Source organism: Sinorhizobium sp. M4_45 (genome assembly GCF_002885915.1).
GTDB classification, from domain to species: Bacteria; Pseudomonadota; Alphaproteobacteria; order Rhizobiales; family Rhizobiaceae; genus Sinorhizobium; species Sinorhizobium meliloti_A.
On record NZ_NWVE01000008.1, the window covers coordinates 1 to 57,671 of the forward strand.

At 57.9% G+C, this 57,671-nt stretch carries 42 protein-coding genes and 5 pseudogenes (1 of these 47 running past the window's edge); 27 read left to right on the top strand and 20 right to left on the bottom strand.

Annotated elements, in window-relative coordinates:
• Positions 1–212: 212 nt before the first annotated feature.
• On the top strand, positions 213–1,124 hold the full coding sequence (locus CN933_RS20885; RefSeq protein ID WP_102762228.1) for a PhnA-like protein: 912 nt from the start codon (positions 213–215) through the stop codon (positions 1,122–1,124).
• A gap of 493 nt (positions 1,125–1,617) precedes the next feature.
• Here CN933_RS20885 and CN933_RS20890 read toward each other — a convergent pair whose 3' ends face one another.
• Together CN933_RS20890 and CN933_RS20905 are read right to left on the bottom strand one after the other, a co-directional pair.
• Positions 1,618–2,814, bottom strand: a complete 1,197-nt coding sequence (locus CN933_RS20890) for a sensor histidine kinase (RefSeq protein WP_102762229.1) — start codon at positions 2,812–2,814, stop codon at positions 1,618–1,620.
• Between the two features lie 1,037 nt (positions 2,815–3,851).
• Positions 3,852–5,606 (bottom strand): cation:proton antiporter domain-containing protein, encoded by a 1,755-nt coding sequence (locus tag CN933_RS20905; protein WP_102762231.1) that lies wholly within the window; start codon positions 5,604–5,606, stop codon positions 3,852–3,854.
• 204 nt (positions 5,607–5,810) lie between these two features.
• Here CN933_RS20905 and CN933_RS32570 point away from each other — a divergent pair.
• Together CN933_RS32570 and CN933_RS20915 are read left to right on the top strand one after the other, a co-directional pair.
• Positions 5,811–6,148, top strand: a pseudogene (locus CN933_RS32570) (transposase family protein); the annotation flags it as partial.
• Positions 6,149–6,270: 122 nt separating this feature from the next.
• The gene (locus CN933_RS20915; protein WP_102762232.1) at positions 6,271–6,612 is read left to right on the top strand and encodes a hypothetical protein; all 342 of its coding nucleotides are present in this window, start codon (positions 6,271–6,273) and stop codon (positions 6,610–6,612) included.
• Between the two features lie 615 nt (positions 6,613–7,227).
• Here the strand turns inward: CN933_RS20915 and CN933_RS20920 are convergent.
• A complete protein-coding gene (locus CN933_RS20920; RefSeq protein WP_102762233.1) occupies positions 7,228–8,103 on the bottom strand; it encodes a LysR family transcriptional regulator in 876 nt (291 codons plus the stop codon).
• 426 nt (positions 8,104–8,529) lie between these two features.
• Here CN933_RS20920 and CN933_RS20930 point away from each other — a divergent pair, with 426 nt between their 5' ends.
• The 5 genes from CN933_RS20930 to CN933_RS32575 all read left to right on the top strand — a co-directional run bounded on the left by CN933_RS20930 (position 8,530) and on the right by CN933_RS32575 (position 12,295).
• Positions 8,530–8,823 (top strand): hypothetical protein, encoded by a 294-nt coding sequence (locus tag CN933_RS20930; RefSeq protein ID WP_245425107.1) that lies wholly within the window; start codon positions 8,530–8,532, stop codon positions 8,821–8,823.
• Between the two features lie 255 nt (positions 8,824–9,078).
• On the top strand, positions 9,079–9,669 hold the full coding sequence (relB, locus tag CN933_RS20935; protein WP_102762234.1) for a type II toxin-antitoxin system RelB family anti-toxin: 591 nt from the start codon (positions 9,079–9,081) through the stop codon (positions 9,667–9,669).
• Complete coding sequence (locus CN933_RS20940) at positions 9,662–10,891, top strand: type II toxin-antitoxin system HipA family toxin (protein ID WP_102762235.1); 1,230 nt, start codon at positions 9,662–9,664, stop codon at positions 10,889–10,891. Before relB ends, CN933_RS20940 begins: the two co-directional genes overlap by 8 nt.
• A 569-nt stretch (positions 10,892–11,460) precedes the next feature.
• A complete protein-coding gene (locus tag CN933_RS20950) occupies positions 11,461–11,844 on the top strand; it encodes a DUF4112 domain-containing protein (protein WP_102762236.1) in 384 nt (127 codons plus the stop codon).
• Positions 11,828–12,295 carry a hypothetical protein gene (locus CN933_RS32575; RefSeq protein ID WP_180980763.1) on the top strand — a complete coding sequence of 156 codons (468 nt, stop codon included), beginning with the start codon at positions 11,828–11,830 and terminating at the stop codon, positions 12,293–12,295. Before CN933_RS20950 ends, CN933_RS32575 begins: the two co-directional genes overlap by 17 nt.
• A 493-nt stretch (positions 12,296–12,788) precedes the next feature.
• On the opposite strand, the gene CN933_RS20960 is transcribed toward CN933_RS32575, so the two are convergent.
• From CN933_RS20960 to CN933_RS32415, 3 genes and pseudogenes are all read right to left on the bottom strand, one after another.
• Positions 12,789–13,979 (bottom strand): calcium-binding protein, encoded by a 1,191-nt coding sequence (locus tag CN933_RS20960; RefSeq protein WP_102762237.1) that lies wholly within the window; start codon positions 13,977–13,979, stop codon positions 12,789–12,791.
• Positions 13,980–14,689: 710 nt separating this feature from the next.
• Positions 14,690–14,905 (bottom strand): hypothetical protein, encoded by a 216-nt coding sequence (locus CN933_RS32410; RefSeq protein WP_018099480.1) that lies wholly within the window; start codon positions 14,903–14,905, stop codon positions 14,690–14,692.
• Positions 14,906–15,104: 199 nt separating this feature from the next.
• Positions 15,105–15,398 (bottom strand): annotated as a pseudogene (locus CN933_RS32415) (hypothetical protein).
• A 74-nt stretch (positions 15,399–15,472) separates the two neighbouring features.
• Here CN933_RS32415 and CN933_RS20970 point away from each other — a divergent pair.
• Positions 15,473–15,772, top strand: a complete 300-nt coding sequence (locus tag CN933_RS20970) for a hypothetical protein (RefSeq protein ID WP_146032677.1) — start codon at positions 15,473–15,475, stop codon at positions 15,770–15,772.
• A gap of 574 nt (positions 15,773–16,346) precedes the next feature.
• Here CN933_RS20970 and CN933_RS20975 read toward each other — a convergent pair.
• Positions 16,347–17,468 (bottom strand): annotated as a pseudogene (locus CN933_RS20975) (IS110 family RNA-guided transposase).
• Positions 17,469–17,544: 76 nt separating this feature from the next.
• Between CN933_RS20975 and CN933_RS20980 the strand changes: the two are divergent.
• The 4 genes and pseudogenes from CN933_RS20980 to CN933_RS21000 all read left to right on the top strand — a co-directional run.
• Positions 17,545–17,763: pseudogene (locus tag CN933_RS20980) on the top strand (transposase domain-containing protein); the annotation flags it as partial.
• Positions 17,763–18,059 (top strand): hypothetical protein, encoded by a 297-nt coding sequence (locus CN933_RS20985; protein ID WP_102762239.1) that lies wholly within the window; start codon positions 17,763–17,765, stop codon positions 18,057–18,059. The pseudogene CN933_RS20980 and the gene CN933_RS20985, both read left to right, overlap by 1 nt.
• 172 nt (positions 18,060–18,231) lie before the next feature.
• Positions 18,232–18,501: pseudogene (locus CN933_RS20990) on the top strand (hypothetical protein); the annotation flags it as partial.
• 1,131 nt (positions 18,502–19,632) lie between these two features.
• Positions 19,633–20,409: a response regulator transcription factor gene (locus CN933_RS21000; RefSeq protein ID WP_102762240.1), complete on the top strand. Its 777-nt coding sequence runs from the start codon at positions 19,633–19,635 to the stop codon at positions 20,407–20,409.
• Between the two features lie 580 nt (positions 20,410–20,989).
• On the opposite strand, the gene CN933_RS21010 is transcribed toward CN933_RS21000, so the two are convergent.
• The gene (locus CN933_RS21010; RefSeq protein ID WP_102762241.1) at positions 20,990–22,435 is read right to left on the bottom strand and encodes a hypothetical protein; all 1,446 of its coding nucleotides are present in this window, start codon (positions 22,433–22,435) and stop codon (positions 20,990–20,992) included.
• 475 nt (positions 22,436–22,910) lie between these two features.
• Between CN933_RS21010 and CN933_RS21015 the strand changes: the two genes are divergently transcribed.
• Positions 22,911–24,407: a lipopolysaccharide biosynthesis protein gene (locus CN933_RS21015; protein ID WP_245425109.1), complete on the top strand. Its 1,497-nt coding sequence runs from the start codon at positions 22,911–22,913 to the stop codon at positions 24,405–24,407.
• 149 nt (positions 24,408–24,556) lie between these two features.
• Here the strand turns inward: CN933_RS21015 and CN933_RS21020 are convergent, their stop codons facing one another.
• The gene (locus tag CN933_RS21020; RefSeq protein ID WP_102762242.1) at positions 24,557–25,906 is read right to left on the bottom strand and encodes a nucleotide sugar dehydrogenase; all 1,350 of its coding nucleotides are present in this window, start codon (positions 25,904–25,906) and stop codon (positions 24,557–24,559) included.
• Positions 25,907–26,215: 309 nt separating this feature from the next.
• Here CN933_RS21020 and CN933_RS21025 point away from each other — a divergent pair, with 309 nt between their 5' ends.
• Positions 26,216–27,178, top strand: coding sequence for an NAD-dependent epimerase/dehydratase family protein (locus CN933_RS21025; RefSeq protein ID WP_180980765.1), 963 nt, complete (start codon positions 26,216–26,218; stop codon positions 27,176–27,178).
• Between the two features lie 19 nt (positions 27,179–27,197).
• The gene (locus CN933_RS21030; protein WP_102762244.1) at positions 27,198–28,448 is read left to right on the top strand and encodes a glycosyltransferase family 4 protein; all 1,251 of its coding nucleotides are present in this window, start codon (positions 27,198–27,200) and stop codon (positions 28,446–28,448) included.
• 74 nt (positions 28,449–28,522) lie between these two features.
• Here the strand turns inward: CN933_RS21030 and CN933_RS21035 are convergent, their stop codons facing one another.
• From CN933_RS21035 to CN933_RS21050, 4 genes are all read right to left on the bottom strand, one after another.
• Positions 28,523–29,131 (bottom strand): class I SAM-dependent methyltransferase, encoded by a 609-nt coding sequence (locus CN933_RS21035; RefSeq protein ID WP_245425111.1) that lies wholly within the window; start codon positions 29,129–29,131, stop codon positions 28,523–28,525.
• A 65-nt stretch (positions 29,132–29,196) separates the two neighbouring features.
• Entirely contained in the window at positions 29,197–29,943 is a 747-nt protein-coding gene (locus CN933_RS21040; protein ID WP_102762246.1) for an FkbM family methyltransferase, read from the bottom strand.
• A 165-nt stretch (positions 29,944–30,108) separates the two neighbouring features.
• On the bottom strand, positions 30,109–32,436 hold the full coding sequence (locus CN933_RS21045) for an FG-GAP repeat domain-containing protein (RefSeq protein ID WP_102762247.1): 2,328 nt from the start codon (positions 32,434–32,436) through the stop codon (positions 30,109–30,111).
• The gene (locus CN933_RS21050; RefSeq protein ID WP_180980766.1) at positions 32,402–33,334 is read right to left on the bottom strand and encodes a PIG-L deacetylase family protein; all 933 of its coding nucleotides are present in this window, start codon (positions 33,332–33,334) and stop codon (positions 32,402–32,404) included. Before CN933_RS21050 ends, CN933_RS21045 begins: the two co-directional genes overlap by 35 nt.
• On the opposite strand from CN933_RS21050, the gene rfbF reads away from it, so the two are divergent.
• The 5 genes from rfbF to CN933_RS21075 all read left to right on the top strand — a co-directional run bounded on the left by rfbF (position 33,333) and on the right by CN933_RS21075 (position 39,810).
• Positions 33,333–34,103: a glucose-1-phosphate cytidylyltransferase gene (gene rfbF, locus CN933_RS21055; protein ID WP_102762248.1), complete on the top strand. Its 771-nt coding sequence runs from the start codon at positions 33,333–33,335 to the stop codon at positions 34,101–34,103. The genes CN933_RS21050 and rfbF overlap by 2 nt on opposite strands.
• A 4-nt stretch (positions 34,104–34,107) precedes the next feature.
• A complete protein-coding gene (locus CN933_RS21060) occupies positions 34,108–35,157 on the top strand; it encodes an NAD-dependent epimerase/dehydratase family protein (RefSeq protein WP_102762249.1) in 1,050 nt (349 codons plus the stop codon).
• Between the two features lie 22 nt (positions 35,158–35,179).
• The gene (locus tag CN933_RS21065; RefSeq protein ID WP_102762250.1) at positions 35,180–36,427 is read left to right on the top strand and encodes a class I SAM-dependent methyltransferase; all 1,248 of its coding nucleotides are present in this window, start codon (positions 35,180–35,182) and stop codon (positions 36,425–36,427) included.
• Positions 36,428–36,595: 168 nt separating this feature from the next.
• A complete protein-coding gene (locus CN933_RS21070) occupies positions 36,596–37,648 on the top strand; it encodes a class I SAM-dependent methyltransferase (RefSeq protein ID WP_245425115.1) in 1,053 nt (350 codons plus the stop codon).
• A gap of 59 nt (positions 37,649–37,707) precedes the next feature.
• On the top strand, positions 37,708–39,810 hold the full coding sequence (locus CN933_RS21075) for a DNA-binding protein (protein ID WP_245425117.1): 2,103 nt from the start codon (positions 37,708–37,710) through the stop codon (positions 39,808–39,810).
• A gap of 15 nt (positions 39,811–39,825) precedes the next feature.
• On the opposite strand, the gene CN933_RS21080 is transcribed toward CN933_RS21075, so the two are convergent.
• The 4 genes from CN933_RS21080 to CN933_RS21095 form a co-directional block, all read right to left on the bottom strand.
• Positions 39,826–40,683 (bottom strand): DUF707 domain-containing protein, encoded by an 858-nt coding sequence (locus CN933_RS21080; RefSeq protein ID WP_180980784.1) that lies wholly within the window; start codon positions 40,681–40,683, stop codon positions 39,826–39,828.
• Positions 40,684–40,799: 116 nt separating this feature from the next.
• A complete protein-coding gene (locus tag CN933_RS21085) occupies positions 40,800–41,753 on the bottom strand; it encodes a glycosyltransferase family 2 protein (protein WP_102762253.1) in 954 nt (317 codons plus the stop codon).
• Between the two features lie 15 nt (positions 41,754–41,768).
• Positions 41,769–42,761 (bottom strand): methyltransferase domain-containing protein, encoded by a 993-nt coding sequence (locus CN933_RS21090; protein ID WP_180980785.1) that lies wholly within the window; start codon positions 42,759–42,761, stop codon positions 41,769–41,771.
• Between the two features lie 500 nt (positions 42,762–43,261).
• Positions 43,262–44,275, bottom strand: coding sequence for a glycosyltransferase family 8 protein (locus CN933_RS21095; protein ID WP_102762254.1), 1,014 nt, complete (start codon positions 44,273–44,275; stop codon positions 43,262–43,264).
• Positions 44,276–44,589: 314 nt separating this feature from the next.
• Here CN933_RS21095 and CN933_RS21100 point away from each other — a divergent pair, with 314 nt between their 5' ends.
• The 3 genes from CN933_RS21100 (at position 44,590) to CN933_RS21110 (ending at position 49,432) form a co-directional block, all read left to right on the top strand.
• Positions 44,590–46,008: a DUF4214 domain-containing protein gene (locus tag CN933_RS21100; protein ID WP_102762255.1), complete on the top strand. Its 1,419-nt coding sequence runs from the start codon at positions 44,590–44,592 to the stop codon at positions 46,006–46,008.
• A gap of 442 nt (positions 46,009–46,450) precedes the next feature.
• Entirely contained in the window at positions 46,451–48,349 is a 1,899-nt protein-coding gene (locus tag CN933_RS21105) for a polysaccharide biosynthesis tyrosine autokinase (protein WP_102762256.1), read from the top strand.
• Between the two features lie 231 nt (positions 48,350–48,580).
• Positions 48,581–49,432, top strand: a complete 852-nt coding sequence (locus tag CN933_RS21110; protein ID WP_280951606.1) for a sugar transferase — start codon at positions 48,581–48,583, stop codon at positions 49,430–49,432.
• Positions 49,433–50,153: 721 nt separating this feature from the next.
• On the opposite strand, the gene CN933_RS21120 is transcribed toward CN933_RS21110, so the two are convergent.
• Together CN933_RS21120 and CN933_RS21125 are read right to left on the bottom strand one after the other, a co-directional pair.
• Positions 50,154–51,593, bottom strand: coding sequence for a polysaccharide biosynthesis/export family protein (locus tag CN933_RS21120; RefSeq protein ID WP_180980767.1), 1,440 nt, complete (start codon positions 51,591–51,593; stop codon positions 50,154–50,156).
• Between the two features lie 8 nt (positions 51,594–51,601).
• Positions 51,602–52,480 carry a glycosyltransferase family 2 protein gene (locus tag CN933_RS21125; RefSeq protein WP_102762259.1) on the bottom strand — a complete coding sequence of 293 codons (879 nt, stop codon included), beginning with the start codon at positions 52,478–52,480 and terminating at the stop codon, positions 51,602–51,604.
• Positions 52,481–52,773: 293 nt separating this feature from the next.
• On the opposite strand from CN933_RS21125, the gene CN933_RS21130 reads away from it, so the two are divergent.
• Positions 52,774–54,006: a glycosyltransferase family 4 protein gene (locus tag CN933_RS21130; RefSeq protein ID WP_102762260.1), complete on the top strand. Its 1,233-nt coding sequence runs from the start codon at positions 52,774–52,776 to the stop codon at positions 54,004–54,006.
• Here CN933_RS21130 and CN933_RS21135 read toward each other — a convergent pair.
• The gene (locus CN933_RS21135) at positions 53,996–55,129 is read right to left on the bottom strand and encodes a glycosyltransferase family 4 protein (protein ID WP_102762261.1); all 1,134 of its coding nucleotides are present in this window, start codon (positions 55,127–55,129) and stop codon (positions 53,996–53,998) included. The two genes, CN933_RS21130 and CN933_RS21135, sit on opposite strands and share 11 nt — an antisense overlap.
• Positions 55,130–55,874: 745 nt before the next feature.
• On the opposite strand from CN933_RS21135, the gene CN933_RS21145 reads away from it, so the two are divergent.
• Together CN933_RS21145 and CN933_RS21150 are read left to right on the top strand one after the other, a co-directional pair.
• Entirely contained in the window at positions 55,875–56,792 is a 918-nt protein-coding gene (locus tag CN933_RS21145; protein ID WP_245425121.1) for a glycosyltransferase family 4 protein, read from the top strand.
• Between the two features lie 432 nt (positions 56,793–57,224).
• On the top strand, positions 57,225–57,671 hold the 5' portion of the coding sequence (locus CN933_RS21150; protein WP_102762263.1) for a Crp/Fnr family transcriptional regulator. 285 nt of this gene lie beyond the right edge of the window; the window shows 447 of its 732 coding nt (coding positions 1–447); the start codon lies at positions 57,225–57,227; its stop codon lies off the right edge, out of view.

Here is a 57,671-nt window from a genome sequence, read left to right on the forward strand (position 1 = left end):
GACAGGATTGACCATTCGTGGTCGGTGAGTTCGTAGCGGCGGCGCGTCATTCCAAGGCTCCCTCATTCGGAAGCCTTGAATCATCGGCGCGACTAAACAACAAGTGGTTTTATGAGTTTACGACCTAGGTGAGCTTGCTCTCCACCGCGGCCGAGGAACTCTTTCACAGGTACTTAGTTTAGACAAGTTGCATAAAAGGGAGGAACACCATCATGAGCGATCCTGTCGCCGTTCATCAAACCCGCGAGACCGTTTACGCTCCTGATCTCTCGGCACATTCCGTCATCAACGAAATCTCTTGGGGAGCGGTGCTTGCGGGCGTCGCGCTCGCGCTTGCGGTCCAATTTCTGCTGAACCTCTTGGGCGTCGGCATCGGAGCCGCCGTGATCGATCCGACAACGAACGATAACCCAAACCCAAGCACTTTTTCGATCGCCGGCGGTCTCTGGTTCGTCGTCTCTGGCATAGTTGCGGCCTTCGTCGGCGGATATATCGCCAGCAGGGTTTCCGGCCGCCCTAGCAAAACGACGGGAAGTTACCATGGGCTGACGAGTTGGGCCGTCACGACATTAATCGTTCTTTATCTCCTTACCACCTCCGTCGGCGCGTTGGTGGGTGGCGCCTTCAGCGGACTGAGTAGCATCATCGGGGGCGTCGGCAAGACTGCCGCCACAGTCACCTCTGCCGCCGCACCGGCAATCGCCACGTCCGCGGATCCAATGGCGGACATCGAGCGGCAGGTCAGGAGTGCGACGGGAGGCAACGATCCGGCAGCACTCCGCGACGCAGCAGTCGCCGCTGTGCAGGCAGCAGTCACCGGCGACGAGGCGACCGCGGAAGAAGCACGAAATCGTGCTGCTGATGCCATTGCAAAGGCACAGAACATTCCGGTGGACCAGGCACGTACGCAGGTTCAACAATACGAAGAGAGCTACAAGGCCTCGATCGAACGCGCCAAACAACAGGCGACCGAAGCCGCGGATGCGGCCGCCACCGCAGTTTCTAGCGGGGCCATCTTGGGCTTCTTCTCCCTCGTTGTTGGCGCGGTCGCGGCTTGGTTCGGTGGTGCGTATGGAACGCCGCGTGCTCTGGTCACGACTGATGCCACGCGTCGTGCCGGCTAGTAAGTAGCCCCGATGTCCCCCAGCTGCGGGAGATCGGGGGTCGGAAACGCGTTTGGCTCCCCGCGCTGGAACGGGGAGGGCCGGCCGAGTGCTCACCATCAGGTGTCGGCGGCTATCAATGTTCCGTAAGAATTGGCGTAGTCGACTGGAAGAACTTCCGACCGGGAAAAGTCGCGGGTTCGTGATCGCTCCAGCCGACTCGAAAACGAGCGATGGAGCGATGCTCATCTCTTGTTTGGAAGGCATTCTGGTCTCTGCCGTGCCTAACTGGCAGCGGTTAAAGGATAGCCGGCTGGTAGCTCCACTTCTCCTGATTGGTCGGCCTAATTTAGCCCGCAAGTGCCGCTTCAGAGGTTGGGATTCCCGCCCGCTTCCAAAAGATAGTGAAGTCCTCTGTAACAGATCTCTTGATCAGAATCTGTGGGGCGCTCTTGCAGCATGGGCGCTCACATACGCGGATGTCAGCTTAATTTTCGAAGGTAGCTGGACGGTGCTACTGTGCGAGACGGGACAATGGCAAGATGATGTTCACTGATAAACCGGTCGGTCGCCAGTCATAGTTGAGGGTACCGCCGAATTGCCGGATCACAGTCGCCTCCACCAACGTGCTGCCGAAGCCCTTGGAAGCAGGAGGGGAGGATATTTCTCTCTCCCCCACTTCATTCCAAGTGATGCTCAGGTCGTCGCCGTTGATCTGCCAGCCAATGTCCACCCTGCCATTGTCGCCGCACAGCGCCCCGTATTTGGCCGCATTGGTCGCCAGCTCATGGAAGACTAGCGCAAGTCCGTTGACCGATTGCTCGCCGCATAAAATGGTAGGGCCTTCAAGAGAGAACCCGCTCTTGCCGGGGATTGCCGCAGGCTCGTGAGGCGCGATGACGATGCTTATTAGGTCCGCAAGATTGGAGGCCGCCCCTTGGACGTCGCTAAAAGATGGCTTCACCAAGGAATGGGCAGCGGCGAGCGCATGCAACCTGCCAGACAACAGCGCGACTAAATCATCCTTGCTGTCCGTGCTTCGGGCGCTAATGCGGATTATGCCATCTACGATCGCGAAAAGGTTTTTGAGCCTGTGGCTCATCTCTCTGGTGAGCAGTTCCTGCTGTTCAAGCGCCTGCTGGAGTTCCTGTTCGGATCGGGCCACCTTCAGTGCTATACCGATGAAATCGGCAAGCTCCTGCAGCGTGGCTCCGTGACCGCGGTGGAAATACCCGATCCTGTTGGCGACGACCCAAAGGGTGCCGAGTGGCTCCGTCCGTCCTATATATAGGGGAACGAGCAAAACCTCTGGCAGCGACAAGCCCGCTGGTATCCAGTTATAGACGCGTTCCGGATGGATCGCCAGTGTTGGTGCGCTGCGGTCGAGCGTAATGCCACACGGCGAGTAATCGCGGGGAGTAGTCGCCCCGTTGAACGGCGACAGAATTCCCTTCAGATTATGCCAGCGGAACACCGGGAACGACTCTGTCTGTTCGAGCAGGCTGACACCCGCGGAAATCGCGCCTGTCAGCTCCATGGCGAGTTCGACGAACTTTGGGAGCATTTCTCCAGGCGCATCGTGCAGGCGTCCGGCGAGCTGAAGTAGTGCGGCCTTCTCCTGCGCGGCATCGCCGCGTGGCACTGGCCGCTCACTCAGGTCGACCGTGTAGACCGCCGAAACGTCGGGCTTGGGCACCTTCACCGCTTCCATCTTCTCGCTTCTCTCTCGGTGCGCAGCCCCTCAAGCGTCATGGGTATCCTATTTACACGATGGAGGCAAAACAGCTGACATGGGCCAGTCTTCAAGACGCACCTGTTTGTGACGGTCATCAGCGCTCGCTTAACTGCCCCAGTGACGCCACTTGGGCACGTGTGGCATTGTGCAGGAGCTCGCGAGACGGTGCAAGCGCTTGCGCGCCAGCATGCGTGCTCGCTATGAGTCGCGGTCTTTGGCAAATCCCGAGCGATAGCGAAGCCAGGCTCAGCTCTTGTTCAAAATCCATAGCGTTCCGCCCCGGTGCGGAAACAGGAAGTTCTGCGCGCCGCGCAGTCCAACCGGCGCTTCCAATTTTGGATCAGTTTGGCAGTCGGGGACCAGAGCGGCACGCTGCAGTCTTTGCGCCCCCATGCCGTGCGGGTGCGCGACCGCCGATCGACGACGACCTTGCCGACCCGCAGACCGATGGCGCATTGCCTCGTCGAAAACTTCTGAATATTCACCAAAGGATCGCATAACATATTAAAGGGAATTGCTCGTCGAATCTGGCAATGGAGAGGCCGTTCGGTCGGACGGGAGAACAAGCGTCCACATTTGGCTGGGTCTCCTCCGGCCTCTGAAACCGCGGCGACCACCCGTGCGAGATCCCAACGCTCATGAACTGCTCGGCGATCGCAAGGTGTTCGCGCAGATGCTTGCAGTCGAGCAACGGTGTGACGATCGTTGGCCGCGGATCTTCATCGTGGCATGCGAGCGCTGCCTCGACGTCCAATCCAGATTGGCGTGGTCTGCCTCTTCGAGGTGCGATAGTCCGGTTTCTCCGACCAAGCGACCATAGCGACCCGTCCAGGACTCTGCGTCCGGGACGTTATAGAACACCAGTCTCCTGCGAATTTCGGCGGCACGGCGTTCAGAAGACAGCTTGCCACGTGCTTTCCGCCGTTCCCTTCAACTGCGCCAGAAGTTGAATGGCGGGGTCTCAAGTTCTGCTCACATTAAGGCGAGGGACCTGTCCGAAGTTCAGCGCAAGCTTATTCTGATATGCGGCCTGTTTGGCCTTCGTTAGGATTGGGAGCTGCGGATACATCGATGCGGCTCAAAATATGTTCCGAGATGCTCCGCGCGATTTCCCGCTCGCCCATGATGATGAGGTTCGCTCCCAACCTTGTCAGGTAATCGACCTCAGCGTCGGAATGCGCGCGGGCGATGATCTCGAGTGTCGGATTCACTGTGCGGGCGCGCTCGATGAGGTTGCCACTTTCGAACGGACTTGGAATGGCGCTGATCAACCATTTGGCTGCGCCAACGTTGGCCGCCTCAAGTAACCCGGGCTGAGCGGCATTTCCAATAATGACTTCGGCGCCAAGCGCCCGAAGTTGATCGGCAACCGCTTGCCGCTCCTCAATTATCAGGTAAGGCAACCGTGCTTTTTGCAACGTCTCTGCAACCAGGCTCCCAACCCGCCCATAGCCGACAAGGACAGCATGGTGGGTGAGACGGGTACCCGTGAGCTCGGGTGTGTCTGTCTTGCGGTCTTCTTGTACGGCGCCGACCGGCTCGCGTTGCTTGAGCCATGGCGTTAGGCGACCGAATCCGGCGAATAGAAGAGGGTTGATGAGAATGGACAGGATCGCTCCGGCAAGCACCAGGTCCCGCCCTGCCTCCGGAAGAAGCTTGAGTTCAACTCCCAGCGCCGCAAGTATGAAGGAGAACTCGCCGATCTGTGCGAGGCTGAGGCCGAGTGTCAGAGCTACAGGCAGGGAATAGCCGAACGTGATGGCGATCGCGGACGCGGCTGTAGCATTGCCAATCACGATGATCAGGAATGTTGCTCCGACGAGCAGCGGCTGCTCGACCAGAATCATGGGGTTGAACAACATGCCTACCGAGACAAAGAAGAGCACGGCAAATGCGTCGCGGAGCGGCAGCGTTTCCTGAGCGGCCCTTTGGCTCAACTGTGATTCGGCGAGGATCATTCCCGCGAAAAATGCGCCAAGAGCGAAGGAGACACCGAACAGTTCAGCTGCTCCGAAAGCGACTCCCAGGGCAATCGCCAGTACCGCGAGACGAAAAAGCTCTCGCGAACCGGTGTGAGCAACATAGTGCAGTACCCACGGAATGACGCGCCGGCCGAAGATAGCCATCGCCGCAAAAAATGCAGTCAACTTGGTCAACGCAAGTGCAAGCGCGCCGGACACAGTTTGCGGCTCAAGAAACGTGAAGAGGCCGCCATCGCCTGAACTCGGCCGAGTTGTGCTGCCGCCAAGACTGCCAGCGAAGGCCGGCAATAATACGAGGGCGAGGATCATGGCGACGTCTTCGACGACCAGCCATCCGACGGCAATACGCCCTCCATCGGTTTCGAGTTGTCGCTTTTCCTGGAGGGCCCTTAGTACCACGACCGTGCTTGCAACCGAGAGTGCCAACCCGAACACCACTCCAGCTGCAACTGGCCATCCGATCGCTTGCGACACAATGAACCCGAGCGTTGTCACCAGAGCCATTTGGCCGAGAGCCCCAGGAAGCGCGATAGTCCGCACGGAAAGTAAGTCGTGGATGGAGAAATGTAGCCCTATGCCAAACATCAGCAGGATAACACCAAGCTCGGCGAGTTGGCGCGCCAGCGATTGATCTGCAACAAAGCCAGGCGTAGACGGGCCGATCAAAACACCTGCCAAGAGGTAGCCGACCAGCGGCGATAGGTGAAGTCGATTTGCCACAGTGCCGAAAATGAAGGCCAGCCCAAGGCCGGCAACGAGGGTGGCAATAAGTGGTGTGTGAGGCATTTCTCCCAGTCCGGCCGCGTTCCATTAAGAGGCCAAGTGCAGCACGAGCATAGACATAATGGACTATGGCGCGAGTGTCTCGTTATCTTTCGCTCGAATATGTGAGGGTGCTTTCGCCGGCGTCGCGTACGGTTATATGACAATTTGGCGTGTGGGTTCGGCATAGGAGCCATGCTGAATAACCGAGAGGAGATCGCCATGTGCTACCTGATAGTCGATTCCACCATCATCCGCGCCCATCAGCACGCCGAAGACGCAAAAAAAACGGGTGAAGATCAGGCCCTTGGCCGCTCGCGCGGCGGCTTGAACACCAAGATCCACATGGCCTGCGCGGTCTCGGTCACAGGCCAGAAGGGCGATGCGCCGCAAGCCGACGCCAAGATCGAGGGCCTGCCCGCCGAGGTCGTCATGGCCTACACCGCGTTATCGTCTGCGCGACGCCATCGTCAACAAGGGCACTGTGCGGTGATTCCCAACAACCCGTCCGTGCGCAAATGTACCCGCTGCACAAGCATTTCTACGCCCAAAGGCACCTGATCGAAGCTGCCGACGTCCGGATGCTCCTTCGCTGGCGCCAAAAGACGGAAGTGGTTGAGATTAATTCGATGTTCAACCTTTAGGCATATCGTGCCGAGCACATTGGTTTAGACCTGCGTTTGTATTGATGAGCGAATTTCAGAACAAAACTATTAGACTTATGACGGTCTGCGACGGCGAGGCTTCAGTGACTGATCCTGCCCAGCGTCGGCAAAACCTTCTTTCGTCGACCCTGGAGCTCTACCGGGCTCTGGGAGGGTCTTTTGAGGATCTCGAGTCAGCCATTATGAAAGAGGAAACAGGCACCCTCCGGCGCCCCGACCTCATAGTGGGCGATCTAATGAAGGAACTGGCGGCTATCTGTCACATCTACGACATGGACATCATGCAGGCCGGTCACAACACACTCGACAAGCTGATATATGAGGAACGGTCTTTTCCAACGACGGAATTGGACCGGAGCATCTAAAGCAGCGGTTGGGCGCGCTCGTCAGCCGCTGCAACAGGTTTCGCTCACCTACGTCTCCGAATCGGATGTCACTGAGATCAACAAGCTTAAGGCGCATAGATGAAGCCCTGACCGTTTCCGGTCAGGGAATTTCGTTGGAACTGTCGTTCTGCAGTATGAAGCAAGGACACGGAAATACGGTCCGCCGCAAAGCCCACTACAAGCACTGGCAATGCTAGAGGGTGTGTCAAGGCATGGTCGATCTTATACGAAGGTACTATCCGTACCAGTAACAATTTAGGGGGTTTTGTATTCTTGTTTTACTTTGTCGAATTGACCGGAGTGTGCTTGTCCGGCGAAAACAGCCCAAGCAAAGGCTTTATCGACCGGCAAACGCTCAGTACCAAGCGTGCCCAACACCATGGGTCGACAGGAGGATCCGGGGACGCAACCCAGTCGGGCCGGCCTTCCTCGATGCGCTGGCCACCACGCACTAGCAGTGCTCGAGCGGCCGAGGCTGACGACGATCGCCTCGAGCAGCTTGCGTAACTCCGTCGACATCCGTCGCGAAAAGGCCGTACCGACTTCGCCGACATAGACGGGCGACCCCCTTGCGTGCTGCCATCCTGGTTCGGTTCAAAGGGGATCGCGCCCATTCGAACCCAAAAAGAGTGAGGCATTTGCAGCGAGCAGCGCCGAAAGTCGGTCTGCGACCGTGCGCACGGCTTCCCGGGCGCGTTCGTCGCCATGCAGGACCATCCAGAGATCATGCCCGAGCTCATCGATCACCCGCCCCGCCCGGACGAAGCCTGGATCGCTATCGCCGATGAAACATGGCATCACGCTGATGCCCGCTCCCGCCTTCACTAGATCGAACATCATCCGCGGTGAGTTTACCCAGTTCGTGATGTGCCGGCCCGGCTGTTCGAATGCCCACCTTTTCCACGGCTGGTTGGCGACGTCCGTACCCAGCGAAACCCAGTTGCAATGGCGCCGGTGGTCAAAACCTTGGGCGCAGTAGGGCGCATAGGCGACGGCGACGGAACGCCGGACCGCGACATTGCCCAACTGCGGCCGCTCCGGGGCGAGCCCAATGTCCACGTCGCGGTGTGTCAGGTCGATCGCGGCCTCAGTTGTCTTGAAACAAAGGCGAAAAGCATCGTGTGGTGTCCAAAGGTGCCGAAGGCTTGTTGCCGTGAAGCACGACACCGTGTTGTCCGAAAGAAGCCGTACGATCGGCATCGAATGCACCGTCTCTTGCCAATCGACAATGTCCTGCGCTGCTTCCTGCATCGCCCTCACGCGGTCCAGCAATATCTGCCCGTCCGGTGCGAGCTCGTATCCCGTCCGCGCCCTGACGAACAGCGCTCGTCCCGTGGCACGTTCCAGCGCCAGCATCCGTCGCCCAATGGTCGGCGCGCTGATCCCCGTCTTCTCAGCGGCACCCGCAAGCCCGCCTTGCTCGGCGACGTGCAAAAAGAGACGAAGATCTTCCCAGTTTTCGACTTTCATCCGGTTCGACTTTCATCCATGAAAGATGGCTTTCGTTCGCGCCTCTACAGTTGCATGGCCTCTCGAACCATCTTCCGGGTAACGCCAGATGCCCGGAGAAACGAGATGCTACTTGAATGGACGATCCTATATAGGGAGCTGGTAAGCCAACAGCGCAAAAAACGCTGCGACGCGTTCGCCGATCCACTCGACGGTGCCGAATGGGAAGGATTCGGCTGGCTCTTGAAATGGATCGCGAGGTCTGCGGCGCGCCGTTCGCAAGCCGGTGACCACAGAGGGAAGGGCACGCTCGATGAGACGTGCCGTGCGCAACCGTCCGCGGCGCCCTTGGGCTTGCCTACGCCTAGCCCGATCGGCTCTCGCGGCGCAATGGAGTGAGTCCGTCCTCCCGCCGCGATCTTACTCGGTCGGCTGCATGGTGATGTGGTGCGCGTCTTCCATGACGTCGGCATTGTCATCATTGAGCCCCTGCGGATCGCGTCCTACCTGGTCGGACATCTGGACGGGATGAACGATACCGGTACGCTCTGCGAAGTGGCGCCTGAGCTACCGACCGAGGATCATGCCTTTGTTATTGCCATTGGCCGGTTGGTGGACCAGCTGCGCACGCTATGGGGCACTCGGGGGAAATGGGAAAGCTACAATGCGCTGGTCGATGTCGGGGCGGTATGCTTCCGGCTTTTCGAGGAATTCGGCCTGCATGCGCGGCCGCAACCGTGACGGGCGAGCCTACATCAATGTCTCCTTTACAGCAGACACTATACCTGCAGGGTCTGCGCAGGTTGATCTGCTGCGCGCACGATGGGTGGCTATAGGAACTGATGGATATCTGTGAGTCCTAAGACTGCAGTCTGATATATAATTCTATATATATCATCGTTTTTGATACGGTTTTGTATATCGAGATTGCGTCGCTGTGATAATCCTCTTATATATTATCCTGTTGTTTCGCGTCGTGCGATACAGGATAATGATATGGCATATAAAACGGAGCATATAAGGCAGCAGCTGCGCGCTGCGCGCGAAGCGCAGAAGATGAGCCAGCGCGAGCTGAGCGCACGATCGGGCCTGACGCAAAGCCATATTTCTCAGATAGAACGGGGCACCATGGAGCCCGGGCTTGGCAGCCTAGTGGATGTGGCGCGCGCGCTCGACCTCGAGATCGTCCTTGCCCCGAAAAAACTGATGCCGGCAATGCGCAATATCCTCGATAGTGCATCGGCATCGAGTGATGTCGTGACATCCGACCAGCGCAAACTGGTGGGGCGCCTTGAGCGGTGGTTTGCGCAGCACAGGGGCGGGTTCGGTAGTGCTTCCGAGGCAGATACATTCAAAGATAGCCTCGCGCTCTTACGGCATCTTCCTCTGTCGGCCGAGGAGATGGACACATTCCACGAGGCGACTGCACGCCTCGACCGGTGGCAGGCTGATCCTCCGTCCCGTCAGGAGCTGAGCAGGATCGCACATGTCGTAAGACACCTTCGCAATGCCGCGGTGCACCGCGAGCGTGACGACGCGGTCCCTCGCTCGGCCTATGCGCTGGATGAGGAAGACGATAATGCCTAAGGTCACGGTACTCGATGTCAGGCTGTATGGGGAACCGGTTGCGACCCTGACGAATCTGCAGGACGGGCGCACCATCTTCGCGTTCAACGATGCTTATATCGAAGACGAAAAGCGGCCGACGCTTAGCCTGTCTCTGAAAGACCCGTTCGGGGCGCTCATCACGAAGTTCAGGCCGTACAACATGGTAGTCCCGCCCTTCTTCTCGAACCTACTGCCGGAAGGACCGCTGCGCAAATACCTCGCTGATCGTGCGGGTGTGAAGCCGTGGCGGGAATTCCTCCTGCTCTGGATGCTCGGCCGCGACCTGCCTGGGGCTGTGACGGTGCATCCCTCCGAAGGGGATGACGCGCCTCCGGATGACGGGCAGGCTATCGTCGAAGCGCGGCCGAACGCGCTGCGCTTTTCGCTGGCGGGTGTGCAGCTGAAGTTCTCGGCCTCTAAGAACGACAAAAAGGGCGGCGGCTTGACCATTCCGGCCGAGGGCACGGGTGGCTCGTGGATCGTGAAGCTGCCGTCTCAGCAATATAGCGGCGTGCCCGAGAATGAGTTCGCGATGATGACCATCGCCCGCATGATGGGTATGGACGTGCCTGAGCTCCAGCTGGTTGATCTCGACGCCGTAAGCGGTCTTCCGCAGGGGGTGGGTGAACTGCACGGGCAGGCGCTGGCGATCAAGCGTTTTGACCGCACGCCGGAGGGAGCGGTGCATATCGAGGACTTTGCGCAAGTCTTCGGCGTCTTTCCCGACCACAAATACGATAAGGGCAATTACCGGGTGATCGGCCGCGTGCTGGGGATCGAAACCAGCACGGCCGACGTGGCGGAGTTCATCCGGCGTCTAGTCTTCAGCACGCTAATCGGCAATGGCGACATGCACCTGAAGAACTGGTCGCTCATCTATCCTGATCGCCGCACCCCTGCGCTCTCGCCAGCGTATGACTTGTTGTCGACTATCCCTTACATCGAGGGGGAAGATACGGCGGCGCTCAATTTCTCCCGCACAAAAAAGATGGCAGCGCTGTCGAAGGACGAGCTGGCGCATCTGGCTGCGAAAGCGGAGCTTTCCGAAAAGCTGGTGATCGACACGGCGCGCGAGACGGTTGAACGTTTTAGGGCGGCATGGGATGCGGAAAAGAAAAACCTGCCGATGGCCGCCAAGGTCGCTGACACGATCGATACGCACGCACCGACGGTCGAGCTGTATCGTGAGTTCGCGAAGTAGTGCCTTGCGGCTTGGCATCAACTTACGAGCCTTGCTGTATATTCAAGGCTTAGCCCATCCAAATAGGATGACCGTTGGTTCGAATCCCATCACGCCAGGATTTTTGTCAACGGTTCATTCAGGTGTCATCGAGTTCTTCTTTGTAGCCGGATCCACGGTCTGAGCCCATAGCAACTACCGGCCCGTCCTCGGGCCTATGCAACTCACATCAGGTCGCCGTTCTCAGCGGCTGCACATTCTCCCGCTTTCGGGGCACGGGCTCAGGAGAACGGGGCCAAACTCAAGATCGGCGGCGCCAACGCGGCGTATTGCCTTCTGACTGCTGCGACCTCGCGCATCAGGACCAAATGCACGTTCTATCGACACCGCACCTGGACGCAGCTCAAAATCCAACCTCCATCCGAAGCGCTTCACCATCCGCACGGTCCCGGCGCTTTTGGCAAAGACGACCGCTTGGGAGGATTACTGCGATGGGCGGCGTCCACTTGAGCAGGCGATCAAGCGGCTCGGCAAGCAGAAGTCGGCCGCATGACATTTAAACGGCGGCGTGTTGGGACCACATAAGAAGTATGAAAAAGCAGACGATACCGATTGAGCAACTCGCACGCCTCCGGCGTATACGGGGCCTGGCCCGGCTTATGGACACGGCGCTCCGAATTCCCGGCACCCGCGTCTCGCTCGGCGCGGACTCCGTGCTCGGTTTGATCCCCGGCATCGGCGATTTCAGCGCTGCGGCGGTCAGCCTCTTCATCGTCAACGAGGCGCGCCGTCTCGGCGTGCCCAACGACAAGCTTCTCAAGATGCTGGTCAATGTGGGATTCGACACGGTCGCGGGGAGCGTTCCGGTGGTCGGCGACGTCTTCGACGTCTATTTCAAGTCCAACCGCCGCAATCTCCAACTGGTGCTCGACCACTTCGGACTCGATCAGGCTGACCTTGATCGATCGCGATGAAAAACGGCCGCCGGCCGGAACGGTCATAGAACACCGCGGCATTGTCCTGAACTTCGCGCAGGCCTTTGTAGAAGGCGTGGCGCTTCTCCACGCAGAAAAGGCCTTTTTATTTGTTCTATGCAGATCGATGCGGACCAAAGCTGGAGCTGCTCAGCGCATGGAGGCGAGCGAAACCACTAGCAAGTCGGCAGATGATGTTGGCCGTGGCCTACTGGGCTTCGGACCGTTACTGTTGTTCTGGCAACTCGTCTGGACGGATCACGGGCGTTCTTCCGACGTCAGGAGCGGGCTCGACCATTTCGGTGTCGCCGACTGTTGGCGGCTTCAGAACTCCGTCGCAATCATCAAGTTTTCTGTGAGCGTCCCCGATTGGCGACCGCACCCGGAGCGATGCGGCAACGCTCATTCTGCGCGCCAGTTCCGGGGTCATTGGAGAGTGCTGAAGTTGTGAACAGGGCGGCGATTGCAAGCAATGGGGCGGCGACGAAATCTCTGGTCAGCTTGTACCTCATAGGACTCGTCCTTCAGTTTAGGCGCCGCGGAGTTGCAGCCCTTCCGTGGCGATAGGAAGTTGGGATCTCTAGAAAACCCGAGCTCGCCAGCAATAGTTCCGCTGAGTAGCTGCCAAGCGAACGCCAGTCACAGACAGCACGTAATGGATGGAGCGGCCTATCGGAGGAACCATTTGGCGATCACCATTCGCGACGCGTTGCTGACGCCTGCGCTTAACCGGAGCGGCGAGCGTGCCGTTTGCTTCGATGCTACGCCGCTGATGTTCGCCTTGTGCTCACACTTGGCGCATAGGTAAGGCAAGCTGCTACCGGGCAGAGCAACAAGTCGGGCAGCCGTAGCACTGTACGGCGAGTTGATTGCCGAGCCATGTGCAGAGCAAACGTCAAATCGCCGCGCTGATGCTCGCGGCGCTCGAAGTTTCACCCACTCGATCAAGCGAATAGAAAATCGGCGCTGCTGAAATGCGAGGCGGCGAGGGTATTCGTCGGATCGTCGACATGGATCGACAGCGCATTGCCCGTCGAATCGTAGCCCTTCAACATCACGTCTCCGCTGGCCTCATTATACGCAAAAATTGTGCCGGCGGCGCCAGAGGCTGAATATTGCTTGATGCCTAATTTCTCCAGGACAAATAGATCCGTGCCGTCCTGGAAGTCCATCACGGAGTCCCGTCCGACGAGCGAACCCGCGCCCTTGAAGACGAAGCGGTCGGCATCGGCGCCACCCCACAGGATGTCGCTTCCGGCGTCGCCAAGCAGGGTATCTCTGCCCGCGTCGCCGCGAAGCGTGTCGTTTCCGTCTCCGGCAATGACAAGGTCGTTGCCGAGGCCGCCAGCAAGCACGTCGTCGCCAGCTTCGCCCGACAGGATATCGTCTCCGGCATCCCCGAATGCCCGATCGTTGCCGGCGCCTGCGGCAATCCGATCGTTACCGTTACCGCCGTGGGCTTCGTCGATGCCGCCCTCGGAGTCGAGCACGTCATTCCCATCACCGCCATCGAGGTAGTTGTTCCCGTCGCCGCCATCGACGATGTCGTCGCCGATGCCGCCATAGACCCGGTCGTTTCCGGATTGCCCCTTCAGGGCGTCATTGCCCTCTTCGCCGTAGATCGTATCGTTGCCGGCACCACCACCGACCGCCTGCTGCGTCAGCTTGCCCGTTGCGGGATCAATGCGGTTGTTGAAGCCGTCGTTTCCAGAGCCGGCATAGATGATGTCGTCTCCCGCTCCGGCGTCGATGTATTCCTCGCCGGCGCCCCCATAGATCTTGTCGTTACCGGCACCCGCCAGGACGTGGTCATGGCCATCGCCGCCGTTGATGATGTCATTGCCGTCTTCGCCGGAAAAGATATCGTTGCCGAGCCCGCCGATCAGCGTGTCGGCGCCAGCGCCGCCGTCGAAACTGTCATTGCCGTCGCCGCCTTCCGCGTAGTCATCACCCGCTCCGGCCTTGAAAAAGTCGTTGCCAAGTCCGCCATAGAGCCAGTCGTTGCCAAGCCCGCCGTCGAGATAGTCGTCACCGGCATTACCCCAGAGGTAATCGTTCCCATCATAGCCACGAAGCGCGTCCGCAAGATTTGTCCCCATGAGCCTGTTGGCGACATTGGTTCCATTGATGTTCATTCGTTTATCCCCTGCTATTCTGCCGTGGGTTGCGAAGGTCGAATGAGGCAACGGTGACATGCCTTGCGAGCGAATTGCGCATTTGCAAGCAAGCCATTGCTTCTACATGATGAAAATCGATCCTAGTTGGTCGGGAAACGGAACGTGAGGTCCTTGAGCGCCCATTTCCGGTCGCCAAGGAGACCGTCGATATAGGCGTTACCAGTCGTTTCATAGGTCGCCGTGGCAGGCATTGTTTTTCCAGGCTCGCGGGATTGAAAGTCAGTTCAGTACCCCGAGCTCGATGCCCCGAGATCTGAAACGCAGCTACCTTATAGCTCAGCTGCATTAACATCTTAATTCGGCCTGATGGGGGGAAAGGCAGACCAGATGGCTTAGACCTGATGGATAGTGCCCGCCCCTGTATGTGGGCCGGTACGATCCAAATCACGGTGTGACCAAGCGAGCGCCCAACGCAATTGGCCGTATGCGCCGCCTAGACCATTAATTGCGCGTATTTCTGAGTATTGAGGTTTTCGGCAGGAGCTGGAGATTTGGCAAGGCGAATGGCTAAGAATTGTTGGGCGATGCGAAATTGTCGAACCTCGTCGTGGAGACCGTGATTGTCCAACGGTCAGAAGGCACGGATTGTAGCGGAGAGCCTTCACCCGGTGAGCGGGTTGTTGATGTTCCGCGCGTCATGATTTCATCATCCAGGGACGGATTGCCTGTTAGTCGCCGTCAGGGGCTGCCCATTGCAGCTGGAATAGGATGCTGTCGTCGCGTGACGGGAACCAGCAGTGGGCATCGAGGCCAGCTGTTTTTGCCTCGCCGCTTGGGTCCTTTAGAACGTAGCACCCCGCATACGTCTTCACGGACTTGCAAAGCCTCTCCAGATCCGAATGGCGGATGTTTCTGACGAGAACTGGCTGAAAGAATTCTTCCATTGGTCGCTCCCCTGCGATCCGGTCAGCAGAGAACATTAACGAAAGCTAATAATGGAAAGATCAAGGCAGAGGGGCGAATAAAGTAGGTCTCCTCGATTTAACGGCTAAGTCTTCGTTCTCCTGGACCGAGATGCCGCCCGGAGACCAACTCGCGACGAGAATTGACGTCGCGTGTGGTACCTTTGGACGATAGTCGTTCTCACTGAACTCCCATCCGCATGTGAGAGAGGGAAACTGGCGATGGCCGCAGCCAAACCTTCCGCTCGATCCGGCCATTGTGATGCACCGGAATGTCCTTGCCGGCATTTCCCGTCGGCTACTCCCGCTTTTTTGTCTGGCCGCTTCGTGCCGGAGGAGCATCTGCGTCTTTGGTGCCGGGTTCGGCGGCTTGATCTGGCAACGGAACGGGTTCGAAATCCATCTCCGGTGGCACTGCCTTCTGCCGGGATGGCGTCTGCTGTTGGGTGAGTTTGCCGTCTTTGGGATCACTCATCGTCGGATTCCTTTCGTGACCCGGTCTCAACCAACCGCATCCGGTAAGGTTCCGCGCAACGGGGAGAGCGTATGATGGCCTACCGCACCGCCAACTCCATCCATCCCGATCGGACGGAAGTCTACGCGCTTCTCATCGCTATGGCGCAGATGCGGACGGCATTCGCCAATCTGCCGATGCCGCCAAGCGGCCGCATCAGATCGCCAATGCGCACATCGCCCATGCTTGCGGCACCTGTCACTCAAGGTGGCGTGAAGATCAATCGCCGGCGCGCACTCGTTGCCGATAGCGCTCCCGATCCTCTTCTGTTGCTCCTGTTGAGAGGTCTTCACCCATTTGCAACCGCTGTGCGACCGCAAGCCATGGTCGACTAGGGTTCTCTTGGGTCCAGAGGATCTTTGCTCGCCGTTCTATCTCGCGATCGTCCACTATCGCCTCCATCGGACGTGGTGACTTTAACACGGCGATGTGGCGGGAACGTGCCTGCCTTGATGGATCCTTCATAGAACCATGGCTAATCCGAAATATTCAGACGAGGTAAAATGCGTTGTCGACGCTCTTGATTGTTCTTATCGCCCGGCCGTCGTTGCAGTTATCAGTCGGGCGGAATTCTAAGTGCGGCCGGCTGCTGCGTCGCAGCTCATGGTAAGGCCACCACGGAGCGTAGACGTCGCGGGGAACGCCGGCAATCGCAGGTAAACTCCGCACTTTGTCATGGACGGCGCCCCCTATAAGGGTTGCTTCACGGTCGGGATGGGTCAGGGCGCCGAGTCTACTCGACGGTTGCCCAAACTCTTGTCCTGGGATTGGCTACCCAATGGTGACGATGCGTCGGAAGGCTGCCTCGATCTGGCTGCGGACATAGGTCGGCCCGTCCAAATTTTTGCCCGAGGTTTCCTTCTCCGCTCTCGGCGCCCTGATTCTTCCCGATCCTTGATGGATGCGGCTTTACGCTGCCGGTGACGCCGTTGCGGCTTCCGTTCGACAGGCGACGTCCCAAAGAAAACCGACCAGTTCTCGAGCAATCGCAGTGATGGCGACATTGCTTTTTTTCCCCGATCCCACCAGCTTCCGATAACGCGTGTTCAGCCGAACCTGCGCTTTCCATGCAATGTCATTCATCGGCTGCGGGATCTCGGGACGGCGCTTGTGTATCCAGTTTCCCACCTTGACGCTCCCGCGATAACACCAAGCCGCTTCAAACAACAGGGCGCGCAAGGCGGAGTTGCCTGTCTTGGTTATTCCGCGCGATCGGATGGATCCGCCGCTCGAGTGCTCCCCCGGAACGAGGCCGAGATAGGCCATGAGTTTGCGGGGATTATCGAACCGCGAGAACATCCCGACCTCGGCGACAAGCGTTGCCGCAATGACAAGGCCGACACCCTTGAAAGCCTGCAAGTTCAACACCGTGCGACCCAGCGACCAAGTTTGTGAAACCAGCGCGATTTGCTCTTCCAGCTCCTTCTTGCGGGCTTCGGCCTGTTCCAGGCGATTGAGGTAGCTTTGAAATGCAATCTGCTGCGCTTGATGAGAAAATTGTCGATTACGAAGCCATGTCCGATGTCTGGAGGTCCAGGACTTGGCCGGCTAGCGCAGATCGTGCTTCAACAGAAACAGCTGAACCAATGTGCGAGCCTTGCGCGCATCGTGGAACGCGACGGAACGCGCGCGCACCAGATCTCGCATCGCCTCATGCACCGGGTCCGGCACCCAGACCGATGTGAGTTCGCCTGCACGCAACAACCGCGCGAGCATTACGGCATCGCGGGTGTCGTTCTTCTGGCGGTTGCCCGGCCGCACGGGGGTATGGCTTGGCGCGACGACCCTGCAATCAAAACCAAGCCCCTCGATCTGTCGGAAGACGTTATATCCACACGGGCCGGCCTCGTAGGCGAACTCCAGGAGGCCGTGCCGATCTCCAAGCTTCCTCACTAGCTTGGAGATCGCGTCTGGTTCGTTTGCGATCGTACCAATGAGGCGAACCTCACCCGACCTTCCCGCTTCGGCAAGGGCCATGGAAATAGAGTCCTTATGGACGTCCAGTCCAATATATGCATCGTAATCACTCATGACGGATACATCCTTCTCCCGACCGAAATGGCCGCCGGCCATGCTGCCCTCAAAGCACGCCTTCGCAAGAAGAAATGGTCATAGCATCTGGCTCTTCGCTGGCGCTGACACCGGCGCGGAGACCCTGGCGCGTGCCATGACGATCATCGAGACGGCCAAGATGAACGGCATCGATCCGCAGGCCTATCGGGCCGACGTGCTCGACCGCATTCACGATCACAAGATCAATAGGCTCGACGAACTGCTCCCGTGGAACTGGGCACCTGTGGCAATCATCTGCGCCGAGGCCGCCTGATGGCTACGGTCACCTATGTCTTCACGATAAACGACGTCGCGAAAAAGCTTGGAGAGGACCCTGAACTCCTTCAGGCGATGGTCAGCAACGACGACAATCTCTCCTATGGCAGTATCATCAGCGTCTACGATGGCACAGACGAGGCACTCACCGCTCTCACTGACGATGGGGTTGACGAGCTGAGACAAATGCTCGCCCATGCTCGCCGCACCGCTGACGAATGGAACGACTTCCTCGAAGCCTTCGTCGATGACGAAGAGCTCATCGCGCGCATCAAAGCGAAATCCCCGCGGTAACAACGTAACAACCGGGCGGTTACGCCTCTTGCGAAAGCTTTGCGTGGAAAGATGATTGCGATGGTCAGGGCCGCTGGAGGGCGCTTCAAGCGTTTCGAAACAATAGGGAAGGCACCGTGAAGGACCGTACGCGTGAAGCGAACGGGAGGCGGCCTTCCCGCGTTTTGGAATTATAGACGAAGACGCGAATGACAGAGCTCCCGCGCCACGTGTTGGAGCAACGACTGAGTTGCCGCACGACAGGGGACGGTGGCCCGGTTTCGGGAAGCGTTCCCTCGCGCTCGCTGGAGCGACCGTCTGAATGCCTGTTCGTACCCGGCCGCACAGCTCAAAAACGCATTAGCCGCTGGCTGGCCGAAATGGAAGCGGAAGCCGACGCGTTTGCCGACGAGAAGGCAGGGATGCCTTCGTATTCAATCCGTTCGAGAGCCGATATCTCAAGTTCTCAAGTCAGCACCTGCATCGTTCGAAATCCGTTTTTTCTCGTCTGCGCAGCCTGAACGAGGAATGACTCTAAATAGGGGCTGGGCTGCGCCGTCTAGAGTGCGTTGCGCAGACGCTCTGTGCGAATTCTCAGCGGCCGAGCCGATAGCTGCAGGTGGAACTCCCAGTCGTGATCCCTGACTCTGCTTCATGGGGTATCCGTGGGCGGCCGGCGCCGTCATGGGTGTCTTTTCGTCGACGCCCGTTAGCGCTTAGTTTTTGAGGCGAGGACGACGTAGACGGCATTTCCAGCCGTAACAACGGCGTCAGCCGCGTCATCTGAGATTTCGATATCTGAACTTGCCCTCGATCATTCAATGGTGCCCGCAACAGAAGCGAGGCGGGGCGCGACTTTGCAGTCTCAAAGACGGAAACAGGAGCGCAATGCCTTCCTATGGCTTCCTGATGAGCTTCCTGATGAGCGGGGCGCCTAACATACTCCTACAAAAGGTGAATAGGCGATACCGTGCTTACCTCGAAGATGGTAGCTATGCCTCTCATTCGGTAATTGCCAAATGGCGCCCCCCATCACTTAATTCGAGGGTTAAGGTGATTAGACCTGACGGTCGCATATTATTTTGAGGAGACGAAACGACATCCACCGTCGCCGGTGTGGAACAGTAGATGTGCAATAGCGTGTGACGTTCCCCCTTTGTCGCGAACCCGATCTTCTTCGACGTGGGCTGTTGAAAGACGTGGTTTGCCGACCAATCGGCCTTCGTTGATGGGAGACGATTTGCCCCGCGGCGTCGGCCCGGCTGCATGCGCCATTTGCCAATTGGATCAACATGGCCGGAATAGTGCTGATCCGTTGGGACAGCAGAGGACTCCAGTTCCAAATGTAAATCGTGCAGGCAATTCGTCATGACGTATGCCCGCGATCTCTGTTGATGTGTTCTTCAGGACCATCTACTGGAAGATTGTATTCGTTCTTTGATCGATAACTAATTTTCGAAGAATTATGGTCCGAGGGAATAAGCCGAAGCTCGCGTAAAACATTTATAGTAAAATTTCGGTCGGAAATTACTTCCTTGGTCCGTGCAGTTCTTTGGCAAATATATCTGTCTAGCGGTACCAGAGGGAATCGGCAATGGCTTCATCAATACCGGATTTAGGGAAAGTGTCGGCATTCACGAATGAGCCGCATCGCGCGAAAAGTGCCTCGCCAGCGGCAAACGAAGGGAAAGAGCAGTCATTCGAAAACGCAGACAAGCCGTGCTTGCTTGTCCTTGATAGTAGGGCGTTAGGTCGCGAATGCCTGGCCAGAACCCTCATTAATCACGGTATAGGGATGGCTGTTGCCGCCTTCGGATCGATTGACGATTGGCGGGAGATGAAGGGCAACCGTCCCCCCATTGCAGCCGTCCTCCTCAATAGCGGTGCGCGCAAACTCGGCGAGATTGAGACAGAAATTCCTAGGCTCGCATCCGAGTTTCGCCCCGCACCCGTCGTTGTCCTGTCCGACAGCGACGACATCACCCAAATCTTGCGGGTTCTTGAAAGCGGCGCGCAAGGCTATATCCCGACATCTGTCGGCGTGGACGTGTGCATTGAAGCGATCGGTTTGGCGATCGCGGGCGGCGTCTTTGTGCCGGCGAGCAGTGTTCTCGCGGCACGCCACCTGATCGCGACTGAGAGGCAAGAAGTTTCGCCGCTAGTGGGGATGTTCACCGTACGTCAAGCGGAAGTGGTCGAGGCGCTACGAAAAGGCAAGGCGAACAAGATCATAGCCTACGAACTCAAGCTCCGCGAAAGCACGGTCAAGGTCCATGTGCGCCATATCATGAAAAAACTGAAGGTTACCAACCGGACCGAGGTAGCTTGTAAGCTGAACGGCCTCTTTTCAGGCGATACACCCACCTCCTGAGCCACTTAGTCCGTTCAGGCCGATCGTACGCGCTTGCACAAGGCTGCGCTGATCCAAATAGTTAGGCAGGACTGCGCAATGAGCCTAACAGAGCGGCCAGTGTGTATTCCTTAGCGTCATCGCGCATCCGTGGCGTTGAACAAACATTCGCGCACAGGACGTGTCAAATGTTCAAATGCAACGATTTTGATGCCCAACAAAGGCCGATCGCCCGATCGCCATCCCTCATCGGTCGACCAGGCCTCTCATCTTAGCCCAAGCCGGCAAGCTGTCGAGCAACTGTTCCCCAGTTCCCGCCACAACCCAACGACAAACGACTGACCCTAAGCCACTGATTGCTCGGAGGGCTCGTGTCCAGGCACTATGAGACCTGAATGGAGAGGGATATGCACTCGATCCTGGAGCCGAACAGGTCGTTGCTCCAGGCGGGCGAACGGAAGTCAAGAGGATTTGGTCGTCCCGTCGGAAAATAGAGGAGTCCGCACCGCGACGGTGAAAATGGCTTTTGGTGAAGATGGTTTTTTACCGGAATGTAATAGCCCGCGCGGCAGTCCGCGCGGCAGTCCACCTTTTAAGCACATCAATACGCGGCGGGTCGGTAAGCGAGAGGCTCAGGCTGACCAAGCCGTATGGTGCGCATCCTGGCATCCCTGCTTCTGCGGGCATTCACTCTGCTCGTCGAGATCACGGCAAGTGCAATGAAGAAAATCATGCCCGGATCGGCACTCCCAGCACCCAAAGATCCAGCGACGACGGAACCGATCGCGCAAGCCTGCACGCTCGATATCACCGCATTTGCTTCGGGATGAATGTGCCCCTTTAGGCTTCCCATGCCCCTGAGTATAACCAGCAGCAGCGTCACCATCATAGCCCCGCCAACGAGGCCAAGCTGCGAAGCCACTGCAATCGGCCAGCTGGAGGCACGCGAACTGCCCAAGCCGACGCCGAGACCACCCGTCTCGACAAAAGCCTGGAGGCTCTTAATATTCCAGTAGGCACGCTCCTGACCGGACGCGGAACTGGCTTTGTTGAGAACCATGGAATCGATCAGATGGACAAAAGGCGCGAAGAATTCTTCATCGTACTGCACGACTGCCATGACAGTGACGGCTGCGAGCGCAAGCAACGCGATGATCAGGATCTCGTCCTTGTCCATTCGGCCGGACAGAAACGACCACGAAATGGAAAGTGCCACGGGAATGCTCAGTACGACTAGGCCGACATAGGCAACAGAAGACGTGGAAAGAAGCAAGAGGACGAGTAAGAGGAAGGCCAGTGCCTGAGCCACGCGTGACTTTGTCTTTCGCCAATAAACGTAACAAAATGAGAGGCAGACCAGTGAGCCGCCGCCGAAGGACGATGCCTCGGATGCGGCCCCAGTAATGCGCCAAAAGCCATTCTCGATGACCTCGGTAAGCATGGCGTAGCTGGCCGTGCGGATAGGCGACAGGATATCGCCGGCTCCAGCGACCTTGCCCAGCAGATCAAGGAGTCCGAAAACGACGTGAACACTACACCACAGAAGAAATCCGCGTCGGATACTCTCCAACCTATTTTCTTGCAGGAGTAGGACGCATAAGGCGATGGCGGTGAGGCCGCCCAGAACAAAATACCCGGTTTGGGTAATGTTGCCCGAGACCGGCGCTAGCGGAGCCTCGATGACCCCGCGCCTCATGGCTGCCTGAACGAATACGCTCGTCTGTCCCGCAAAAAAGCGCGGAAACAACCATGCGCCGACCACGGCATAGAGCATCAGGCTCGTGAGCACCCAAACCGGTCGAATTTTGCCGAACACGTGACCAAGGTCCCGCCACATGCGCCGTCTGCTGACAACTGCCGTTATCAAAAGCGCGGCGAAGAAGGTGTATATGAGCGGTGACGAGCCTCCAATCGCGCTCAGAGTCATAACTGCAGTGGCACCGAAAGCAAGCGAGACGATGAGGCCAATGATCAATGGAGCGCGGCAATAATAGCCGATCACCAATATCCCCGCACAGATTAAAAGGCCGACGAACGAGATCTGCATGGGCTGCCGGTTCCAACTCTGCAACGCAGACCGAAGGCACGCGAATTGGTCGCAACTTGCCTCATGCAATCCTTGGCAATTGTTGCGCGGAATGCAAGGGCGTCAAACGGAGTAGGGACCTGCAATGATTTGGTGGCCTTTTCGCTTTAGGTCACCTCCGCCCGCCGAGGTCTGCCGACGACGAGCCCATCGCCAAACGCCACTGCACCTCAGCGAACCTATGCAAATATGCCGATGGTTGCGAGGCTGCTTCTCCCGTCTGTCCGGTTTTCCTGGTTCGCGCCACATGCGATGGCCCTGCGAAAGGAGTGGGAGGGTTTACGCCCTCCCCAAAATGGAGAGATTTGCTTTCATCCCCCGGGCCGCTAGCCTGATCGCATACCGCAACTACGGAATTCGGTAAGTGGCCGCGGACTTGCATGTACCAAACCGGATCGGGCGAACAGCACACGCCGTAAGGAGATGATCCGCATCCATGCAATTTGACCTCCAAGATCAAGATCCCGCGAATGTCCAAGGATCCGAGATGACTTCGCTAGGCAAAAAGGTTGTCAGCAGCGCGGCATGGGCAGCCGCCGAGACATGGGGCCGTCAGGTGGCCATGTTCGCCGTCTTCATCATTCTGGCTCGCCATCTGGGTCCGGAGGAATTCGGCCTCGCCACACTCGCCATGGTTGCTCCAACTATTCTAGCAACGGTCGTGACGAGAGGGATACCTGATGCACTTGTACAGCGCGCGGAGATCGAGCCCATTCATGTGGATTCAGCGTTCTGGCTGCTTGTTGCGACCGGTGCAACGCTGAGCGCTCTCATCTGGGGGTTCGCCGGAGTGGTCGCCGAGCTCTTCGGCGAACCGCTTCTCGAGGGCCTTGTGCGCTGGACCGCCATAATTGTCGTGGTTCAGTCCTTGGCGGCAGTTCCAACAGCGGTCCTCAAGCGTGAGCTGAATTTTCGCCTCTTCACACTGCGCACATTGACCGGAACGATGGTTGGCGGAACCGTGGGTTTGACCATGGCGATCGGCGGCTACGGCATGTGGAGCCTGGTCTTGATGCAGGTCGCAAAAGCGATTGTAGAAACAACGGTTATTCTTCTCGGCAGTTCGTGGCGGCCCCGCATGGCGTACTCTTACGCACGTTGCCGCGAATTGTTCGGGTTTGCCGGCCCCATCGTGGTCCAAACTCTATGGACCTTCGTGAACGAAGAGATTCCAAAAGTCATCCTTGGCCTGTTTTTCGGGCCTGTTGCTGTTGGCGTTTACGCCATCGCCCGTCGCCCCCTTGACCTTTTGGGGGAGTTCCTACTCGGTCCTTTGGCGGCGATAACGATGCCCGCCGTGGCCAGAGTTCAACGCGAACCGGACAAGATCGATCACTTCTTCAACACAAGCGTGCGGATGGCCGCAATTGCTGGCTTTCCCGCCTTCGTGGGCTTTGCCGCGATCGCGCCTGTCGCCGTTCCCTTGGTCTTTGGGCCACAATGGACAAGCGCCGTGGTCGCCGTCCAGATCCTCATGATATTGGGATTGCAGCGTACGATCGACAGCTTGTGTGCGTATACGATCCTTGCGCTCGGGCAATCGAGTTTGGTCCTGAAACTAAATATGATTTACACGCTTTTCAGTCTCGTCCTGCTCACCGCCGCAGCACAGATTAGTCTGGAGGCAGTAATTGCTGCGCTCGTCGCCTGTAATTTGCTCCTGCTGCCGGTCTTTCTCTTCTACGTACAGCATACCGCTCATATCGACGTGTCGAAGCCATTGGCAATCTTCCCGAGATTGGCGGGCGCGGCCGCACTCATGTTCGTGATCGTTAGTGCATGGTTGCTGGCCGCCCCGGATGATCTCCCGCAGGCTGTCACAGTGGCAGCAGGGATCGCGATCGGCGCTCCCATCTATATTGCCGCAGCCGTCCTGCTGGTGCGTGCGGACCTGCTCAAAGTCCGCGACATGCTTCTAAGCCTTCGCGAATAGGAGCAACCAGATCATCGGAGAAAATGGCAGCGCTCTCACAAGCACACTGACCAGGTCCCCGCGGCGCTTCCCGGTACCTACCTCGAACCGGCGGCTTGTCAGAATACAATTCGCTGACGCTATCCCACGGAGCCTTGCAGTCGGGCAGTTTATGCTTTTACTACATTAGGGGCGCTCACATGGAAGCGTGCACAGACATTTCTGGTGTCGACCACCAGCTTTGCACCTTCAACGACGGTTCTCCAATCAATGGCATCATGATCTGTCGTGATGACAATGGCATCAAACGAGGCCAGGCGGTCGGCTGAAATATCCACCGAGCGCCGACCTGCTAACGCGGCATACTCTCTTGTGGCGGGAATCTCAGGCACGTAAGGATCGTGGTAGTCAACGACTGCGCCCCGTCGCTCCATCAGGTCGATTAGCCTCAGCGCCGGGCTCTCTCGTGTATCCCCCACATTCTTCTTGTAAGCCATACCGATCAATAGGATCCGAGATTCGTTCAAGCCGCGGCGGGCTTTGCGGTCCAAAGCCTCCACAAGGCGGTCAACAACGTAGTGCGGCATGTTCGTGTTGACCTCTCCAGCTAATTCTATGAAGCGCGTTGCTACTTCGTACTCGCGAGCCTTCCATGTCAGGTAGAACGGGTCGATGGGGATGCAGTGGCCGCCGAGACCTGGTCCTGGGTAGAACGCCATATATCCAAACGGCTTTGTCTTGGCGGCTTCGATCACTTCCCAAACATCGATGCCCATCCGGTCGAAGATGACCTTCAGCTCGTTGACCAAGGCAATGTTCACGGAGCGAAAAATGTTCTCCGTTAGCTTGACCGCCTCCGCGGTTGCGGTTGAAGTCACGGGAACAGTCCGCACGATAATCTGGCTGTACAGTGCTTGCGCAATTTCCAGTGAAGACGGATCGTCGGCGCCGATCACCTTCGGAACACTGGTGGTAGTGTGCACTTCGTTTCCGGGGTCTTCGCGCTCGGGCGAATATGCAAGAAAAAAATCCTTTCCGAGAACAAGGTTCGTCGCTTCCAGCAGCGGCCGCACGATTTCTCGTGTCGTGCCTGGCCAAGTGGTCGACTCTAAGACGATAAGTTGCCCAGGACGGAGCCGGTCAGCGATGGCCCTTGCGCTGTTTTCGACAAACGACAGGTTTGGCTCCCGATTTCTGGTAAGCGGCGTCGGAACCGCTATCAGGATCGCATCAGGCATGCTCAACGCAGAGAAATCGCTCGTGGCGCGAAACCGCTTGCTGTCAACAGCCTGTTGGATGGCTGGGCCAGGCAGATGCTTTATTCCGCTTTCGCCGCGGTTAAGCAGCGCGACCCGCGACTGGTCGATGTCGAAACCGATAACCCTGAACCCCGCCTCAAGCGAGCTCAGAGCGAGCGGCAATCCGACATATCCAAGCCCCATGATGCCGATCGTGCAGTCCCGCGTCCGGATGCGGTTCAGCAGTTCTTCGGCATCAGGACCAGTGTTCATGTGTTGCATATGCTTTCGTCCCCATGTCGAAAATGGAGCATCGTCTCAATTATTGCAGTGAAGTAGTTCCCGGCAATCAGCAAATTGGATGTATTCTGCGAGGCGCTCTACATCTCAAAAAAGTTGAGTTGCGCCAAAAGGAGAACAGTCGAAATGCTTATCCAGCCGAAGTTGTCAAATAAATCGTTCGCTGCGACACTCAATCTCGAGCGCAGCAAAGAGCCTTTGACATTTCTCCGCTTATGAGCGGGCAGGGCGTGTTGTGGATGACGCCGACGCATCGGCGGCCACTATCGGCTGCTTGGTACAGGTGGGATGATGACACAGTCAATTTTGATCACCGGAGGTGCGGGCAACATCGGCAGCGCACTCACTCGCGCCTTGGTCAAACTCCCTCAGACCCAAGTGGTCGTGGCTGACAACTTGTCGACCGGCAGTCGCGATAAAGTACAAATCGACGCCGGAAACCTGACCGTCATAAAGGCGGATGCGAACGATTTCGACGACATCTCCTCCTTGTTCTATCGCTTCCATTTCACACATGTCTTCCATTTCGCAGCCGTCGTCGGCGTGCAGCGCACCTTGGCAAACCCATTACTCGTATTGCGCGATATTGCCGGAATAGAGAACGTGCTGAGACTGTGCAAGAACACGGGCGCCGAGCGTGTGTACTTCGCTTCCTCATCAGAAGTTTATGGGGAGCCTTTTGAGATTCCCCAAAATGAGAACACCACGCCGCTGAACTCGCGCCTGCCATATGCTGTCGTGAAGAATCTTGGAGAAGTCTATCTACGCACCTATCAGCGTGAATTCGGACTCCCCTTCACGATTTTCCGCTTCTTCAACACCTATGGACCACGCCAGAGCGAAGATTTCGTGCTGCCGCGTTTCGTGCATGCTGCACTTCTCGGTGAGCCTCTGACCATTTACGGGGATGGTTCGCAAACGCGCACTTTCTGTTATGTTGACGACACGGTTGACACGTGCATTGCGGTACATCGAACTCGCTCGCACGAGAACGATGTCATCAACGTAGGCAGCGATCTGGAAGTGAGCATTCGACAACTCGCCGAAATCGTCATCGGCGTGCTGGGCTCATCGTCAAAATTGGAGTTCCGTCCACCGCTAACAGAGGGCGACATGACGCGCCGGTGCCCTGACACGAGCAAGATGAAGGCACTCTTGAACCGTCCCTTGGTTCCACTAGAAGAGGGCATTAGGCGCCTTGCCGAACACGTCTCCAAGTCGCAAAGCTCTCATGAGCTCAGAAAAGTCGCGTGAGCACACGTTGGGGGCATGAATGAAGCTGGTCTATGTCGGGCAGCCTTACGATAGACTTTTCCCGCCGGTTCAGAATTCGATCGGGCTGATTGTCTACAATACTGCGCTTCACCTCAGTAACAGCTTGCACATCACGGTCTATGGAAGACACTACCGGGACGACAGAGTTCCGGCGGACCTGCCATTCGCTTTGCGGCGAGCTCCGGTACGGCGCGACAGGCTGCAGCAAAAGGTTATTCGCGAATTTCCTCGCTTGGCGCGTTGGACGCAACTGGACCGGAAGGCCGACGACCATTCCCAATATAAGAACGAAATTCGTCGTTATCTGGCCCTGGACCGGCCGGATATCGTCCATCTGATGAACTATTGGAAGTGGAGCCGGGCTCTAAAGGCGTCCAGCTCATCTCATAGGCTCGTGCTCGAGATGCAATGTGAGTGGTTGTCACAGCGTGACCGCGATCAGGTGGCCTCCCAACTTGAGGTAGTGGATGCCGTGGTCGCCGTCAGCGATCACATAGCCGAAACATTTCGTTCTGCATTCCCGGACTATCCCGGAGCTGTTGCCTCTGTCGGCAACGGCGTCGATGTCTTCCATTTTCGGCCGGGCGAAGCGGGAGCATCAGGTGACCCAAGAACCGGGCGTGTAATCCTGTTCGTCGGGCGAATATCACCAGAAAAGGGGCTTCACACGCTCGTAGAGGCCTTCAGTGAAGTCGCGCTGCGCTTCCCGGACGTGGAACTGCGGATCGCGGGGCCCTATTCTCCTCTCCCTGTTGACTTCCTGACCAGCCTCTCGTCAGACCCCCGTGTCATAGATCTCAACCGTTTCTACGACCAATGGAATAGATGCAGATATCAGGAACACCTGGACGAACTCATAGATCGCCACAGGCTACGGGATCGGATCCGATTCGTTGGCAATGTGTCCCACAAGGAACTCATTGCGGCCTACCACGACGCCGATATCGTGGTGAATCCGTCGCTCAGCGAGAGCTTTGGGATTTCTGTCGTGGAAGGAATGGCCTGCGGAATTCCGGTGGTGGGAACGCGGGTCGGGGGTATGTGTGAATCCATCCTGGACGGACATACCGGGATGTTGGTGGAGGCCGATGCTCCGGGCGAACTCTCGCAGGCACTGATCACCGTTCTGGATGATCCCGCCCGCGCAAGAGGAATGGGGAACGAAGGACGCGAGCGCGCCGTGGCGCTTTATTCGTGGGAGGCGCGCGCGGAGCGGCTAAGGTCCGTTTATGAGCGGGTGAGCAGATGAGCACCGCTAGTAGCTAGGTCCATGTTTCGTTTCCTCAGTCCAGTCATCCCATCCGGTCCATCCAAGACTTTGAATTAGACGTATTTTCCCAAAAGGCCTTCCTGAATGGATTCTGGCTTCCTGAAAAACGTATAAGTGTGTCCGTAGCTTGTGTCCGTCCGATGCTCGCTCGCACCTAGCGGGGGAAATGAAGTGCGGGTAAAAGCCGAAAGCGTCGGGCTCTCCGAGGGAGGATAGGGCCGCAACTCGTCGATGTCGTTCCAGCCGAGAACGAACCAGCCGCCGGGGCGCAGACAACGCCAGCATGCCCGGAACGAGGCTTCAGCGTCGTCGCGCGTTTCGATTGCCGTTTTCATGAAGACGCCATTGCAGATAATCGCATCGAAGTAATCGGCGGGCCTATGCCGTTCGAGGTTCCTCAGAGCATCAACCATATGGCGTCGTGCTCCGAAGCGGCGCTTATTGGGATCTATATCGATCGTCCAATATTCCTTGGCGCGAAACTTCGATTCACAAGGCTTTGTGTACCACTCGCAGCCGACAAACAGAACACGTTTGACAGCAGGATCGTCGCGCAGATAGGGGAGAATAACCGTCTCGAGGAGTCTGCGGTCATCGGTGAGATGAAACGTACTGATGTAGCGAACCAGGTAGGGCGCGCGCGTCCGAAGAAGGTCGCGCACCGCATTTCGCGCTTGTCTGTACATGCTTTTCTCCGCCTCCCGTAATATCCCGGCAACTGGCGCGGCTACATTGCTTCCGCGAGCAAATGTTGGACGTGCCAAAACTGCTCGGTATAGGACGGCGGCAGTGCTGCGAGAACATAGCCGGACGATGTCAGAAGCGCGGCAATTTGGCGTGCCTTACGGTCAAGACCCTCGCGCGTCGCGTCATCGATTTCGTAGATGATGCTCGGTCGATGGGCTCGCAAGGTTTCCGTCATCCCGCGAAGGACGTCGATCTCGGCACCTTCGACGTCGATCTTGACAAGCGACGGGGGCCGCAGGCCGTGCCGGGCGATCGCATCGTCAAGCGTTGTTACATCGACTTCAAGATAGCCGTTCATATCGGGTGGTGCCTCGGCCGAGGCGAGTGCGGCTCCCCCGATGTGGCGCGCCAAAAGAAGCTCTGCGCGGCCGCTCGTCGCCCCAACCGCCTCGGGGAACACCCGAATGGCGTCGAAGCCGTTGAGCTGAGCGCTTCGACGGATCGCGGCTGCATTCCTCGGCACCGGCTCGAAGGCGTAGACTTGGCCTTCCGTTCCGACCCGGCGCGCAGCGATGAGGGAGAAGAAGCCGATATTGGCGCCAATATCGAAGAAGGCGTCACCAGGCGCTAACTTCGATGCAATCGCCTGTTGGATTGGCCGCTCATAGGTACCCCGCCCGAATTCCGGATCGGCATCTCTCGAGACCAGCGTCAATCCGGCGGCCTCTCCCGTGGCAACCACACGTCTTTCCGAAAAAACGTCGAGCAGCCTTGAAACCAGTCTCATGGGCCCATTCTCCGTTGCGTCGGCAAATCATTCCCCCTCGGCTCGGAAACGGAGCCGACCACCTTGAGAATGGCAAATCCGCAAAGCTCCATCGAGACCTACATCGGGTTGGTGGCAGTACGCCGATCGATTGACCGGTGCATCCCCCGCAGTGAGCAATACACCCTATCGTCGTACCTGGCCGGGTTCAGGGGCCGACGGCATTTGCTCGACCGCATCATTACGCCAGGCGTGAATGGCGCCGGGGGCGTCCCATGCGATCGAAACGATGTCGAGATCGCCGTCGCCGTCGAGATCGACCGCGCGCGCGCCGAGATGGCTTTCGAATCCTTCCCCGATCAACTGCTCGATAAAATTTCCGCCGCCCACATTGCGCCAGAGGGACATCCGAAGCGCGCCGCGGTGCTCGGCCATGACTAGGTCCAGCCTGCCATCGCCGTCCATATCAGCGACCGAAAGGCTGTTGAGTGAGCCCCGCGAAGTGATTTCGTGCCGCTCCCAATTGAATGAGCCAGTGGCTGGGCCGCGCCACCAAGAGGCCCTCGCACCGTCAGCGGCGCCGTTTTCCTCTGCCACGACGATATCCGGGTAACCGTCGCCGTCGAGGTCAGCCGCTGCCACCCGATCCGGGTAATCCATTTCTGGCACTTTCGCGATGTCTCGTCGCTGCCAATCTCTCGAACCATCGCCGGGGTTGCGCCACCAGGCGACCTCTTTGGCTTCCCCCGTCGAGGCGACAAGGTCAATTAGGCCATCACCATCGAGATCGGTGAAGGCTATTCCCTCATCGGAGGCCTCTGCGCAGATGCGCGTCCTTGGCCAGGGGGCTGTCGGATCGTCGGGGACCGTGAAATAGAAGACCCCGCCACCGCTCGAGACCGCCAGCTCCGGAAGACCGCCTTCAACGATCTGTGCGAATACGTGGCCTTGCGAGCCAAGGTCATGCGTCGCTGCCGGCACTTCGCCAATCACGTGCTCCTCAAACTTGTGCGCTACGGCATCGACAGTCTTCAGCCAATGGAATTGCAGTGTTTTGCCTCTGTTGCGCTGGGCGGTGGCCTCCGCGCGCCCGTCGCCATCGAGATCGAGGGCTTCGACCGCGTCCAATCCTTCGCCCAGCCGGATCTGCTCCCATCCCTTCTGCCACGGCAAGGGTGGCTGACGGTACCAAAACGGGCCGGACACAATGTCCATTCGCCCGTCGCCATCCATATCGGCGAAGGCCAGCCCGAAAGAACGCACATGCGCGTTCGTGATCCGGTGATAGACCCACCTATCGAGCCGACGGGTCGGGGCGGGCGGGTTGAGAAGGTTGATCCAGACCCTGAGGGGCGGATGACCCGCCCAGTTGGCGCCATAGATATCGAAATCGTCGTCGCTATCGACGTCCGCGACAACGCCGTTGTGCAAACCGGTATCGTCTATGATCTGCCGGGTCCAGCGCGTTCCGCGTCCGTCACGGTTATAATGGACGGCGAGGGTCCGCTCCTCCGTCTGATGCATTTGCCCGACCACAATGTCGATGTCACCATCCCTGTCCATGTCGGCTGCCTGTAGCGTGTGAGCACCTGCCACGGCTGGTTGAATGACATGGCGGACCCAATGGCCAGACGGTCCGCTTTCGGCGCGGAACCACGCGACATCAGCCGTGTGCTCTGAACTCGACGACAGAATGTCGACGCGTCCGTCTTGGTCGATATCGATAACGAGCGCCTTGAATGCCGGGTTGAACGGGCCAACCGGATAGCTCTGCCATCGAGGTGCATCGCGTGCCGCTACTCCGCCGGGATTGTGCGCCCATACACCGCACAGGACCAGGTCGATATTGCCGTCGCTGTCGATGTCTCCGATCGCCATGCCCTCTTCGCCCAGATTGAAGGAAGAAAAGGCGACACCGATCCAGGCGATCGGCTCGTTCTGGAAAAAGATCACTACTTCACCAGGCGCTCGTACGACAATGTCTAAACGGCCGTCGCCGTCAAAATCGGCAGCCTTAATGTCCTTGCCCCAACCGCCGGCTTCTCCGATCTCGTGGCGTTTCCATTTGTGACCATCGGCCGGGTCTCCGTTCGGGCGCGGATTTTCGAACCAGATTAAATTAACTCCGTCAGGCCCGTCGGCGGTGATAATGTCGAGATCGCCATCGTCGTCCACATCGGCAAGCACGCCATCGGTGGTGAACTCGATGCGGGCGGTGGCGATGGTCGTCTTGCGCAAATCGGGACCGTGCCACCATGACAGCGGATCCTCCGGAAGGCCGCCAAGAACGAAATCGACTTGACCATCACCGTCAATATCGCCGACGAGCTTTACATCTCCCGAATGATCGGCGATTTCCTTCCGATCGAAGGTAAGGCCGTTAAGAGCTGTGTCTTCGGGATTTTCGTTGCCATGGCTGACATCGCAGTTTGTTGTCGCGATGCTTACCGCAAGGATGAAGACCGCATGACGTAGGTCGCTAAAAATTGACCGGGTAGCGCGTGAACACTTCATGGTCTGCAAGCAGCCGCGCAACGAACTCACCGCCTGAGAGATCTGAAAGTGTCTGCCAGTCATCCTTGTCTTCCGAGCGTTGAGTCTGTGAAACATGCGCTGCCAGTGCGTGGCGCTTTACCTCGAGAACATCGCCGATCGGGACCAGCGTGTTGAGTGCAGACAGCGCACGCAGCCCGGCGGCGGTCTTGATCGTCTGCCGCAGTGTGGTTCGCCACATGCCGGGAAGATCGCCCGCCGTACGAACCCAGGGCCAGTGATACCAATACCATACCGGATACTCGAAGACGGTGAGCGGGCGACCATGCCAGCGAAGTGCCGCCCACACGGCGGTGTTGACAGCGATATGGTCGGAAGGCGGGTCCTTTGCATGAGTGACAAACACGCTTTGCGACCGCCATCTTTCGAGCAACGGTACAATCGCCTTCGTTATCGCATGAATGTGATGTGATGCCTCCGCATCAGGAAAGCGTAAGAAGGTCACACTTTCGGAGGAGGCGCCGAGACGGCGGACCGCCTCCAACGCTTCGGCCTCCCTCCGGGAGCGCAATTCTTCAGGACTGATGAGCCTCCGATGAGATGCTGCGCCGTCGGTAACGAAAACAAAGCGAACCTCAACGCCTGAAGCGAGCTTCTTGGCTGCAACGCCGCCGCAACCCAGCGTCTCATCGTCTGGATGCGGCGCGAAGATGACGGACGACGCGGACCAATCGGCTACATCAAAGGGCTTAAATCGACGCCGCATACGGCTATCGAGGATCGTGCAAAGGGCCTGCCTGACGTCCCAGGTGTGCGTGTCCATCATCCGTTCGCCCGTGTTGTTTGCTCGGCGCTGAACATGCATCGTAGCTGAAATCGCCTGCGTCAGGCACACAGTCTTCGTGAGGAGGTTCTTCATGAAAGTGGGTATCTTGGCTGGTGGCTTCGGCACGAGGCTGGCCGAAGAAACGGAGGTTCGACCCAAGCCGATGGTCGAGATCGGCGGCATGCCGATCCTCTGGCACATCATGATGCACTACTCTCACTTTGGCCATCGGGAGTTTGCGATCGCGCTCGGCTACAAGGGTGAGTACATCAAACGCTGGTTCAGCGACTACATCGCGCTCAATGGCACTCTGACGGTAAACGCGGCGACCGGGAACGTGAGGCGTCACACGAATGCCGCCCCGGACTGGTCCGTCGATCTCGTCGAGACCGGCCTCAAAACGCTGACGGGCGGCCGCATCAAGCGCCTGATCGACTGGATGAATGACGGCACCTTCATGCTCACCTGGGGCGACGGCGTTTCGAACATCAATCTGGACGAACTCGTCGCCTTTCACCGTAGCCACGGCAAACTCGCGACAATGACGGCGGTGCGTCCGCCTGCGCGCTACGGACACATTCAGTTCGACGGCAACCGCGTCGTCGAATTCACCGAGAAGCCGCAGGCTTCGGAAGGTTGGATAAACGGAGCGTTCTTCGTGCTTGAGCCAGGCGTCCGCGATTACATCGGCGGCGACGAAGACATGTTCGAGCACGCGCCGATGCAGCAGCTCGCGGCTGATGGCCAACTGATGGCGTACCGCCATGAAGCCTTCTGGCAATGCATGGATACGTTGCGGGAGAAGCACATCCTGCAGACACTTTGGGACAGCGGGAGCGCGCCCTGGAAAACGTGGGAGTGAATAGATGAAGGTGCTGGTCACGGGCCACCGCGGCTACATCGGAGCCGTTCTGACGCGGATGCTGCATCAGCGCGATCACGACGTGACCGGGCTCGACAGTGATATTTTCCGCTCCTGCACGTTCGAGAGCACCCTCGACGATACGCCGACGATGGAAGAGGACGTCCGCGACATTGTCGTCGGCGATTTGGCTGGTTTCGACGCCGTCATACACCTCGCTGGGCTCTCCAACGACCCTCTTGGGGACTATCGGCCGAACCTCACCCAACAAATCAACTGCGAAGCTTCCGTGAACCTGGCGCGGCTTGCAAAAAAGGCAGGCGTGCGGCGTTTCCTTTTTGCCTCGTCCTGCAGCAATTACGGAGCCGCAGGCTCGGATTTTTTGACCGAAAGCGCGCCTTTCAACCCCGTCACGCCGTATGGCCTTTCTAAGGTTGAAGTAGAGCACGCAGTTGCCCCTATGGCGGACGAAAGCTTCAGCCCTACTTTCCTGCGCGCTTCCACCGCCTATGGCCTGTCGCCGCGCATCCGTTTTGATCTTGTCCTCAACAATCTGACTGCATGGGCATTCACCACTGGGCAAATCTACCTCAAAAGCGATGGCTCGCCTTGGCGTCCGATCGTGCATGTGGAAGACATTGCTCGCGCCTATATTGCCGCGCTCGAGGCCGATCGTGAGCTTGTCCACAACGAGGCCTTCAATGTGGGACTGACTACCGAGAACTACCAGGTTCGCGAAATCGCCGACATCGTCCAAGCCATCGTGCCAAACAGTCGGATCGAGTTCGCGCCCGATGCGGGTCCGGATACGCGATGCTATCGAGTTGATTGCAATTACATTGGTCGGCGCTTGCACGCCTTCAAGCCCCAATGGACGGCACGGCGCGGCGTCGAGCAGCTTTACGAGGCGTTCTGCTCGGTTGGCCTCTCCCTCGAAGATTTTGAAGGCGAGCGCTTCAAGCGCATCGCCCATGTGAAGAAGCTGATCCGCAATGGCGAGTTGGACGATGACCTACGCCGGGTTTCCGTTCCTACCATGGCGGTGGCGGTCTAAAGTGTGCGAGGGTGGTACCAACATGCTGCATGAAAAGCTGAACTCTGTTACGGAGTACGCATGCCGGTCCTGCGGCGGAACGCGTCTCGAAACGTTTCTTGACCTGGGAGCAACACCGCTTGCCGATCGCCTTCTAGCCGAGGAGGACATCGGTAAGCCCGAACTGATCTTCCCGTTGCGCGTCGCGTTCTGCAGAGACTGTAGCCTCGCCCAGATCACCGAAACGGTAAGTCCAAATATCCTCTTTGCGGACGATTACCCCTACTATTCCTCATTCTCGCCCTCGCTGTTAGAACATTCGCGCGAGAACGCGCTCGATCTCATCGCCCGCCGCAACCTGGGTCCCGAGAGCCTTGTCATCGAACTGGCGAGCAATGACGGATACCTGCTCAAGAACTATGTCGAGGCGGGTGTCAAGGTGCTTGGAATCGATCCCGCCGATGGGCCTGCCGCGGCCGCGGAAAGGATAGGCGTGCAAACGCGGTGCACCTTTTTCACCCGAGATCTCGCCGAAACGCTTCGTGCCGAAGGCGCCGTTGCCGACGTAATTCACGCCAACAACGTACTCGCGCACGTAGCCGACACAAATGGCTTTGTGGCCGGGATAGCACGTCTCCTCAAGGAAGATGGTGTAGCGGTGATCGAAGTGCCCTATGTCGTGCCGTTGATCGAGCATTGCGAGTTCGACACAATCTATCACGAACATCTCTGCTACTTCTCCGTCACGGCGCTCGACAGACTCTTCCGTCGCCACGGCCTTTATCTCAATGAGATCAAGCCTCTCTCGATCCACGGGGGGTCGCTCCGTCTTTATGTTGAGGTCAGGGAGCGCGTGGGAGCCGCCGTGAAGGATCGTCTTGCGCACGAAACAGCGCTGCGGATCGATACGATCGACTATTTCCGCAATTTCTCTGCGAAGGTCGACGTGTTGAAGCGTGAGCTTCTGGCACTCCTACGCAGGCTGAAGTCGCAGGGCTCATCGATTGCCGCCTATGGGGCGGCGGCCAAAGGAGCGACGCTGATCAACACGATCGGGATCGGACGCGATCTCATAGACTTCGTCGTGGATCGCAACATCCACAAGCAAGGCAAGTATATGCCGGGGCAGCGGCTGCCGATACGATCGACGGAGACGCTTGTCGAAACCCAACCGGATTACGTGCTGCTGCTTGCCTGGAATTTCGTAGACGAGGTCCTCGAACAGCAGGCCGACTATCGCGCGCGTGGCGGAAAGTTCATCATTCCTGTCCCGGTTCCCCGCATCGTGTGAGAATAAGCTCGAGGAGCAGGCATGAATTGCGCGCAAGCAGTTGGAACCGAGACGGTCGCGTCAGATCTTCGCAGCGAATGTCCAGTTTGCAGGGGGCAAGAGCTACTGCCTTCGGTTACGTTCGAGGCGTTGCCCGTGCTTTGCAACGCTCTCCATTCGAGCCCGGCTTTGGCACGCGCAGCAGAAACCGGCCGATTTTGCGGCGTCTTCTGTCGCCGTTGCACGCATTTCTTTAATGCCGCCTTCGAGGAACAGCGGATCGGTTACACGCAAAGCTATGAAAACTCTCTGCATTTTTCTCCGCGATTCCTGACCTTCGTGGACGCTCTGGCGGGGCGTCTGAGCAATAGCTATGCACTCGCTGGCAAGACGGTCATCGATGTCGGTTGCGGTAAGGGAGATTTTTTGAAGCGCCTTTGTGCGCTCAGCGGCGCCACGGGCATAGGTTTCGACAAGAGCTTTGAGGAAGACCGTGGCGCGCTCGTCCCCCGGGTTCGTTTTGTTAGTGATTGGTTCGACGACCGCTATGCCGATTTGCGGCCGGACCTCGTCTCCTGTCGTCACGTCATAGAACACCTCGCTGACCCGATCGCCTTCTTGCAAGCCCTGCGCGCCCACCCCGGCATTGGCCCCGAAACCATATTTTATTTTGAGGTCCCGAATGCCCTTTACACCCTGCGCGAGTTGGGCATCTGGGATCTCATCTACGAACACGTGTCCTATTTCACCGGGCACTCACTGCGGGTTGCCGTCGAAGCGGCGGGATTCGACGTGCTGAGTGCTGGAAGCTCATTTGGCGACCAGTATCTGTTCATTGAAGCGCGCGCCGGTACAGTGCACCCGCTTGCGGGAGCCCAAGAGTCTGAGGAGTGTGCGTTAATGGTCCGCAAATTCGAGGGACTGCATCGCGACAAGGTCACGCATTGGCAGAAGTTTCTTTCTGAACGCAACCTCGAAAGGGTGGTTGTCTGGGGAGCCGGTTCAAAGGGCATCACCTTCGTGAACGTGGTCCCGCCGGCAGCGGGGATCAGTGCGCTTGTCGACGTTAACACGTACAAGCAAGGGCGATTTGCACCGCGGACCGGCACGCCGGTTCTCTCGCCCGAGTCCTTGCGCGGCTGTTTGGTCGAGGCGATCATCATCATGAATCCACTTTACCGCCATGAGATCGCAGGAATTGCGAAAGCGATCGGTCTTGCGCCGGAAATCGTCGTCGCTTGATGCGGCGGCTGCAACACGAGCTTTTGTTACGACACGTCGTAGAACGGGAAGGGATGTCGATGACTGTATCGGTCGCAATCGATGCGGGGCCGCGAGATGATCATAACAAATTGTTGGTCGCGGATGCCTTTTCCGACGATCGCGCCGCCGGCATGGTCATAGGAACCCATACCACCAACGGGGTGACTAGGGGCGGCTGTGATAGTGAACGGCAGATCGCTATCGACCATGGAACGCTCCGGTTTCAACCGCTCGTGAAACCTGGATGGGCACGCCAGGGGATCGCCTATGGCCCCTTCCACCGTGCAAGCGGGCTCGTCATGGCTGTCTCCGTAACAAACGGGCACAATACGTCACAGGGCACAACCATCGGAGAGCACATCCTCAGGCGAATTCATCGCTGGGTGTTAGGCCCTAATGCTGACCCTTGGCCGAACCGCCTCGTTTCCTGGGCGTGTGGTCCGCGCAAAAAAGGGACGCTCAGGCGCTTCCTCTGGTGGGCGCACAGCACAAGGACGACCTACAAGCTTCCTGATTTCAACGAGAATCTCGCGGTAGGCTGGTTTACGAGCGAAGCACCCCGCGACCCGCTTTCTGACGGTTGCGGCTTTATCGTGCATGCAGCGAAGGGGGAAAACGGAGAATTGTGGACACGGGTCGGGACGCGCTGTCTCAGTGCATTTCGCGGCCTGAAGAACCTGCAGATCTACTATTTCGTCGCTTTGCGTGAGCGCGGCGCAATCTACTATGCCGCTGCCATGGAGGGTGCGCGTGGACTCGCTGCCTTCCCGATGATGCGGCCGATCGCCATTGATGCCTTCAATGACGACGAGATCCTCTACGCCGGCGTGCATCAATGTGTACTCGGCCAGATTGGATTTCGCGTCGATACGCGCATTCATGGCATCAGAGTGCACAAAGTGCCGGTTTTAACGTCTCGCTTTGGGACAGCCCATGTCGGTGACCCGATGACGAGAGACGCCGTTGCGAGCGGTATTGCCGGACGGAGTAGTTCTTGGCGTGTTTTGCGCGGCAATGTCGACCGCACGGAAACGGGGGCCATTGGAGGTGATGGTGTCGCCCTCGCAACGTCCGACCCTGGCGTTCCGTCGGGACTCATTCATGCGATCGCCGCGACTGGCGATACTCCGGGCGCTTGCGGCCTCGCGTGGCGCGTTCGGGATAGCGACAATTTCTGGCTCTTCAAGGTGTCGGGCGAGGGGAGTGCGCTCATCCGAGTAGAGCAGGGGGCAGAAGTCATCCTTTTCAGCGACGCGCGCCGAAGCCTAGCGCCAGACACCCTTCATTCGTTGCAGATACTCGACGGATATGGGCAAATCGGATGTTACCTTGATGGCGATCGCCTTTTCGGGATCGACGATGAACCGCTCGAAGACGCTACAGGCACCGGCATATGGTTTGACGGTGCTTGTGGCGTGGAGATGCGAGATTTCGAGGCGCATCCACGCGAGGTGCCCATACCGCCCTTTGTGCTCTTCGACGCGCCTTGGCTGCGGCTTGGCCCACGCGCCGAAATCGTCGATGACTTCGCTGGGCCGTTCGGGGATCTTGCGGGACGCGCGCCCAGGATCGGCAGAGGAAACTGGGGCAAAACCTTCGGTGTTGGCTTCATTGACGTCACCGGTAAGGGTGCGGCGCGCGTGCGGGGAACCCTTGAAAAGCCCCATCCGAACAGAACATTGTACACGCTGCCGTGGGATGAGGTTGGCTTCGCCGATTTGGAAGTCACTATTACGCCGCCCGGGGAAGAGCGCGGCCAGGCGCATTGTTGCCGTACAGGGCTCGTATTCTGGCAGGACCGTGACAATTACCTCACGTTCACGGCTTATCTGGACGATGAATACCATGGATCCTCGATTGCGCTGTTTACCAAGCGTCACGGTTTTGAAGAGCTTTATGACGCGGTGTGGACAATGCTGTGGACCAAGATCGACTGGGGCAAGCCCTTCCGCCTCCGGATTCCCTTCGATGGAGAGCGCTTTGTGGTCTTTGTCGATGACGAACCTGTGATGCAACGGGCTCTGACTGATTTATATCCGGGCGATCCACCACTGCGAATTTTGCGCGTGGGCCTGGCGGTAAATTGGGAATGGGGAAATGATACCGGATCGACCCTTCAGTCGTTTATCGCGCGCCGGTGACGGCGTGCAAATTCGTCAGGAACCAGTCCGAATTGCGCTTGAGCGCGGCGCGTTTTCCGCCATGGGAATTCGGTGAAGATTAGTTGGGCGCACGAAGCAGTGGCGTGTATAATCAGTAACAAGCCTGACAAAATATGTTAATGGCACCGGGGTTCTGCGCCAGGCCGTCCATGTCGCTAGTGAATGCAGCCCAATGAGATATCGAGATGAGACTAGGCGGTCATGCTTATCTATTCCGGCGTAAGTGACGAATCCGCGAAACTCTGCTGCAAATCTCTTCAGCACGCACTCGACTTGCCTGTCGTAAGGCTCGTTCGGGGCAAAACCCTGCTGTTTCATCGTCGTGCCGATAACCCTTGTGTGGGTCACAACCACCTCATCAACAATCGCGTAGCGGAACCATGGGTCGTCGTTAAGACGCGTCCACACGAGGTCTATTCCCGTTTCATAGCCGAGACTAAATAACGGGAGTGCTATACGCAGGTATTTCGCGCGGAACACAGGACACATCATCTCGACTGTGTTGGTGAATCGCAGCCGAAATTTGTGTATGGCGAGCGTCGCCGCGTATGAAAAGTGACTGTCCCAGGACAAGGCTGGTTGAAACAGGTCGAGAGAGTAATCCGCACCGATTTGAAACAGTCGGTTGAAATCCTGCTTTGTCACTTTGATGTCATCGTCAATAAGTGCGATATATTCGTAGCGGTCCAGCAGTTCAGGATATCGTTGGAAGAGTTCGTTGTATCCGGCGATCTTGCGCCCAGGTAACAGGATGGACCACTGATCACTTGCGCCGGGCGTAAGCTTCTCATAAGCGGCCACGAGGAGATCGAACTCAGCCTCCCCCGTTCCCGCCGTCCAGCCCGCATGCAAAGAGTTGCGGCCCGCGCGCACGATGACCAGGTTTTTGCGCCGCAGTCGTGCGGCTGAATCACCAGGCAGTGCTGGTCGGGTAATCTTCATCGGTCGGAAAGTGAGGTGCGGCTTGTTCATGTTCGTCTTGACGGCTGGTTCGAGGAACCCTGTATCGACTTTAAGGCGCGCAACCCGATGGCGCGGAGTTTGGCGCGAAGCCGAGGTGAAAAGGCGCCGACGCCCTCCAGGACAAGCCGGCCTATCAGAGGAGGATCCAACATCCAAAGCGCAAGATGGCAGAGCGAATGGTGAACCGGTGCTTGGCGTCTATGCCTATAGGCGATTACGACCAGGTGCCTCAATCGACTGGACAATTCGAAGGGATTCGAGCCGGATGCGTCCTGGTTGTGCCAAAGCAAGCGCTCACTGCTGTGCAAATTCACCGATCGTGTCGGATGATCGCGACTGTACAGAATTGCGCTTGGCACACTGACGAATTTGCCAAGCAGTGCCATTTCGGCAAGGAGCGCGCAATCGGAGCCGTAGTAGGGCTCATGGAGAGACGTCTGAGCAAGGGAACTCCGGCGCCAAAGCCCGAACATTGCCGCATCGCATCCGTGCGCGGCAATCAATATGCGGAAACGCGATGCAGGCGGTAAATTCCTCATATTCGGCAAGTCGCGTTCCTGGTACGAAGTCATTGCGCCACACCCGTCGATGCCCAGCAAGGTTGGGTATGCGATCACGGCATCCGCATCCTCATCAAGAGCGTTTGCGGTGTCCGTGAGAAAGTTGGCGCTGATCAGGTCATCATGCGCGCACCATTTGAAGTAAGTCCCGCAGCTCAACATGAAAGCCCGGTTGAAGTTGCCCCCCGCTCCAAGGTTCCGTCTATTCCTGAAATAGCGTATCCGGGTGTCGCGTTCGGCGAACGACTGGCAGATTTTCGCCGTCTTGTCCGTTGACGCATTGTCCGTAATGATTAGCTCGAAGTCCTCAAAGTCCTGGTCGAGAAGCGATTGGATGGCCTCGGCTATGAAGTTCTCGCCGTTGTACACCGGCAATCCAAGGGAAACGCGCACCGACATATTTCGCTCCGGTTATCATTTTCCCACTGCAACAATTTCCGGCTTGAGGCCTAGCGAGTTGAGCGCCTGGGAAACCTCATTGCTGTAGATCGCGTTCATCACGATGACCAAACCCGGTGGCTGCTGCAACAATGCATGCGGCGAGACGACGGGGTGGCCGGTCCCAGGGGTGTACTTGCCCTGTTTGTAAGGATTGATGTCAACCGCCGCATCCACTTCTTCGCCCAAGCCGAGCGTCGTGAGGAAAGAGACTGCTTTCGACCCGCCACCCCACAGGACGACCCGGCGGCCAGAGGCGTGCGCCGCGACAACACGTTCGTGCCACTGCTGCTGAAATGAGCTTACCCGGTTTGAAAAGGTTTCAACGAGGCGCTCCAATTCGGCAAGGTCATCCTCCAGCGGCAACGTCGGCCGTATTCGCCCGTCAGCAGGTCTGGCGTATTGTACGATATACTGGCCTCCATAGACCAACTCGAGGCCGGTGACGTCGAAGCCCTCTTGCCGAAAGACACGGGCATGAGCGCCAGGGCTGAAATAGGAACAGTGCTCATAGTAGATATCCCAGAATGCGGCTTCCTTGAGCACACGCTTTGCATCCGGCGTTTCAAAGACAATCCAGGTATCATTATGCGTGCCGGCGACTCGTCGAATTGAGCGGAGGAATTCCCGTACAGGCGCGATATGTTCGAGCGTATGACGGCAAAGGACTACATCCGCACTGAGATGCTCGTATTTGGGCCCAAAATGGTCGACGATGAAGTTCAGCCTGCGATCGCCGCCGCCGCCGCGTCCCTTGTCCGCCCGATAGCCCGGGTCGATTCCGAGCCCGGTCGCACCAGCCACGGCGCAGAGTTCCCGCAGGAATTCTCCTTTGCCGCAGCCGATCTCTAGCACGTGCTTTCCCGCAACTGCGCATACCTTCACGATCTCTCCGGCAAGTTTCTTCGCGAATGCGCCGAATGTGTCCGAAAAATGTTGGGACTCCTCAAAGTTGGGCGAATAGCCCATTACGGACTCGTCGAAGATCCGGTTGAAGATGAAGCCACACTCTCGGCAGTAGGCAAGCTCAAGATCGCGCACAGGGAATGCGCGGGCTTCCTCCGCGGACCCCAGCAGAATGCAACTGTGCACGGGAATGGAAGAAACCCGATAGATTGGCCTTGTACCGGTCGACGCACAGCAGGGACAACCTCCCGGTGCGGCGACATTAGGCTTCATGGGCGCCACGTTCAGTTCGAGCGAATTCATAACTTCACCGGGTCGAGTTTGGCTGCACGGTTAGGTGCCTGGGGCGGCATCGGTGGCACGGTCCCAGTTGTCTAAAGTGTGGATATCCTCCTGCGCTCCAGCAAGCTCGCCATTGGGAGTAAGGGACCGCTGTTTCCCAGCGTCTAAATGGGTAGGCCGCCAAGGGCGGAAGTTTCCCGTGTGCTTGGCAATCTGGAAAGGTCACCGGGAGCGCTTGTACATCGATACTGGCACCCCGGACCGCCACGGCCTGGTTTCCGTTAGCGGTCGTCGGCAAGAAGATGCAGGATTTTTCTTCTACGTGTGATCTTTCGCCATGGATAAACCCAAGCCATTCTGCTTCTGCTACGCCGCCGATGCGCTATGCCTGCCCTAGTCTGGGCCTCCGGGGGTACCGGTGTAACTATTGTGCTTCCGTGCAAGCGCATTTCGGCTGCGCAATAATAGCGATTGAACGATTCATCCCACGGCCAACCGGGCATGTTCCAAGGTTTGGGGCCTCCGGTAAAGTGCCATATTGTGGGACCGATACCTCGTCTCCGGGGATCGAGCACCATCATGTGTTCACTTTGGTAGTTGTAGCGGAGGGACAGCATCGTGACGCGGCCACGCGCCGCGTGATTAAGCGCACTCTGATCCGAGGCGGGGCAATGTTCCGGGTGCTCGATCATGAATTTCATGGCGGCAGGAACAATGTCGTTCCACGCCTCGCGTGAGGCGTAAATCACGCCGGAGTTGAAATAAGTTTCGGCCCGGCAGCCTATGCCTTCCAGATGGGCCAAATCGCGCTTCTTACCACGACTGACCTCGTCCATGAAAATGTTCAGAAAATCTGGTGCGGCCATCAATCCTTCCGCTGGCGGCGTACTGGCCAAGAGGCTATCAAGCTCGCCATCGACCATTGTGTCTCCGTCTATATAAAGAAACCGGTCGACCCCGGCATCAAGGAAACTGTCGATCCAAAATCTCGCGAGAGCTATAGGCGGCAGATAGTGATCGCGGTGGTATGGGGCAAGCTCGGCCAACTGCGGCAGCCTTACTGCAATGACTTTAATCTTGGTGCCAGCCACCGCTTCGTCAAATTGGCGGGCCCATGTATCTTCAGTACCGACCACGAATATGCGAATTGCGACGTCTGCGCCCTTGGTGTGTTGATCAGCAGACAAAGCGGCAGAAAATGTCGGAAGTGCATAATTCTGATCAGTGACCAGGACAATTGCGGCGCTCCCGGAGGAACTCTGTCCGTTGAGTGGAAGAATCGCGCCCTTGTCCATGTCCCGATGCCTCCGCTGGAGCAATATCTGCCGGGAGTATCGACGAGGGCCCGGGGAACGAGGCTCGCTTGCGTCTTGTACCGAAGGCAGCATTTTCGTCTTCGCGTGCGGTTTCACGCGCCAGGCATAGGGCGATCCGGTCGGCGCTCCCAGCACCAAATTCCACAAATTCAAGCGAGAGGTCATGCTGGCAAATAGTAGGGGAACGGTCGTCTAAAGGTGTAGCGAACGTCGCCGCCTCGTCAATTTCGACGAATTGTCGCGCGGGCCGGGCGACGGCATGGTTCGGGGATCGAAATGAAAAGGATTTGGTCATGTTTACTCGGCTGGCGCTCGGAGCACTATGTCTCCTGACCACGGCCGCCTCCGGCTCCGCAGACATACTTTGGGGGGTCAACGGCCATCCGATCACGGCATATCCTGGCATTGGAATCGAACAACAACTCAACTTCCTCGAGGATCTCGGCATGAAATCTTACCGCGTCAACATTTCCGACGCGGTCAGAGTAGAGGACCTCGCGGTACTTGCGAAAGAAGGAAAGGCCCGCGGCATAAGTATCCTTCCCGTGATCACACCCGGCAACATTGACCTCGACAAGGACAGTGTGGGCGATCTTTACGAGAAAGCCCATAGGCTCGCCGTAACGCTTGGCTCCCAGTTCAAGGCCGACATCCGGGTCTGGGAACTGGGAAACGAGATGGAAAACTATGCCATCATCAAGGCTTGCGAAAAGCGGGACGACGGTAGTCAATATCCGTGTGAATGGGGTCCTGCCGGCGGAGTCGGTCCACTGGACTATTATGGACCCCGATGGGCGAAGGTGAGCGCTGTCTTGAGAGGATTGTCTGATGGAATGACCGCCGTTGACCCGCAAATCCGCAAGGCAATTGGCACGGCGGGTTGGGGGCACGTCGGTGCCTTTGAAAGGATGAAGCAGGACGGTATCGACTGGGATATCTCCGTCTGGCATATGTATGGCGAAGACCCTGAATGGGCGTTCAAGGAACTCGCACGTTATGGCCATCCCATCTGGGTCACGGAGTTCAACAATCCCCTCGGTAGTCAACGCAGCGACGAGCAGCAGGCAGACGGACTTAGGCAGGCGATGATGCGTTTGCGCGAGTTACACTTGAAATACAAAGTAGAGGCGGCGCACGTCTACGAACTCTTGGACGAGACATATTGGGCACCCAATTTCGAGGCGTATATGGGTCTCGTCAAGCTCGTCGCAAAGAGTGATGGCGGCTGGGCAATAGGGGAGCCCAAACCAGCCTACGCCGCGGCAAGGGAAGTCATTCTCGGGAAGCGCCCTGTGGTGCGCCCCAAAAGGGACTGTGAAATATCAGAAGTCAGTACATCCGAGCCCCTCTCTGTACGGCAGGGGCGCTTTGCCTACTGTCTCGTGCTAGGGCACAGAAAAGATGCCGGAGGCATAGCCCGCTGGGTGCAGGCATTGGAGAACGGCGAGACTAATGTCACGGAAATGGTGCTCACCCTGATGCAATCCGAGGAATTCAATCGGCGTTATGCCACCTTTGGCTTGACTGACCGCCCGTTCATCAGTTTTCTCTATCTCCTGCTCTTGGACCGGTCAGCCGATCCATATGGCCTCGACACATACGCGGGACATCTGAGTGGCGGAACTATGACCAGGGAACACGTTGCCTTGGGAATGATACTATCGAGTGAGTTTCAGAGGAAATATGCCACGCACCTTGGTGCGGGTCAGTGACGTCTGCGATGTCTGCTGATGCGGCATTTATGTCCATGAGGGAAGAAGGTTAGCTCTCCGCTCGGCGCGAGCTTGGCCTACATTTACTAATTGCCTTTAATGACCCGCCGCGCTGATAGAGCGAAGCTCCACCCAGATCGCGGTGGCACTCGCTGTTCATCGTGAATGCAATTGTCGATCGCTGATTTATGAAGGGCGTAGACCAGCCTACTCCATTTGGTGGCATTTATGCATCCCGCCCTTGAGGCTAACCTGCAATTTCCGGGACAATTTGGATCGCAGCAGGTCTGTAAATCGACATGCACATCTATTCCGTAGCACAAGAGGGTTGGCCCGACCGGTCGAGAAATTCACTAGGGGTTCCCTGGCCGAGTGTCGCTAGCATGTGTGTTACGCTTGCTCGGCACTTCCACATGATCTACGCGAACTGTGGGCGGACGCCATGCTAGAGCGCCAATGGTCGGCAGCGGCGGGCCAGCAGAATTCGTATGGACCAGCTAGGGACTCCGAGTTTATCGGCTTTGCCGATATCACCTCATTTGTCCGGCAGCGTATATTTCTGATCATGGCGTTCCCGTTGCTCGGGCTGCTTGGCGCCGTCTTCTCCCTAGCTACGACGGATTCTATGTTCACGGCTCGCACCCAGATTCTCATAGAACCGAAGATCCCCGAACTGCTGCAACGGCAATCCGGCGAGATTAACTTGTCCCTGGACACGTCCCAGGTTGAAACCCAGCTCGCGGTTCTCAGGTCCGAGAAGATTGCGTTAATGGTGATCGAAGAGTTGGACCTTGTCGACAACCCGCGTTTCAAGTCCGTGAGCAGCCCGAGCATAGTGGAGCGCATCGAACGAGTAAGGGAAATCGCCGTCGACATGCTCGCTCTCAACGGCGATCCGCAACATCAGGCGATGCCGAAGCCTGCTTCGCCCATCGCAGATCGGTCGGAAACAAGGGCCGTCACGGCACAACTATCGGAGTTTGAGCGCAGGCGCATCGTGGTCGAAACATTCAGAGAGAGCCTGGGCGTCCAGCGCGTTGGTGTCTCCTATGCTATCGATATAACCTTCCAATCCCACGATCCGGCACTAGCAGCAAAGGTCGCCAATGCCACAGCGGCAGCGTTCGTTCGCGAACAATTGGAGACCCGAGCTGCAGCCGCACGCGAAGGCGTGGCATGGCTTGAAAAGCGCATCGAGGAAGTCCGTACCCAGATGAATCTGGCCACGCAGGTGACCCAAGAGTTTCGGGCAAAGCACGACTACAGCGTTGGCCGTCAACTTGGAGCTACAATCGTGGACGGGGAGGTCGTGGCGTCCGGACAAGGGGAGGGAGTGACGCGAAACGGCCCCACTCTCGAGGAACTCGAGGTTACCGCGGACACATATCGAAAGATGTATGAAAGCCTGTTGGCCGCCTTCACCAGTTCTGTGAACCAACAACCTTACCTGATAGCCGACGCACGCGTCATCACGCCGGCCACGCGACCACTCGCAGCCAGTCATCCGCGCAAGAGGCTAGTGCTTGCATTGGGGGTTCTCTCGGGGCTGATGGCCGGCCTCGGGCTGGCATTCGCACGGCATACGCTGGACCGGACTATTCGGACGTCGAGGCAGGTCAGGGACGAATTGGGCTTTGACTGCGTCGGGGAACTGCCACCAGTGGGCTTTCTGCGAGGCTTTGGTCAGCTGGATGACGTACTAAGGCGGCCGGAGTCTCTGTTCAGCCGGAATCTCAGGCATACAAAGGGTGCCATTAGCCTGGCTGATGTCGCGCATCCCTTGCGATGCATCGGCGTCACCTCGGCCACTCCGGATGACGGCAAGAGCACGGTTGCGAGCAACCTTGCCGCGCTGTATGCCGTCTCCGGCATGCGAACTCTCGTAATCGACGCCGATGGTTTCCACTCCACGTTGACAAAGCGCCTTCCGCATGCCCAGGTACCGACCGGCGAGAACCGCGACGGTGCGGAAATAGAAGGACAGATCACATCCGTTCCAGGGTTGCAATTTGATCTCTTACCAAGCGCGGCATCCGATGCGCTCCGGCTGATTACACCGAAGAATCTGGAAGCATTATTGGTCAATGAACTCGATAGCTATGAGATCATCATTGTCGACCTCCCGCCGTTCACCTCTGGGGTGCACGGTTTGGTGGCTGCTTCCGTGCTTGACGGTGTGCTCATTGTCGCGGAATGGGGAAAAACCCCCCTGGACCTTGTCGGCGAGCTTTCACGCATTTTGCGGGTTACAAAGACCGCGGTGATCGGCGTGGTCATGACGAAGGTCCGTAGCTTGTCGACGCGACAATATCGCAAGCGCACCACTCAGGCGGGGCATTGATTGCAGGTGCCTTGCAGAACGGCTGCACTTGTTCCTGGGCGGCAGACGGTGCTGCTCCGCGTATTGGCGTGATGCGGTCGCCGAGCCGCATTCGAAGCGCGTAGCCGATAGCAACTTAGTAGTAGGCAGCGGCGGCAGTTGCAAAAAACGTTACGCCCTTTGCCGTTCTTGCCTCGCGGCGGCGGCGGCTGAAAAATATCTGGGTGAGATGTCCTGGGGGCCGCTGAGATCATGACAGTCAACACTCCTGGTATTCGCCCAGACCGTCGCGGAATCGTCGCCAGGTTGCTCGGTAGCAACAGCTCGTTGATGGGCGTGCGCCGTTCCGCGCATTCGGAAGCCTCAATAGAACGACCGAGCCACAAATGGCCGCCCCTTCCGATTGAAGGCAGTTCCACCAGGGAGATTGACGCGAATGCTGAGGATCAGCCCTTGGAGCTTGCAAGACCACATGGTCCACATCTCCAGCCCCTTGGCGGTAGCTCCAAGAGAGGCCTGGACCTCGCAGTCGCTTCGACGGCTCTTGTTTTGGCCCTGCCATTAATGGTTGTCGTCGCACTCCTCATCAAGGTCATCACGGGGGGGCCAGTCCTGTTCGTCCATCGCCGTATCGGTTTCAACGGCGCGCCATTCGATTGCTATAAGTTTCGAACGATGGCGGAGAACGCGGACCAGGTACTCAAGGAGTATCTTGCCTGCAATCCGCGGGCAGCCGAGGAGTGGCGGCAAACCCAAAAGCTCAAAAATGATCCGCGCACCACGCCGCTCGGCCAAATGTTGAGGAAGTCCAGCCTTGATGAACTTCCCCAACTGATCAATATCCTGCGAGGGGAGATGAGCTGCGTCGGACCACGGCCCATCGTGGCCAGCGAGATGTCGCGATATGGTGCCGTAGCGTACGAGTATCTAAAAACCCGCCCCGGTTTGACCGGCATTTGGCAGATAAGTGGCAGGAATGACATTGAATACGCGAGCCGAGTTGCCCTCGACGCGCAATACGTACGAAATTGGTCCATTTGGACTGATCTCATCATCCTGGCTAAGACAGCCTACGCGGTCATGAGGTTCGATGAGGCATCGTAGAGGGCCGCAACAGACGTGGCACGTCCGCTGGCTGCAATCAACCGCCTATCGCCGATGTCGATCAAAGGGTGACCTGTGCAACAACGTCGCAAAGAGAAGACCAATGAGATAGGTACCTTGTAAGGTGAGGACGAGGTACAGCGTCGTCAAAAACGTGCGTCCGTCAGAAAACCCCAAGCACTGCATCGCGGTAGCGCTCACTATAATCGTTATCAAGGACGCGACGATGAGCGCAGGCACCCTGAGGCGAAGGCCGATCAGCACGCCGACCGCTCCGACTGCAAGGAAGCTCCAAAGCATACCAACCTCCCCGCAGGCGTCCGAAGGGAAACCAATTAAGCCCAGAAAACCAGAGTCGCTTGGACTTGTGAACGTGAGTCTCTAGATTTTCATGGCTTTTCATTGCCAGGATGTGCAGCCATATTAACCGGCCTGGCGAAAACCCCGTCAGCCCGTAGCGATCCGGCATCATGAGCTTGGATCTGGACCTTGATCTGCTGGCGGCTTATGGCTGCTCGCATCGCATTCATTTCATGATTGTCGGGACGCACCTTGCTGTCCGTCACCGATGTGAGAGGGGGCCGTGAAACAGTGACGACGCCGGGAAGCTCGACCGCTTGCCCTTCCACAGGTCACATAATGGGCTTACAGCCTGCGACCATTCAGTCGGCCGCCTGCCGACTACGGCCGGAATTCGCTTGCTATCACGGTATTGAAGAGCCTAGCGAACATTCGGCACTCTGGATGTCGTCGGCGCGATCGAGAGCGCAGTGGTGCCCGGGGCGCCGGGGTCGGTGGCCTCGAAGCCTTCGAAGTCCTCTAGGTCGGGCATGGGAATTTCTACCTTCAAGGTGTCACCCGGGTTGACCACGTTCGACTCGCCTGCCCGCAGTTCCTTGCTGTGGCCATTTGTCGTGCGTACGATGGTGTAGATCGGTTTGGCCTTAGCGGCCCAAGCCTGGCGCGCCAGAAGCCGAGGCGCTGAAATTTCCGACTCATGTAGCAGTTCAATCGCCGTCTCTGCCCTGCGACCCAGTGCATCGAGTTCTGCCTGTGTCTGGCGCAGAGTTGCAGTGACTTCGTTCACGTACCGATTGCGCAATTCCAGAATAGAGATCTCCGTCTTGCTAATCTCCTGTCGGGTGCGGAGAAGGCTTGTCTCACCCGCCAGTCGTTCACTTTGATACTGCGCCAGCGCGCGTTCCAGTGACATCTCTCGTGGAGCGGCCGCGAGGCCCTTGGAAACAAGCGATGATACATCCCCCAGCTCTTTCTGGATGAGTGCGATCTGCCGGTCGTGGAAAACAAGTTGCTTGTCCAATGATATGAGCTCCTTTTCAAGAAAGGCCCGAAGACTTTCAAGTGCACGGATTTGGGTCTCTAGCCCTTCGCGGCGGGCCTGGAAGATTGACCGTTCCTGCTCCATGAGAAGCGCGACTGCGTGATCGTCTTGACGAGAAATCAGCGAGCCTGGAAAATTAATATTATCTGCGTGCTTAAGCTCCGCCTCCAGTCGTGCCTTACGGGCCAGAAGATTGATGTTCTCAAGCCCGAGAAGGCTGACGTCCCCTCTTCCTTGAATCATTTCGCGCTCGAATCTGGCGATGCTTTCTTCCCTCGTTCTCACGCCTCCGGCGATGCTTACCGCTTGGAGAACCGTAAGCTCCGGCCTGTATGGAAATTCCCCCGGTTGCATCACATGGCCGACGATATAAAAGGGTCTGTACTGAATGACTTCAACTGCCGCATCCGGACGTCTCCCGAGACCCATATTGCGCTTCAAGTTATCGCCAATGGCGTAGGCGAGGCTATTCGGCGTGAGACCGGCGGCAGGGATTGCCCCGACAAAGGGCAGTGACAATGTCCCGCCCGCGCTGACCGTGAAGGTATCATTCAAAGCCTTCCATTCAAAAATAACGTCACGCGAGGCGCGCCATTCATAGATCTTGACGCGCACCTTGTCCTGAGGTCCGAGGAGATATTCATCGTTGGCGATGGCGGCAATTGGTCCGTGTACGGAGAAAACGGAAAGCACGGCGGACAAGGCGAAACGGCCGATGCAACGCCTGGTACCCTTCGACAAAACGCGGGCTGGAACAAGACCCCGCACTTCCAGTGAAAAGGGTAATTTGGATCGCGGGTGCTTGTGTGAGGGCATCATCTGGCCTCCTAGGCGGCTATCTTCTGGATGTATTCGGGCTCGATGCGGCCCTTCAGCAGATGCGCGAGGGCTATAAGGTTGCCGCGAAGGCGTCCCCGCCGGTCGATGTATGGCTCCGGCCAAAGGCTGCGCACAAGATTGGCGGCTAGGTTGCGTCCCATCAGCGGCAGTGCGAAACTTGCCGGCACGCTTCCTTTTCTTATCAGGTAAATTGGATTGATGATCTGGGAGTAGCCAAAGCGCTCGCCGCTGACGCGGCCGATCTTGAGCCCCAGATGAACACCGTGCAGTGTACTCAGACCGATCACTCGACCGAACCGTCTCAACTGACTTGTGAAGTCGATGTCTTCCTGCCAACCGTAAAGGACCAGCCGCTCATCGAAGCGCAACTTGCCGATAAACTTCATTCGAATCGACATGTTGCAGCCATAGGCCCCGACATGATCAACGATTTTCGGCTTGACAGGCATTTTCGATCGTTCAGCCGCAAGGACTTGAAGCCCCTCCGCCCAGCTCAGACCTGCAGTTCGGGCGCCGTCCTTGACGACGTGCCCCATCACCACCGCCCAGTCCTCATGCTCATGAAACGCCCGATCAACAAGGCGCAGGTAATTGTCCTCTGGGATGAAGTCGTCATCGAAGAAGGTGATCACATCAAAGCGCTCTAAGACCTTATCGAGCGCTTGGTTGCGTTGCGCGCACAGTCCTCTCCTTCCCAAGACGATAGAGATCGGAAATTTGGGCGTCTCATAGACCGGAACGTGCGTCTCGTCAGGAGCCGACACGACGACCTCGTCCGGCAGCCTTTCCTGCCTTTTGAGGTGCTCTAGAAGGTGAGCAAGCTGCTCTTTGCGGCCGAAAGTGGCAATGATCACGGCCAGTTTCATCAATAGCTCGCTATCCTGCAGTTGACATAATCACGGGGCCTTCGCCTAGCGAAATTCATCCTAGGCGAGCCGGGTTGGCCAGACAGCCTGTGAATAAGGCTACCGAGGTGCCGGGGGCTGGCCCATCAGACGTAGCCACCATACGCATTTCGATTATGTCCGCCGCGCAGGTGAGAACCGTCTAAGTCCGATTGCCACCTTGCCCGCGTCAACAGCCGAACACAGACTGTTTGGCGTGCGTCCCAGAACCGCGTTCATGTGGAGAGGCACATCGGTGAGGGGGGTGTTCCCACATGCATCATATGCGCCGGGACGAACTGGCCACGATCACGCGCCTTAGGCCGCATAGACGCAATTCTGGTCGGCAGCCGCTCGCCCTGGTGGACCGCAGCGCAAGAATTGCGGTCGTACACGATTGGTGCCCTAATTTTCGCGGTGGTGAGCGTGTGCTTGCCCGCATATGCAAGCTGTTCCCAAATGCAGAGGTTTTCACCCTGTTCGACTTTCTGCCGAAGGACATAAAGGAGCAGTATTTTCACGATGTCGCGTTTCATTCCTCGGCCGCCAACCGATTGCCAATGGTGCAAAAATATTATCGATCCCTGTTTTTTCTTTGCCCTTTTCTCATCGAGCAGTTCGATGTCACCGGCTATGATGCCGTCATCTCTTCCTCCGCCGCTTTCGCGCGCGGTGTTCTAACGCGGCCTGACCAACCGCATTTATGCTACGTACACAGCCCCATCCGCTACGCGTGGGATGAACAGTTTTCCTACCTTGCGCAGGGCCGTCTTGGATTTGGCCCGAAGGGCCTGCTCTTCCGCTACATGCTGCATAATCTGAGGACCTGGGACACCCGAACCGCCCACGGGCCCGACCTCATGCTGGCCAATTCGAGCTATGTGCGGTCCCGTATCCAGCGAATCTACGGTCGGGAAGCTCAAGTCGTCTTTCCGCCGGTTGCCCTCGACGAACTTGAATTCATCGCCTGCAAAGACGACTATTACGTTACGGCGTCTTTTCTCGCGCCCTACAAACGCACGGACCTTGTCATACGGGCATTCAACGACATGCCATCGAGGCGACTGGTGGTGGTAGGAGAGGGTCAACAGTCGCAGAGCCTGCGGGGCATGGCCAGCTCCAACGTAAGCTTCACTGGCTATTTGCCACGACAGGAATATGTGAGGACCGTCGCCAGGGCCAAGGCGATGGTGTTTGCTGGGTGCGAGGATTTCGGAATAGCTCTGGCGGAAGCACAAGCATGCGGTACGCCACTGATCGCTTTTGGCCGCGGCGGCGCGCGCGATATCGTGCAGGCGTTCGGCGAAGCAGAGTATCCAACTGGTATTCTCTTTGGCAGCCAATCTGTGGAGTCGATCAAGGAGGCCATCCACGTCTTCGAGCAGAACCAGCCGGCGATCAAATCGCAGGCATGCCGATCGAATGCGGACAGATTCTCCGAAAACCGCTTCGACCTGGCGATCCTGAAAGCGCTTGCACTGGCGCAGGCCGCCCACGTCAGGCGATAGACGTGGCAACCGGCCCGCCGGAGGACTTAGACATTCCGTCCAAAACGGCCATTACGTCGAGATATCGGCCAGCCGACGCCTTCCACTGAAAATTTGACGCTCGTACCCTGCCGAGGCCGATCATTTCATCGCGCATGGCGGGCATGTTGCGCACCCGCATGAAACAGTCAAACCAAGCTTCGGCGTCGTCGGGAGAAGCGTAAAGAGCCGCTTCACCGCAGATTTCCGGCAAACTGGCACGATTGGAAACAATGACCGGGCAACCGGTGGCCATGGCCTCGAGCGGAGGCAGACCGAAGCCCTCTATGAAAGAGGGGAACGCAAGGCACAGGCAGTCCTGGAGCAGCGCCGCCAATTCCTCATCCGACAGTCTTCCCAGCCAAATGACATTGCTGGCCGGTTCTTTCCGGCCGTCGCTCTTGAAAACGCGCGCGTCGGACATGCCTACCACCGCTATTCGAAGCCCCACAGCGGCAAGCCTTTCGGCCATGCCGATGATCAGGCCGGTGTTCTTGTGAGGAATTGCGCTTCCCATGACGACAATCGTGTCCCGCCCCGCGACGGCCCGAGTCCTTTGGGAATGCCCCGGCTTCCACGAGGCTGCGTGCTCGTGCCCGTTTGGGATCACCATGATCTTGCCAGGTCCGCATATTCGATGACGGACGAGCTCGCCGGCAGAGTAGCGCGAGACCGTCGCGACCGCCGCGACTCTCCTCCCCAAAGCAGGTAGTAAGGTGCGGTAGAGCAGCCGGAACGGGAGCGAATAACTCTGTGGGTAGGTTCGCGTGTTGACATCATGGATGCACAGGATCTGCTTTTGGACGCTCAAGGGGCCGGTATTGCAGAAGCTGAGAAGTCCACCTCGAACGTGAGCTGCAAGCGCTGCCTGCTCCCACAAGTGGCCGTGCATAGGGGCAATGGCAATGGCGCGCGTTGAGATCCTTTTGAGGGAAGGGGTCTTTGCCTCGCGAGGAACGAGCAATTCGATCTTGAGCTTGCTGGCGAGGAGGGGCTGCTCGACGAGAAGTTCGTCCAAGGCACGCACGATTTCAAAAGCGTATCGCTGAACACCCGTAAGAGGCTGCGCCAGAAAGCGTCCGTTAATTGTCCACGAGCGTTCCATAGTCCGCCACTGCGCGCGTTACACCGCGTTCAAGCCTAGCGCAAACCTTCGGACTTTTCTTCCTAGCCCCCGTCAGCCCTTGGAGTGAGGACCGACGCCCGCTCGTTTGCCCTCGGCGCGGCCAGGCGAACCCCGTTCCGGCGAAAGGCTCACCACGTCACCACCCTTTGGATAGCGCTCTTACTCATTGGCGTTAAACTCGGTGTAGGTCGCAGGACGATGGCCATCGGGCATGCCACCTTTACCTCCAATTGGGTCGTTTCGAACGCGCGCATGTGGAGGTATTTTCCATAAGGTCAGGTTTAAGGACAGAAGCCGACGGCATAACGCCTCCAGGTGGACGATAGGGCCCGAGCGAGTGATGAGAAGTTGAACGACCCGCGCCCAATTGTTCATTGGATGCTCCATTGTGCATTCGGACAATGTCGTCCGTGGTGGAGTAGCAAGCATGACCGATGTCGGGGGCGCTCGCCCGGTCGACCAGCAGAGTACTCGTGCGAAATCGGCGCCACGGCTTGGATCGGACGGGGACGTAGGGGGACCGGCGCTCGCGGCGCCTATTCCGAATTGGCATCATGACTGGACCATCAACGGGGACTTTCTCGCTTTGCGACCGACTGGTGTGGCCCGCTATGCGCGAGAAGTAACTTTGGCGCTCGACGCGTTAATGACGGAACGTCATCCGATGACGCGTGGGCTCCAGTTTTCGATTGTCGCCCCTTGCGAACCGCCTGGAGACCTCCCCTTGACGTCGATTCCGGTGCGTGTGGTGCCGGAATACAGTCGACCTCGGCTGCCGCAGTTCTGGGTGCAGGCGCAATTGCCATTCTATGTAAGGGGGGGATTGCTGAGCTTCTGCAATCTCGCGCCAGTGGCTATACGGCGCCAGATCGCGTGCATTCACGATCTACACACCAGATTGATGCCGCAAAGCTACGGGCGAGGATTTCGCTTGGCGCACAGATTGATACTTCCAGCATTGGGCCGCCGAGCGTCGGCGATTACTACAGTATCGAGTTTCTCACGCGATCACATCGCCGGCTTTGGCGTGGCACCTTTCGAGAAGATCACTGTTACCTACAATGGAAGCGATCATGTAGCGCGCTGGGATGCGGCGCTATCGTCGATTGATCTGGGGCAGCGGCCTTTTGTCTTCTGCCTTGGCCAAAGCCAGAAGTACAAGAATGTAGAACTTCTATTGAAGCTTGCCCCAGCCTTGGATCGGCTGGGGCTGGATCTTTGTATGGCTGGCGATGTTGATGCCGCTTTGCTGAAACAATTGGTCCCGCAGCAGCCATCGAACCTCCGACTGCTGGGCCGCATCAGTGACGACGACCTGGCCAACGTGCTTTCGCATGCATTGTGCTTCCTTTTCCCCTCCCGCATCGAAGGGTTTGGTTTGCCAGCCGTCGAAGCGATGGCGCTTGGTTGTCCCCTTATTGCTTCGACTGCCCCCTGTCTTCCAGAGGTGTGTGGGGATGCCGCCCTTTATGCCGGTCCGGCAGATGCCGGATCATGGATTTCGGCCGTCTGCCGACTTTGCAACGAAGACAGTCTACGTCGCCACTTGGCAGAAAAGGGCAGAGCCCGGGCAGCGACCTTTTCATGGCGCCGGATTGCTGAGGCGTATCTGCACCTAATCGCGGACATCGACTCATGCTAATCACGTCCTGCGCGTGAACCCGCCGCAAGGTCTGCGTGACTCGCAGACTTCACCAGATCTGATGACGGCCATTCCCTTTTGTTGGATTCTTTCCCGGGTCTCGCCCGCATCATTGGACCTCGTCCGCATCTATCCAGTTGGCGGCCGGGCCCCACGATTGAGCGCAATCGCCTCAGACTCGGGCCCAAACACGGCGGCTTCACCTTGCGGTAGCGACGCAGAAATTTAACGAGCAAGCGGGACCGCACTGAGTACTTCGCAAAAGCGTGAGATTGCCTCGTCGCTCAGCCACAACTCAATATGCGAGACAAGACCTCACAAGGTCACAAGGGGGGAGCACGGTACCGATTTCGCATTAGCTCGCATTAGCAATCTTACGTTGTGGCGCACTCCGTATATTATGCAAGTTTAAAGAAAGGGGGTGCCCCGCAAATGACAGTTGCGTCTGAAGCGTTTGCCCTGGCACTGGAAACCTCGATACTCCGGGTTGCGCTCAACGACAGCGATAAATCCCACTTTGGGTCGCTCGGCTTCATTCCGAGGCGTTACCCCGCGCATGCGGTGATTACCCGACAGGGAGACGAGGAGGATCGCATCTTCGTCGTGCATTCCGGTTGGGGCTGCATCTGCACCAATTTGGCGAATGGCGAGCGGCAAATCCTCGATTTCCCGCTGAAAGGAGAGGTTGTAGCCTCTCGAGCCTTCGAGGGAGAAGGTTTGGAATCATTCACGGCACAGACCGAACTCATGCTATTCGAGGCGCCCGCCAAGGCGATCTCGTCAGGCCTCGCCCATTCCACGAGCCTTGCCGCTGGCCTGCTCGGGGCGATCGCCCGCGAAAAAGCGATTCTGTCTCAGCACTTGACCAATCTGGGCCGA

Excerpts from the sequence above, each read along its gene's own strand:
- CN933_RS20905 (WP_102762231.1), bottom strand. The coding sequence starts at position 5,606 with ATGCCTCACACACCACTTATTGCCACCCTCGTTGCCGGCCTTGGGCTG.
- CN933_RS21135 (WP_102762261.1), bottom strand. The coding sequence starts at position 55,129 with ATGGAACGCTCGTGGACAATTAACGGACGCTTTCTGGCGCAGCCTCTT.
- CN933_RS20960 (WP_102762237.1), bottom strand. The coding sequence starts at position 13,979 with ATGAACATCAATGGAACCAATGTCGCCAACAGGCTCATGGGGACAAAT.
- CN933_RS32410 (WP_018099480.1), bottom strand. The coding sequence starts at position 14,905 with ATGGAAGAATTCTTTCAGCCAGTTCTCGTCAGAAACATCCGCCATTCG.
- CN933_RS21105 (WP_102762256.1), top strand. The coding sequence starts at position 46,451 with ATGCTAGAGCGCCAATGGTCGGCAGCGGCGGGCCAGCAGAATTCGTAT.
- CN933_RS21000 (WP_102762240.1), top strand. The coding sequence starts at position 19,633 with ATGGCTTCATCAATACCGGATTTAGGGAAAGTGTCGGCATTCACGAAT.
- CN933_RS21060 (WP_102762249.1), top strand. The coding sequence starts at position 34,108 with ATGAAGGTGCTGGTCACGGGCCACCGCGGCTACATCGGAGCCGTTCTG.
- CN933_RS21125 (WP_102762259.1), bottom strand. The coding sequence starts at position 52,480 with ATGAAACTGGCCGTGATCATTGCCACTTTCGGCCGCAAAGAGCAGCTT.
- CN933_RS21110 (WP_280951606.1), top strand. The coding sequence starts at position 48,581 with ATGACAGTCAACACTCCTGGTATTCGCCCAGACCGTCGCGGAATCGTC.
- CN933_RS20885 (WP_102762228.1), top strand. The coding sequence starts at position 213 with ATGAGCGATCCTGTCGCCGTTCATCAAACCCGCGAGACCGTTTACGCT.
- CN933_RS21130 (WP_102762260.1), top strand. The coding sequence starts at position 52,774 with ATGCATCATATGCGCCGGGACGAACTGGCCACGATCACGCGCCTTAGG.
- CN933_RS21120 (WP_180980767.1), bottom strand. The coding sequence starts at position 51,593 with ATGATGCCCTCACACAAGCACCCGCGATCCAAATTACCCTTTTCACTG.
- CN933_RS20950 (WP_102762236.1), top strand. The coding sequence starts at position 11,461 with ATGAAAAAGCAGACGATACCGATTGAGCAACTCGCACGCCTCCGGCGT.
- CN933_RS21095 (WP_102762254.1), bottom strand. The coding sequence starts at position 44,275 with ATGGACAAGGGCGCGATTCTTCCACTCAACGGACAGAGTTCCTCCGGG.
- CN933_RS20915 (WP_102762232.1), top strand. The coding sequence starts at position 6,271 with ATGAGCGAATTTCAGAACAAAACTATTAGACTTATGACGGTCTGCGAC.
- CN933_RS21075 (WP_245425117.1), top strand. The coding sequence starts at position 37,708 with ATGACTGTATCGGTCGCAATCGATGCGGGGCCGCGAGATGATCATAAC.
- CN933_RS21015 (WP_245425109.1), top strand. The coding sequence starts at position 22,911 with ATGCAATTTGACCTCCAAGATCAAGATCCCGCGAATGTCCAAGGATCC.
- CN933_RS20920 (WP_102762233.1), bottom strand. The coding sequence starts at position 8,103 with ATGAAAGTCGAAAACTGGGAAGATCTTCGTCTCTTTTTGCACGTCGCC.
- CN933_RS21050 (WP_180980766.1), bottom strand. The coding sequence starts at position 33,334 with ATGAAGAACCTCCTCACGAAGACTGTGTGCCTGACGCAGGCGATTTCA.
- CN933_RS20985 (WP_102762239.1), top strand. The coding sequence starts at position 17,763 with ATGGCTACGGTCACCTATGTCTTCACGATAAACGACGTCGCGAAAAAG.
- CN933_RS21045 (WP_102762247.1), bottom strand. The coding sequence starts at position 32,436 with ATGAAGTGTTCACGCGCTACCCGGTCAATTTTTAGCGACCTACGTCAT.
- CN933_RS21025 (WP_180980765.1), top strand. The coding sequence starts at position 26,216 with ATGACACAGTCAATTTTGATCACCGGAGGTGCGGGCAACATCGGCAGC.
- CN933_RS20890 (WP_102762229.1), bottom strand. The coding sequence starts at position 2,814 with ATGGAAGCGGTGAAGGTGCCCAAGCCCGACGTTTCGGCGGTCTACACG.
- CN933_RS20940 (WP_102762235.1), top strand. The coding sequence starts at position 9,662 with ATGCCTAAGGTCACGGTACTCGATGTCAGGCTGTATGGGGAACCGGTT.
- CN933_RS21065 (WP_102762250.1), top strand. The coding sequence starts at position 35,180 with ATGCTGCATGAAAAGCTGAACTCTGTTACGGAGTACGCATGCCGGTCC.
- CN933_RS21040 (WP_102762246.1), bottom strand. The coding sequence starts at position 29,943 with ATGAGACTGGTTTCAAGGCTGCTCGACGTTTTTTCGGAAAGACGTGTG.
- CN933_RS21020 (WP_102762242.1), bottom strand. The coding sequence starts at position 25,906 with ATGCAACACATGAACACTGGTCCTGATGCCGAAGAACTGCTGAACCGC.
- CN933_RS21085 (WP_102762253.1), bottom strand. The coding sequence starts at position 41,753 with ATGTCGGTGCGCGTTTCCCTTGGATTGCCGGTGTACAACGGCGAGAAC.
- CN933_RS20970 (WP_146032677.1), top strand. The coding sequence starts at position 15,473 with ATGGCCTACCGCACCGCCAACTCCATCCATCCCGATCGGACGGAAGTC.
- relB (WP_102762234.1), top strand. The coding sequence starts at position 9,079 with ATGGCATATAAAACGGAGCATATAAGGCAGCAGCTGCGCGCTGCGCGC.
- rfbF (WP_102762248.1), top strand. The coding sequence starts at position 33,333 with ATGAAAGTGGGTATCTTGGCTGGTGGCTTCGGCACGAGGCTGGCCGAA.
- CN933_RS21100 (WP_102762255.1), top strand. The coding sequence starts at position 44,590 with ATGTTTACTCGGCTGGCGCTCGGAGCACTATGTCTCCTGACCACGGCC.
- CN933_RS21010 (WP_102762241.1), bottom strand. The coding sequence starts at position 22,435 with ATGCAGATCTCGTTCGTCGGCCTTTTAATCTGTGCGGGGATATTGGTG.
- CN933_RS21090 (WP_180980785.1), bottom strand. The coding sequence starts at position 42,761 with ATGGGCTATTCGCCCAACTTTGAGGAGTCCCAACATTTTTCGGACACA.
- CN933_RS21030 (WP_102762244.1), top strand. The coding sequence starts at position 27,198 with ATGAAGCTGGTCTATGTCGGGCAGCCTTACGATAGACTTTTCCCGCCG.